Below are 56,699 nucleotides of genomic sequence, written 5' to 3' on the forward strand. Positions count from 1 at the left end.
GATTTTCTTCGTAGTTTATTTAGTGAAGAATACTCCGTGCTGCTTGCCAGTGATCATCAAGCCACCTTATCACTGGCGCAAAAACACTTACCCAAAGGCATTATTTTAGATTTTGACGATGCCATCGATCTTTGTGCCAAGCTAAAAAGTAATGCCACACTAGGACAAATTCCACTATTGATGCTCACCACTGAAATGGATAAAGAGGCAAAGCTAGCTGCGTGGCAGTCAGGCGTGTATCAAATTTTACATAAACCCTTTGAGTTGGCAGAGTTAAGGGTGTTGGTGTCCAATATGATGCAGCTTAGCGTTCAGGTAGAGCAGGAGGCTGATGTTGGTGAAAAATCGTCTTTTATGGCTCGTTTAGATGGCATTTTAGCGTTGGATTTTGCCGATCCAGAGCTAAACATTAATTTGATCGCCGATAAAATGGGCACTAATACTAAGCAGCTACAGCGTAAGTTAAAACAAGCGGTTGATATGACCCCAAATGAATACTTGCGTCAATATCGCCTAGCAAAAGCGCAGCAAATGCTTGCCGAGCCGCTAACCATTCAAGAGGTTGCGCTAAGGTGTGGCTTTAATTCACCGAGTTATTTTACCAGTTGCTATAAGAAAGCGTTTAAGCAAACGCCAAAACAGGCACAGGTTCAAGGCGTAGAAGTTGAATAGCGTGGTATCTAGAGAAAAGTGATGAAAATTAAAACCGTTTTCAAGTATGTTGCGAAGGCAATGTTGGTTTTTGCTGGCATTGCGGGTGTATTTGGTTTATTTGACGTAAAAATAGTGCTTACCTCAGAAGTGCCAACAGGTTATTAATGAGTCAAAAATATTGAGTGGCTCAGATTGGTAGTTTTTTCACTTAGTTGGTGTCTATCTTAAAAAGAAGCGCAGTTTCAATAGAGGTTCCAGTCAAGGCGATAAATGAACAAGGCCCGCTATTGCTATATCTTTAATCAGTATTGGGCTTGAAAAGCGGCTATAAAAAAGCCTTGCTGAGCAAGGCTTTTTGTTTTCAAGTTAATCCCTGATATCAGGATTAAAGCGAGCTATTAAAGCGAGCTATTAAAGCGAGCTAGTAAAAGTACGCGTGATAACGTCGTTTTGCTGCTCTTTAGTCAGCGAGTTAAAACGTACCGCGTAACCTGATACACGAATGGTTAGCTGAGGGTACTTGTCAGGGTTTTCCATCGCGTCTAGTAGCATTTCACGGTTCATAACGTTTACGTTCAAGTGCTGACCACCTTCGGTGTTCGGCGTGTGCTTGAAGTAGCCATCCATCAAACCTGCTAAGTTAGCGCGTTGCGAATTGTCATCTTTACCCAGTGCGTTTGGCACGATAGAGAAGGTATACGAAATACCATCTTGTGCGTAAGCAAACGGCAGTTTAGATACCGATGTTAATGATGCAACCGCACCTTTCTCATCACGACCGTGCATTGGGTTAGCACCTGGAGCAAACGGTGTACCTGCGCGACGACCATCAGGAGTGTTACCTGTTTTCTTACCGTATACCACGTTAGACGTGATAGTCAGGATAGATTGCGTTGCACGGGCGTTACGGTACATTGGACGTGCTTTGATTTTCTTCATGAAGCTTTCAACAAGTTCACATGCAATGTCATCAACGCGTGGGTCGTTGTTACCAAATTTCGGATAATCGCCCTCAATTTCGAAATCAACCGCAATACCATCTTCGTCGCGTACAGGCTTAACTTTAGCGTACTTAATTGCAGCCAGTGAGTCAGCAGCAATAGACAGACCGGCAATGCCACATGCCATGGTGCGAGATACATCGCGATCATGCAGTGCCATTAGCGCAGCTTCGTAGCTGTACTTGTCGTGCATGTAGTGAATACAGTTAAGTGCTGTGACGTATTGCTCTGCTAGCCAGTCCATGAAGTGGTCTAAGTTAGCGTAAACTTCGTCGTAGTTAAGCACTTCGCTAGTGATTGCAGGGATCGTCTTAGGACCCACTTGCATTTTCATTTTCTCATCTACACCACCGTTGATGGCGTAAAGAAGCGTTTTCGCAAGGTTGGCACGCGCACCGAAGAATTGCATCTGTTTACCAACAATCATTGGTGAAACACAACATGCGATAGCGTAGTCATCGTTGTCAAAGTCGTTGCGCATTAAGTCATCGTTTTCGTACTGAATAGAAGACGTATCGATAGATACTTTGGCGCAGTACTGCTTGAAGTTTGCTGGCAAGCTTTCTGACCACAATACAGTAATGTTTGGCTCAGGTGATGGGCCCATAGTGTATTGGGTGTTTAGGAAACGGAAAGCGTTCTTTGTTACCAAAGTACGGCCATCTGTCCCCATACCACCGATTGACTCAGTTGCCCAGATTGGGTCGCCAGAGAATAATGTATCGTATTCAGGCGTACGTAGGAAACGTACCATACGTAGCTTCATCACTAGGTGGTCGATTAGCTCTTGCGCTTGCTCTTCAGTAATTTTACCCGCTTTTAGGTCACGCTCAATGTATACGTCTAGGAACGTAGCAGTACGGCCGAAAGACATTGCTGCACCGTTTTGTGATTTAACCGCAGCGAGGTAGCCGAAGTAAGTCCACTGAATCGCTTCTTGTGCCGTTGTTGCTGGATTAGAAATATCGAAACCGTATTTCGCAGCCATTTCTTTCATTTGGCCTAGAGCACGGTATTGCTCGAAAATTTCTTCACGTAGCTTAATGGTGTCTTCGAGTTTAGTCCCTGCTACTAGCTCAGCTTCAAGTGATTTGTGTTGTTTGGCTTTATCCGCCATTAGGAAATCGATACCGTATAGTGCTACGCGGCGGTAGTCACCAATAATACGACCACGACCGTATGCATCTGGTAAGCCTGTTAGTACGCCAGATTTACGACATTTCATAATGTCGCCAGTATAAACGTCGAACACGCCTTGGTTATGTGTTTTACGGTAATCGGTATAGATTTTCTTAACTTCAGGGTCAAGTTCGCGATCGTATGCAGCAATACCGCCTTCAACCATACGAATACCACCGTTAGGGATAATCGCACGTTTAAGTGGCGCTTCAGTTTGTAAACCAACAATGGTCTCAAGGTCTTTATTTACGTAACCAGCATCGTGAGAAACAATGGTAGAAATAACAGAAGTATCGAAATCTACTGGAGCGTGAGTGCTGTTTTCTTGCTTGATACCTTCCATCACTTTTTCCCAAAGTGTGTCGGTCGCAGCCGTTGGGCCAGCTAAGAAAGAATCATCGCCTTCATATGGGGTGTAGTTCTTTTGGATAAAGTCACGAACGTTTACCTCTGTTTGCCAGTCACCTTCGGTGAAGCCAGCCCAAGCTTGGGTAAGTTGCTCTTTAAGTTCTGCCATAACGGTATTCCTACAGTATGTATTACTAATTTTCATTAATGGACTAAGCCATTAACAGCTATATGTTTAACATGCCATGTTGCTTTAATACTTCAAGATGATGGACTGGAAACCTTAACCATGGCCATAAGCAGTATTCACCTTGTTGTTATTTATTTACCACTTTATTTTGACCTTCTAGCCTAATCCACCATTAATGCTTTTACCAGTACTAGTTTTTGTTATTAAATCAATCGTTAAGCAAGGCGTGGGCCTAGTATGCTGATGTGATTTACAAGACAAAAAGCAGTGTTGTTGTTAGTTGTAAGCTCTTGGTTTGGCAGCGTTAAAGAAGTTAATTGGGTGGTATGATAAACGCGAGGTGAAACGACTAAGGCTAGCATTTTTTGCGCTATCTGGGCGACATCTAGAGTGTGCATTAGTTGAATCATTAATGTCATCATTCTCACTCCTCACCTCTACGTTTCATTTTCTCTGAAACAAAATATAGCAGAGGGGTGGAGGGGGAAAATTGATCATGATCATTTATCATGATTTTGTTTTGTAATTTTACTACATTTCTAGTGGTAACCTGTTTTTCCAGTCTCTAGGCATTTATCACGATTAAAATGGCGCTGAACCTTTTGTATAAAGGCATAAAACCATAATAAACCTAGGGGAAAGAGGGAGGTTGAAGAAGAGTGGGGGGGAAACATAAGCAGCATAAAATGCTGCCTATGTTGTAATTGACCGAAAATTTGTTACAGCTTGTGCTGTTTAGTCGCGTGAGTAGTTTTAGCCTGTTGCAGTTTATCGTAGGCTGTTAGTAATTTTTGATGTAAAGCATGACCTTCTAGTTTTTGATTGATTGGGCTTAAACCAAAATTAGGCTGTTTTAAATCAATCAGATCAAATACTTGTTGTACTAACTCGGCGCTGTACATGCGCTCAAACACCTTGATGTACTGTTTACGCTTACGATTTTCATCAAGCTCAAGTTGCAATGCTTGGCTTAAGCAGTCATAAAAACGCATGCGTGCTGGGCTAAGGGTCGATTGACCGTAATCTAACGTCCACTGCGCCCATTCTTGCGCTTCTTCTAGTTCGCATAATGTCAGTGAAAGTAAGCAACGAAGCTCGCCAACACGCAGGGTTTTCCATGGATTACCAGCTTCAAACGCTAACCCAATCAGCTCAAATACCCGCTCTTGTTCGCTATAGTCTTGCGCATCTAAGTAATCGAGCACTTTACTTGCTTGTTTTTGGTCAAACCAATTCTTCGATAGCTTGAACATCAACTTACGCAGCTTGTTCCCACCGCTATTATTGCGCCATACTAAATCTTCAACGGGGTAAATCTCCGATAGACCAGGCGCCAAAATACGACATGAGTATACATTTAAGTGTTCGTAATCGGCGATATAAACAGGTTGTTTGATTTCGTCAAATGCCGCGATGAGTGCATCAAATTCATCGGGCGAACTGCCTTCGCTGTTCCAATGAACAAACTCATAGTCGGCTTTTTTCTTGAATAAATCCCAAGAAATTAAACCGGCACTATCAATAAAGTGGGTTTCAAGGTTGTGGTGATCGGCCACGTCATCATTATCAAATGTTGGTGGGTAGAACACGTCTAAGTCTTTTAAACTGCGGCCTTGTAATAACTCGGTTACGGTGCGCTCAAAAGCCACTTCAAATTTAGGGTGTGCGCCAAAAGAAGCAAAGCAAGTGCCATTAGTAGGATTTAGCAATACCACGCAAATAACTGGGTACTTACCCCCTAATGAAGCGTCATAGCTATAAATAGGAAAGCCTTCCGCTTCTAGTTTATCAATCGAGGCTTTAATACCGGGGTAACTGGCAATGACTTTAGCTGGGATTTCTGGCAGGCTGATGCCATCAGCAATGATTTTGTTTTTTACGCTTCGCTCGAATAATTCAGATAAGGCTTGTACGCGCGCTTCGGTGCGTGTATTACCTGCTGACATGCCATTACTGACATACAAGTTTGCCACGATATTCATTGGAATATAAACGGTTTCTTGATTGTCTTGGCGCGTGAAAGGCAAGGCACAGATCCCGCGCTTATCATTACCTGAGTTAAAATCAACCAAGTGCCGCGCGGTTAGCTCATTATGTGGGTTGTAGTGTTGGTGTAAATAATCATCCAGTATGCCTGTTGGTAGGCTGTTGTCATCGGTTAAGCTAAACCATTTTTCATTGGGATAATGCACGAAATCACTTTGCGAATTTTTTTTACCTAAGTAGAAATCAGCCCAAAAATAGTTACAGCTTAAACGTTCAAAAAACTCACCTAAGGCACTGGCTAGAGCGGCTTTTTTACTGGCCCCTTTACCATTGGTAAAACACAGCGGACAGTCCTTGTCACGAATATGCACAGACCACACATTAGGAACAGGGTTCAACCACGACGCCTCTTCAATATCAAAGCCAATGCTTTTTAGCTTGGTTTGCATGGTTTCAATAGAGTCTTCCAGAGCGGCGTCTTTACCTGTAATAAAGGTGAGGGCAGAGTTGGTTTCAATACGTGACATAAGGTTTCCGTTAAATTGGCGCTAAACACAGGGCGCTAGAATATCACAATGAAAAGCAGGGTGAAGTGATATCGAAATAGCGACCTGTAAATTCATCTTTTGTAGGCATACCCAATCTATATTTGTAGTAATTCAGTAGACAAATTAATAAACGGATTAACTTGTCTACCTTGTTTGACGGTTATGATTGAGCGCTAAATCTGGATTGATTAGTTAGCACAAACAAAAACAGCACCGCCATCAGTGAGGCAGCAAACCAATAGGGTAAACATTGATTAGTTTGGTACAGCAAAGTGGCCACAACCGGTGCCAAGATAGAGCATAGCCCTTGAATCGCGGAGAGGGTTCCCGCCGCAGCGCCTTGTTCAGATCTAGCGACCGAATTGGCTGTGATTGCTTGGATCGCGGGAAACAGTAACGCGAGCCCAATTGCCATAAATATGTAACCTAAGCTAAGCATGGCTGCAGAATAGGCAAATGACACAATACATAGCCCCGCGAATGCGGCTAGGGGACCCAATATTAAGCTTTTATATAAAACGTTGTGCTTAATTTTGGCCAGCAAACCTTGAGTAATACCTAATGTGATGCCGGTGATGGTTAATACAATGCCAGCGAGTTGTGCGGCTGATTCTGGCGTGTCTCGAATGCGATCCAAGATAAAAAAACCTATGATGATTTGGGCGGTGATAACCGCAAACATAGAAGCAAACATCGCCAGAGCAGGGAAGCGAAGACGAGCATCAAATAAGCGTACAGTGGCTTCTGGAGGCGCTTTGTTTATTTCGGTTACCGGTAGGTGAAGTTTAATAAATACCCAAGCAAGGACTGGTAAAAGCGACAACACATACAGCGGTAGGATCAGCGAGTACTGTGACAACCACCCACCCAGCGCTGGCCCCGCAACTAAGCCAATAGCACTTGCTGCGCCAATGCTGGCCATGGCACTTTGACGCTCTTCTGCTGTTGATATGTCGGCAACAAATGCATTGCTAACTGGTGTAATGGCGGCCAAAAACAACCCCACCAACGCGCGTAAAAAGATCAAACCAACCAGCATAACAAGGGAGTTAAAGCTAGCCTGTAATGACAAATCTAGCCATATCGTCATTAGGATAAAAGAGAAGGCGTAGCCGAAAGTGGCTACCAGCAATACCGACTTTCGGCCTATTCTATCACTGCTGTCACCCCATTTTTTGGCGCTGAGAAACCAAGTAATTCCTGACATCGCAACCACTAACCCGCCATGCCACTCAAGTAATCCCACTTCTCGGATAATGGGCCCAATCACAGGGATAATCGACATCATGGCTGTCATACAAGCTGCATTTAATATAAATAATTGTTTGATAGGGCTCATCATATTGACTTTAAAAACAAAATAGCTAGACACATGGGGTGGAATATACAGGTAATATATTTTTATTAAAAGTGCTAATGAAAAGCGTTATCATTATCCAATGATCCTCCGTAGCAATATCTCAGCCATTGGCGCTGCGACTGCAACAGGAAGGCGTTTATTTTTGCTTACAGCAATAGACAAGTCGTCTGGCGGTAAAATGATAATTAAAACTGGTTATATAGAGGTAAACAGCTCAAGGGTGTATTACCAAATCTCAGGTAATCGGGCTGGCGAGCCGTTGCTAATGCTTCACGGTGGCCTTGGCTCTGGCCATGAATTAAAGCCCATTCATCAATACTTAGGGGATGATTTTCAGCTAATAAGTGTGGACTTTCGCGGTCACGGCAAGTCATTAATAGGCTCTTTGCCACTCAGCTACCAGCTGTATCAGCAGGACGTGGAAGCTGTACTACGCTATCTCGCCATTGATCGGTATGCCATTTTCGGTTTTAGCGATGGCGGGATTGTAGGCTACCGATTGGCTGCACAAGCGCCAAGTCGAGTCATTTCTTTGATCACCTTGGGTGCACAATGGCGACTCAATGCTGAGGATCCATCAATGCAGTTGTTGGCTAACTTAACGGCTGACTTTTGGCGTGTTCGGTTTGCTGACGATGTCGCGCTATATGAACGGTCAAATCCCGAGCCTGACTTCTCAAAGCTACTCACTGCGGTTAAACACGCTTGGTTTGATAGCACCAAATCAGGTTACCCCGGTGACCTAGTGAAGCAAATCATTTGTCCCACCTTGATCATGAGGGGGGACAACGACTTCATTTTTTCCCTCGATGAAGCGATAGCATTAAAGAGCAAGATTAGCGCTTGCAGCTTTGCCAATATTCCACTGACAGCCCATGCCACGCATCAAGAAGCGCCAGACATAGTCGGTGCTATGGTTAAACGCTTCATATTAAAGCAACGTAAATTACTAGGTAATAAGTCATGATGAGCCATGCTTGGCAACCCCTTACCAATGCGCAACAAGCCTATTGGGATGAATTTGTTCGACACCCAGACCAGCCTCTATCGATCGTCGCTCATTGCTTGGCAATCTCTGGCGCCGTGGATATTAATAAACTAGCACAGGCCATTAACCAAGCCGTTGCAGAGGCACAAGCCTTGCACCTTAAGTTTCAGTGGGCGGACAGTGCGTCTTATCCACAGCAAATGGTCGCTCGCCATCAACAACCTAGCGTCGAGGTGGTGGATCTCCGTGACCAAGATAATGCACTAGAGCAAGCCGATGCTAATATGCGCTTGGATGTCGCGACGCCGATCGACTTGGTGCAAGACACCATGACCAAAGTCCAGCTCTATTTGATTAATAATGAAAAGGTGCTTTGGTATCTACGCACTCATCATATCGCGGTCGATGGCTATAGCATGTATTTGATTGAGCAACGCTGTGCCCATATATATCAGTGTTTACTGAATGGGACAGATGCGTCACAGCGCGCCTTTAAACCGTTTGATACTTACCTGAAAGAGCATGGGGATTACCAGCAAAGCAGTCGTTTTGAAAGTGATAAAGTCTATTGGAATCATTACCTCGATACAGCCAACCTCGCACTCAGTAACATGGTTGCAGAGGTGACAAATACGACGGTGGCAGAACGAGATGTTACCGCTTCAGTCAGTTGTGCACTGGTTACGACCGCGCAAAAGTTAATGATAGGTTGGGGTGATATGCTTACCTTACTGTGCGCTACTTATCTCTACCAACATTGGCGCGGTGAGCCAGAGCGTGACCCACTGCCAGTATGGTTACCTTATATGAATAGGATGGGTAATCCGTGCGCAAATACACCTGGCTTGATGGTGAATACTATTCCTTATTTGGTGAGACTTGACCAGAATGAAGCGATCGATCTCTTCTTAAAAAGAGCGGTAACTGAACTAAGAAATCACTATCGTCACGGTCGCTACCGAGTCGAAAATAAACAAAGGTCAAGTGGTCATTATTGCCTTTCTCCTTTTATTAATGTTTTACCTTTTGACCCTCCTGAGTTTCAAGCTTGTTCTGCACAGCAGCGTGTTATTGCTGGTGGGGTGGCTGACGGCTTCAATGTGACTTTTCGGTGTGCCAGGCAAGCAACCAAACTGTCATTAAAAATAGAAGCGGAAACGCGTTTATTTAGCCCATCCCAATTACAGCGACACGCAGATGATTTATTGCAATATTTAACTAAAACCCTGCAACAGCTGGAGTGAAATAGAGGGCTGATTAGTCGTCTATTTCACTAAAAGTAGCTTACAACAAAAAAAATAAACAGAAACAATAATTACTTATTTTTATAAATGAGAATGCTTTACATTTGTCTTGTTGATCTATAAAGTTCGCTTCGTCATTCGTCAAGCTATTGAAAGAAGTAACTATGTGTTTTACTTATTGGCTTTTTTTGAGCGTTTTTTACGTTCCATTAGCCTGACGATGTTTAATCAAAATTTTGGCCCATGTACCAAAGCAGAGGTCAATGAGGAACATCGGAAGTTCAGCTTACTACTCATTCTTTGAGCCCATGCCTTTTCAACTCAGTTTGAAATGCTTCCAAATCACTCATTCATCTCGGTACATCAACGTACCTACTGTTAATGCTAAATGAAGGAGAGTTTTAATGACGGCATTACGTCAAACGCCAGAGAGTGAGTTAGGAAGCGGCACATTTAAGTTGCGTACATTATCTGTGATCATCTTGGGTCTCTGTGTGAGTGGTCAAGCTACTGCAGAAACAGATAAAAGCACTGCTGCAACCACTAAAGACAATTCAAACCAAACCATTACGGTATACGGTGAGAAAACAGAACGATCAATTTATGATACTGGCTCGAGTGTCAGCGTATTTGACGAAGACCGCATCGCTACCACCCCTGGTGCGACTGAGGTTGATGACCTGATACAGTTAACACCCAATATTGTGGATTCTGGTGTTGGTAACAACTTACCTTCGGTTCGTGGTGTTGATGGCTCAGGTCCTTCGATTGGCGGACTTGCAGCATTTGGTGGCTCGATGCCAAGACTGAACCTTTCCGTTGATGGCCGCTCCTTAGGCTATTCCGAAGCTGCATTTGGCCCGCTTTCGCTGTGGGATATGCAGCAAGCTGAAATTTACCTAGGGCCGCAAAGCTATGTTCAAGGCCGCAATGCATCGGCTGGTGCCATTGTTTTAAAATCAAATGACCCGACCTATGAATTTGAAACTAAAGCCCGAGCGGGGCTTGGTCAACAAGACTTTTCGCAGACAGCTGCTGTTATTTCCACTCCGATTATTGATGATCAGCTAGCATTCAGGTTGAGTGTTGATCAGCAAAAACGCGACAGTTATGCAAATCTAACAACTTACCAGCCAATAGGCGATCCAAACCGCATTGAGATGATGACGGCGCGCGGTAAGTTCTTGTTTGAACCGATGGGATTGCCAGGATTTAAAACCACGTTGACGTTTGCTCATATGGATACGCGTGGACCACAATCTGAAACTGAGCAAAATGCAGATATGCGTGCCATTTACGAAACCCAATCCGCTAGCGGCATTTGGGATTTATCTTACAAAATATCCGATACGCTAACGTTCGAAAACAACCTGATTTACACCGATCTTTCGTACAATCGCTACTCAGATCCGGCTGCGCGTCGCGGCAAACAAGATATCAGCTCGGATAGTAAGCAATTTCAAGTTGAACCCTTGCTGCGATTTAATTCGCTCGGTGGCGATGTGTCTAGCCTAGTGGGTGTGCGCTACTTTAAGTCTGACGATGATGAAGCCTATGAAGAGTTAGGTTCATCAACACCAATGAAAGGTAAAAACGAAACCATGTCAGCTTTTGCTGAGGTAACTTACGCCATCACCGAGACATTGGATGTTGTCGCTGCAGGTCGACTCGAGCGTGAAGGTAAAAAGCGTAACATCGATTCAGGTTTTTATGGCTTAGATTACGATGAAACATCGACGGTATTTTTACCTAAGCTTGAGTTTGCTTATAAGCCACAACAAGATCAAACAATCGGTATTCGCGCAGCTAAAGGCTTTAGTTCTGGTGGCGCAGGTTTAGGCTTTAATGGCATTAACTTTGCGGGCTTTACACCTTATGAGTACGAAAATGAATACGTTTGGAACTATGAACTATTTACTCGTCACAGTGTATTGGACAATGTGTTGGAATTAACGTCTAACGTCTTTTATAACGACTTTGACAACTACCAAGTGCTACAAACTGCCCTCAATGGTGATGTGCGTGTAGATAACGTGGATGGTGCCTACACCTACGGTGCAGAGCTTGGCAGTCGTTGGTTTACTACCGATAACTTAGAGCTATTTGCTGGTGTTGGTTTGCTGGAAACTCACTTTGAGTCGCCAACGGGCGAGTCAAACGAGCTACCACGAGCTCCTTCTCTCACTGCTAACATTGGTGCCTTGTACACCATCGCTGAGGGTTTTGAGCTCAGTGGTAACGCACGTTACACAGGTGGCTACTTTACCGATGTTGAAAACACTAGCAATGAAAAAATCGATGCTTACTGGGTTGCTGACACTCAACTAGCTTATGTATTTGATCATGGTCGTGTTGCGCTGTTTGCAACCAACTTATTTGATTCAAACGACGATATCTACAACTTCCGTGGTGTATTAACCAAGCAGCAGCCTCGACTATTTGGAGGTTCGGTAGAACTTTATTTCTAATCAGTTAGAACCAGCCTAAAAACGCCTTGCCTAGAGCAGGGCGTTTTTTTGGCATAAAAAAAGCAGCTCAGTGATTTAGCTGAGCTGCTTTAAATAGATTTTGGATGTTATGCCGTGGCTTTAGGTGAAGTGATGATGGCTTGCCATGAGGTTAATGTAGGGTTCGCCATTAGCTAAACAAAGTAAATGTCTAGTCTGCTTCAGTTGATGTGATGATGGCTTGCCATGAAGTTAATGTAGGGTTCGCCATTAGCTGAGCAAAGTTAATGTCTAACCCCGCATTTCTCAGCTGGCCCGTTAGGCGCATCATGCTGATGGAGTCTAAGCCGAGTTCAATTAGGTTCACGTCGGGGGTAACCGATTCGGCAGGCACATTGAGTAACTGGCTGACCATGGTTAACAAATCAATATTCGCTTCTTGCTTTGACAAAATTATTTCCTTGTTGTTCGGAAGCAAAACTTCCAATAGTGACTTCAAATTCGCGGTACACAATATCATTACTTGATTGTTTGATACAAATGATTATCATTGTTATTCGTTTTTATGGGTAAGCACCCATTGTAGCCCCAAGCGGAAGGAGGGATGGCCTCTTAACTGCATACGCCAATTATAAAAGGGAATAACATGGAAACTGCGTTGAAGGAGAATACGGTTCAACATGGCCTGTTGGACGGCTTTGTGGATCAGCCAGCCCATCAAGCCAAGAAATTTAGTGATGCCAACATTTGGCAAAACACACCACTATGGGGAATTTTAAGTGAAGGCGTTGCAAGGCATCCGACTAAAACGGCGGTAGCGGATCCCAGTGGCGCATTAACCTATGCCGATTTGTTGCAAGCTGCAGACGAAATGGCGGCGGGTTTACAAGACGCCGGTTTAACAGCTGGGGATCGGGTTGTTTTCCAGATTGCCAATAGTCTTTCTTTTGCCAAGGTATTTTTTGCCTTACAACGTGCGGGTTTAGTACCCGTGCTGGCGCTGCCTGCTCATGGCATTGCCGAAATTAGCCACTTTATCAAGTTGGCTGGTGCTAAAGCTTATTTTGGCTCTAATTTAGACAACGACGGCAAAGCCTTGAACATTGCCGATGCCTTAAGTCGCGAATTTGAACAGCAATTAAGTCATATTTATATCGCTGGCGAGGCGGGCAAGTATTCAACCTTGCCTCAAGGTAATGCGGCTCAATTTATTCCCGTCGCATCAGCTCCCGAGCACCCTGCCTTGTTTTTAGTGTCAGGCGGCACCACAGGCCTGCCTAAGTTGATCCCTAGAACCCACAACGACTACCGCTTTAATATCCAAAGTTGTGCCGCTGCCAGTGACTTCTCCAGTGAAGAAGTCTATCTCGCTGTATTGCCTGCGGCGCACAATTTTACCTTAGGTTGCCCCGGCTTATTGGGGGCGCTACAGGTGGGTGGCAAGGTGATTTTCACTGCTAACCCTAGCCCGGATTATTGTTTTGCAGTGATCGAGCAAGACAAGGTAACGGCGACCGCATTAGTCCCTGCGTTGGCACAGCTATGGACTGCGGCCAAGGAGTGGGAAAACGCCGATACCTCCAGTTTGCGAGTGATGCAAATTGGCGGTTCCAAGCTAGCCTACAGCGATGCGTTGGCGGTGCAAAAAGCCTTTCCCGGTGCCTTGCAGCAAGTTTTTGGCATGGCGGAAGGTTTGATCGCCTGTACGCGCCTGAATGATGACGAAGAGTTAATTGCCGCTAAGCAAGGACGGCCAGTCAGTCAGTGGGATGAGGTTCGCATTGTCGATGACGAAGGCGCTCCCGTTGAGTTAGGCGAAGAAGGTGAACTGCTTACGCGGGGCCCTTATACCTTAAGAGGCTACTATCGCGCTCAAGAACATAATGCGCGTGCCTTTACCCAAGAGGGCTTCTACCGCAGTGGCGATCGCGCCATCTTAGATGAAAACGGCTATATCGTGGTGACAGGTCGGATCAAAGATGTGGTTAACCGCGCCGGCGAATGTATTGCCACCGACGAAATAGAAGAACAATTGCTGATGCATCCGAATGTGGCACAAGTGGCGGTAGTGGCTGTGCCCGATCAGCATTTAGGCGAAAAAATTGGCGTTGCTTTGGTCAAAAAAAGCCTTGTTCCCACGCTGCAAGAATTGCGCAGCTTTCTCAAGCAGCAAGGGTTGGCCTCATTCAAGTTGCCCGATGAGCTGCATATAGTGCCTAGCTTGCCTAAAACCGCGGTGGGAAAAATTGACAAAAAGCGCGTACTAGGTCCAGACGGAAGCCCTTGGGTCAATACACAAATTTAAGTTGCATCAGGGAAATAAGATTAAAGGAAACTAACGTGTCATCTTTAAAGAAACCAGAAGCATGTGAAAACCTCAATGATATTCGGATAGGGATAGATACGCTCGATAAAGAAATCGTGCAAATCCTCGCTAAGCGCATGGGCTATGTCAAAGCCGCCGCCCAATTTAAGCCGGATGAACAGAGTATTCCTGCGCCCGAGCGCGTGGTAGTGATGTTGCAAGACAGAAAGCAGTGGGCCGAAGAAGCCGGTATGTCGGCCGAGTATGTCGAAAACTTGTTTACCAACATCATAGATTGGTACATCAACCAGCAAATTAAACATTGGCGTGCCGAAAGAGGGCTAGCCGAGCCCGACAATGCCGTCACTTGATTTTACGATTTTACATTATCAGCTGGGGTAGCAACGAGCGCATTTCGCTGCTCTGTTTTCACATTTTTACTTTAGTTGCTGAGCACACAAGATTTGATTTATCAGGCTGCATCATGAACCGGCGCTGATGAAAGTATTAAGGACAATTACGAATGGCGATACCAAAAATAGCAAGTTACGACTTGCCAACGCACACCGAGTTTCCAACTAACACAGCCAATTGGCAAATTGAGCCAAGTAAAGCCGTGCTGCTGATCCACGATATGCAGGAGTATTTTGTTGGATATTATGAGCTGAATGCCGCGCCAATGGCGGATATTTTAACGAATATTCAAGAGCTTAAAAAACAAGCCAAAGCTGCGGGTATTCCTGTGGTTTATACCGCTCAACCCGCCAACCAAGACCCAAAAGACCGCGCCTTATTAACAGATTTTTGGGGGCCAGGTTTAAATGGCGATCATACGCCTGTAGTGGCCACATTGGCGCCAGAGCAAGACGATATTGAGTTCGTTAAATGGCGTTACAGCGCCTTTAAAAAAACGCCTCTGCTTGAGTACATGCGCGAAAATAACAAAACCCAGCTAATCATTTCGGGTATTTACGGCCACATAGGTATCTTATCGACCGCATTAGATGCCTTTATGTACGATGTGCAGCCGTTTGTTATCGGTGACGCCATTGCTGACTTCACACGCCAAGACCATCTTCACACCTTAAATTACGTGGCGGGTAGAGCAGGTAGCATTAAAACCTTAGATCAAGCGGTGGCTGAAGTTAGTGCTGCCAAAGGGGGTGGTTTAAGCCTAAATGTATTGCAATTCGATGTCGCTAATACCTTAGGTGTCGATGCTAACGATATAGATGTAAACGAAAACCTAATGTTTATGGGGCTAGATTCGATGCGCGCCATGACGCTGGTGGAAAAATGGAACAAACAAGGGGCGAACGTGTCGTTTGCGCAATTAATTGAGGCGGTTTCGTTGCAAGAATGGTGGGATGCCATCGAAGCAACCCTCACCACTCAGCAAGAGCAAGTATCAGCTTAACCAGCAAATTCAAAAAGGTAAAATGATGAGCGATAACAACGAGCGTACCTATCCTATGTTGCTGGACTTTGTTCGTAAGCAGCCGGTGTCTAAAAACTTATTGCGCGTTACCGTGACAGGCGAAGACCTCAAGGGCTTTCCTGAAGATCAAAATGGGACTCATATTAAGGTGTTTTTCCCTAACCGAGAAAGCGGCATCTTGCAGCTGCCGTACCGTGAAGGTGAAACCATCATCTGGCCTGAGCATAAGCCCGTGCCCAGAGCTTACACCGTCAGAAAATACCGCGCCGATGCCAACGAGCTGGATATCGACTTTGTTATTCATGGCACCGACGCTCCCGGCGGTGGTTGGGCATTTAAAGCGCAAGCAGGCTCGCAAATAGGTTTGGTTGGCCCTGCGGGGCCAGAGCCTCTGATCCAACCAGCAGATTGGCACATTATTGCCGGCGATCTGACCGCTGTGCCTGCTATCAGCGCGTTACTGGAAAGCTTGCCAGCAGACTCCCAAGGTTACGCCTTTATTGAGCTTGAGGATATTGCCGATAAACATGACATCGCCCATCCTCAAGGCGTAACACTGCAATGGTTAGTGCGAGACACCAACAGCGATCAATACCTGTTAAGTAATGCCATCAGCGGCTTAGCTAAGCCCGAGGGTGCGCAAACCCTGTCGGCGTTTATTGCCGGTGAAAATGCCAGCGTGATTGCCTGTCGTAAATTGCTCAAAGATGAATACAAACTAGCGAGAAAGAGCATGTATGCCATTCCATACTGGAAACGCGGCAAAGACGAAGAAGCCTACCATCAAGAGCGCCACGACGTGATGGATGCAGAGTATTAATCTTTGATAATGTTGAAAAAACTAGGAGCGGCATTGATGCCGCGATGCTGCACCAGCCTATGCCGCTTGGTGGGCGTCTAACTTCTTAAAGCACGTTATATTTTCGTTATTTATATAGAATACAGTGGTCTACAAGCACTCTTTCTATATCTTGTCGTTGTGAGATGATGACGCTGCATTGTATTGTTGTCATCTCTTGCTCTTTTACTTTATACAAGATGCGCAATCCATTGTATTTATATTCTCTTATGGTTTTTATGCCAAGGTCTAATAGTGTGAGCGACAAGGGGACTGCTAGGGGGTTCTCTTTGACAAGATCTTCAAAATGTTCAATTGTTGCTTGCATTTTTTCTATGGCTTTATCTTCTTCCATGTGATGAGCCATAAAACTAATTAAGTTGTTTGTCAGCTGTTCAAACGTTTCTGTATATTCAATTCGCACTTCTTGGCTCATCAATATTCTCTCCAAGTTGAGATCTTCTTTTGGCCAATCTTTCCTTGAAGGTTTCACTTGTCATCACACGGTTGTTCTTATCGTCTTCTTCTGAGAAAGAAATTAACTTGAGCAGTGCGACTGCTTCATCTCTTTTTTTTCTTTCTTGGTAAGACTCTATCACATAGGCTGGTTTGCCATTTTGTGTAATTGTCATGGGTTCTTCAAGTGCCAAGTTGGCTGCGTTTTTTTTCAAATAACTTATTGTTTCTATACGCATCTCGCGTGTCCTCCAGTTGCTCGGATCCAATACTGTCATATCACCGTGCATTTAATTGGTTTATCACTAGCTGGTCATCCTAGTGATACTTATTATCCTATAGGTAGTATGATAATAAGTCAATCATTAGACTTTATATAGTCTAAATATGGTTCGCTGGTGAGATTTTACATTTACCAGAGCTGCGGTTTGTCATTAGGGAGGCGAACGTTGAATATTGCACTGTTTGATTTCGATGGAACGATCACGAATGCAGATATGTACACCAAGTTTCTGCACTTATCTGGAACAAAGCGAAGAGCACTACTGGGAAAAATAGTGCTGCCACCCTTTTTTATCCTTTATAAACTGGGTGTTATATCGGCCCCTAGAATGAGAACCATTGCTAGCTTTGTGGCCTTCTTTGGCCGGAATGTTGATGAAATCGTAGCTGCTGGGGAGAAATATGCTGAGGATATTGTGCCGAAATACCTTAGAGAAGTGGCTATAAAAAAGCTGAATTGGCATAAAAAGAATGGCGATAAAATTGTTATCGTGTCTGCATCACTCGATGTGTATTTAAAACCTTGGTGTACTAAAAATGGGTTTTCCCTCGTTTGTAGTGAGCTTGAAGTTGACCGTGGTCGGTTTTCTGGACGTTATGTCAATGGTGACTGTAGTTGTGCAAATAAGCCGAAATTGATCCATTCTAAGTTTGAACTAGGGCAGTACGAAAAAATATATGCCTACGGTGACACAAAAGAAGATTTAGCCATGTTGAGTTTGGCTGGTGAAGCCTACTTTAACTGGCGGCACTACACTGTCGACGAATAGCTCTTGCTTCAAAGCGGCAGTTAAACCCTTATCCATGATTAAGGGATTAACTGCGTTCCTCACAGATATTGTATACCGCAAGGCGGGCTCAAAGCCGCGCATATTCCTCTCTCAGCTGTTTCTTATTTATCTTACCGACCGAGGTTTTCGGTAGGGCATCGACAAACTTGATTAGATCGGGAATTTTGTAGTCGGCTAGGCCGTTGTCACGAAGGAAGTATTTGAGTTTTATCGGGTTAACTTCAACGCCTGCAACCTTCACTATCACCGCGCAGCTGCGTTCGCCTAAGTAGCTATCTGGGATTGCGATTAACGCCGCATCATGCACGCCCTCGTGGCGTAGCAGTTGGTTTTCGACTTCTTCTGCCGCTATCTTTTCACCGCCGCGGTTGATCTGATCTTTATCGCGTCCGGTGACGATAATATTACCGTCTTCCGTGAGTTTGACGATATCGCCGGTGCGATAAAAGCCTTGCTGATCAAACGAGTGCTGATTGTGCTCGGGGGCTTGGTAATAGCCGCGAATGGTGTAGGGACCTTGAGTCAGTAAAAAACCTTCTTCACCCACCGCCACTGGGTGTCCGTCTTCATCCACTACCTTGACTTGGTCATGGACTGAAATGGGCCGGCCTTGGGTGGACACGATTATCTCAATTGGATCATCTAGTCGGGTATAGTTAACGAGCCCTTCAGCCATGCCAAACACTTGTTGTAGCTGGCAGCCAAGCCTGTTTGGCAGTGCTTTAGCGGCTGTTTCGCTAAATTTGGCGCCACCAACCTGAATTAATTCTAGGCTTGAAAGGTCATATTGAGTCGATTGCGCCTGCTCCATCCAGAGCAATGCTAGGGGGGGAACTAAGCCCGATACCGTTACTTTATGCGCTTCAATAAGCTTAAATGCCGATTTTGGTGTGGGGTCTTGCGTTAGGATCACGGTTCCTCCTGCAAAAAATACCCCTAAAGCACCCGGAGAGCTGAGCGGGAAGTTATGTGCGACTGGCAGGGCGCAAAGGTAGCGCGTGTGGGTATCAAATTGGCAGATGAGATTACTGCCTATCACGCTATAAGCGTAGTCATTATGGGAGCGAGGGATCAGCTTTGGCGTACCTGTTGTGCCTCCGGAAAGTTGAAAAAAAGCCAAATCTGATGCCGTTGCCGTCTGACTATGATCCGCTTGCCCTTTGATATCCTCCAAGGCAATGAACCTCTGATCTTGCAAGTTTTCAGGCGCACCGCGAACCACTATGTGTTGCAGCGTATTACTTTGTGCTAACACTTGCTTGGCTAATCCTTGATAGTCGAAACCCGCTGGCTCACCATCGATAATGTAAGCTTTCGCTTGTGCATGTTGGCAAAAATAAGCGATGTCAGAAAAACGGTGCGCGGGCAGGGCTAACACAGGGCGAATGCCTTTTTGTAAAAGCGCAAAGTAACAAAAATAGAACTCGGCGACGTTAGTCATCTGCAGCACTACATTGTCACCTTGGTTGAGCCCTAACGACTGGAAACCTGACGCCAGTTGCGACACCTGTTCAGCCATCTGTAAGTAGCTAAACTGGCGTTGACCACAAACAAGCGCAGTGGCACCACTGAATTGGCTCACGGTGTGCTGAAAATGGTCAAATAACGTCTTGTCTTGCCAGTAGCCTAATGCTCTGTATTGTGCGGCCAGAGGTGCTGGCCAACTAGTTAAATCTAACTGTTTATCCGCACTCATTATTTCACCTAAGCCGTCAGTAGATCGTTTAGTTGGATACCGGCCGCAGTGAGGATGGTGCCCATCTTAGCGCCTGTTTCATCTAGTTCACTTTGTGGGTGGGAGCCATTTACTATACCGGCGCCAGCAAACACTTTAATTTGTCGCTTTTGTACTTCAGCGCAGCGGATGGTCACCACCCATTCACCGTTGCCTCTTGAATCACACCAGCCAACCATGCCAGTAAAATAACCGCGATCAAATTGCTCCAGTTTGCTGATGGCCTCATAAGCTTTTTCTCTTGGGTAACCACAAACCGCAGGGGTAGGGTGAAGCTCAGCGGCGACCTTCAGCACGTTGATAGCGGGATCATTGACTTGTCCTTCTAGCACAGTTGAAAGGTGTAGCATAGTGTTGGTTTCGATCACCGAAGGCACCATAGGCGTGTACAAATTGTAACAATACTTACTCATGATCCGTTCGATTTCTTCAACCACTAAACCGTGTTCGTGTAGATCTTTACTGGTATTGAGCAGTGAGTTAATGGCGTGTTGATTTTGTTCATCTGAATCAGAGCGTGGGCGAGAGCCAGCCAACGGGTTAGAAATGAGATGACTGCCTTTTTTTGCCACCAGCAGCTCAGGGCTGGCTCCCATCAGCTTTTGCTCGGCACTGATATTGGCTGCAAAGGTATAGCCTTTCGCGTTGATAGATAAAAGGTTACGTAGCAGTGTTTGCTGCTGGATATCTGTGTCTGTTGCCACGTCGATAGTGCGTGAAAGGACGACCTTGGCAAGCTCGGTATGAGCAAACAAATTGATTAGATCGGATACGCCTTGTTTGTAATGATGACCACTTGGCGAAGAAATCACGCGAGCATTGGCTGGCGTAAGTGCGTTTTGGCGCAAGGCTCGGGTGCTACTCGATACGAACAACTGCTCGGGAATAATGAATTTGGTCGGGTTTTTTTCATTAAATGGCACAATACCAAACAAAACCGGGTTATCGGATTCAGACTTTTTAGCGTCCTGTAGCATAGCATTCGCTTTATCAGCTAATGCTGAAAATGCAATAGGCTGGTGGCATTCCATTTCAATGCCTTTACCTAGCATAGTGTTGTTAGGAGAAGCGAAGAAGAATGGAGAAGACGCTAGCTCATTATCCAAAAGCTCACTTTCCATTTTTGAATAGCCAATCACTTCACGTTTCATAACAGATCCCTCTTGATATATAGATCGTGATGACGCTGCACAATCACCTTCAAACATGGTTAATGGATTGTGCACTTCATCGGGTTGCTTATTTTGGTCAGTAAGATTACATTTACTTTTTGATAAATGCTAATGATAATAATTATTATTAGGTTTTATCTTTTGGTTTTAGCCTGGCTGGATATTTATTCGCGCCAGGCAGCAGGTAGTTGGTTTTTATTTAGGCGGTTCATCTCACACATGGAAAAGTTTCTTAAACAGCAGCACGTGTTATTAACAGGTGCAGCCAAAGGTATTGGGTTTAGTACCCTAGAGCATTTACTCCAATCGGGGGCCAAGGTGCTGGCAACGGATATTGATGAACAATTGCTAGCCAGTCACAGCGCAGTCCTTGCTGCGCAGTATCCGGGGCAACTTAGGGTGGCAAAGCTGGACTTGTCACAGCCTGAGCAGGTGAAACAGCGTATTGCTCAATGGGTGACAGAGTTGGGTGAGTTCGATCACCTAGTTAGCTGTGCAGGCATTCTTCACCTTGGATCGCTGTGTGATATGCCATCAGAACAAATAGAACAAACCTTTATGGTTAATTCGTTTGGCGTTCTAGCCGCCATGCAAGGGGTGGCAAAGTGCATGAAGTTACGCCGCAAAGGCAATATTGTGGTCGTTGGCTCCAATGCCGCCAATACACCCAGAGCCAATATGGGGGCTTATGCGGCATCTAAGTCGGCGCTGCACATGTTGGTCAAGTCAATGGGGATAGAACTCGCGCCATTAGGGATCCGTTGTAACCTTGTCAGTCCGGGTTCAACCCGTACCGAAATGCAACTAAAGCTGTGGCACGAAAACTACGGTGAAGAGCAGGTGATTGCTGGCGACGCCAAGCAGTTTCGATTAGGTATTCCCCTTAATAAAATCGCTGAGCCAGCCGACATTGCGCAATCAATATTGTTCTTGATGTCTGATGCGGCTAACCATATCACCTTACACGACCTGCGTATTGATGGCGGCGCAACGCTGGATCATTAATAACCCTAGTTTAGTGACGTAAACAGTGGCGCATCAAAAGTGCATTTAATGGATTAAACATGTTGGAAATAAAAATGAGAGAACTGACAACGATACAAGCTGCTTATTTAGTAGGCAGACAATCAGGCCAAGCTATGGGGGGGATAGCAGCCCATATTTATGCCGAGTTTGATAGTGAGCACCTAGATCAAATTAGATTAGCGCAGGCCGTTACTAAACTGTTCACTCAGCATCCCATGTTGCGCATGCAGATAACGCCAGAGGGTCAGCAAACCATCGCGCCTTTGTCCTCGATTCATCAACTCATGGTCGATGATATTGAGCACCTCTCACCCGAAGACACGTGCGCCTTTTTGAGCAATAAGCGCGTATCCATGACCGACCAGCAATTGGATTTGAGCCAAGGGCAAGGTGCGCAAATTAGCTTGACGCGCCATGCAAATGGGCAATGTCGTTTGCATATCGATGTGGATATGATGGCCGTTGATGCGCAAAGCTTTCGCATCTTAGTCGCTGACTTGGCGCGTTTCTATCATGACCCAGCGGCAGGCAGCGAAGCGCCAGTTGGGGTTTCTTTTTTTGACTATTTAGCCCAGCAAGCGGCAGACTGCTACTTGATTGCGAAAAGGAAAGTGGACAAACAATGGTGGCAAGGGCAATTAGCCACGGTGGCCGATGCCCCTAGCTTGCCTTATGTGAGTGAGAGTATAGATCGCCAACATGGCCATAGTCAGCGCTTTACTCATTTGTTCACGACTGCAGAAAGAACGGCCATCGAAGGGCTAGCCAAGCAGCATCATCTTACTTTAACCCAGTTATTTTTAGCTTTATTCTCGCAAGCCGTGGGCAGTGCCTGCGATAAGCCCAATTTTCGTTTGAATGTGCCGACTTTCCATCGCGGCTTTTATACCCAAGACGTGGATTTGACCATAGGCGACTTTTCCAATCTGTTGATTTACAGTGCCAGTTTACGCGCTCAGGAATCAACCCTGCAGCTGTGTCGTCGCACCGCAAATCAATTAAATCAATTACTTAATCACGAAAGTTATTCAGGGGTTGCGGTGATGCGTGATCTATCGCGGTTGCACGGCGCGGTGCAAGCATCACCTATCGTCTTTACCTCGGGCATGGACATAGCGGGTGATAACTTGTTTGCTGATGAGGTGACGCAGGCATTTGGCAAGATGAACTGGGTGATTTCGCAAAGTGCGCAGGTGACCTTAGATGCGCAGATTGCGCCGGCTTATGACGGTATTTTTGTTAACTGGGATGTGCGTATGGACGTCTTTCCTGACGGTTTTGTCGATACCTTGTTCAACAAGTTTATCGCCATGGTGCAAGCCTTGGCTGGCGATCCGCAAAGCATACATCACACCTTAGAGCACACCTTGGCTAAGCTTGGCTTTGCTTGTCCTGTTTTGCCATTACCGAGTTCGGATCCTAAGCCATTAACCGAGCTGCAAAAGTCTTATTTGCTTGGTCGCTCGACTCATATCCCGATGGGCGGCTGCGCGATGCATGAATTTAGGGAATATCGCGGCCAAATCGACCCGAGTGTGGTGGAAATGCGCCTGCAACATTTGGTGGCCAAATACTCAGCCCTGCGCACCCACATAGATGACGTTAAATTAGTGCAATATGTATCGGCTGAGCCCGCGCTCAATTATCAGTGCCATGACCTGCAACATTTAGCGATTGACGCTGCGTTGCAACAGGTAGAGTCGATCCGTCAAGCCAGTAGTCATGCCAAGCTCGAGCTGTCTAAGTCGCCTTGGTCGGTGACAGTGATCCAACTGCCCGCATCGGATTTAGCTTATCAAACCTTAGTGTTTACCAGCTTTGATGCGCTGATTGTCGATGGCCGCACTCACTCACTTATTTTATCCGAGCTATTGCAAAAAGACAGTGAGCAAGGGGATGAATTAGCTGCAAGCTTTGCCAATACTCAAGCCAATGACAAGGGGGGGAAATCAGCACCGGACAGTGCCAAGCGACAGGCGGATGAAGCCTATTGGCTCAATAAGCTGAACCCTGAGTGCGCGCCGCCAGCGCTGCCTTGGAAACAGCGCCTTGATCAGATTAAAGGGTCGCGCTATCAGCGTGAAAGTATCGTGATTGAAAAGTCGCTATTAACCCAACTGACCATGGTGGGGGCAGCTCATAGCTTGTTTTTAAACTCGACGCTGTCGGCGTTGATCCTTGAAGGCATCTCTTATTGGACCTCAGAACAAGAGATGCGAGTTGGTTTTCCCGTTGCCATTCCACAAAGCGAGCGCCCGTTAGGTAATGATTCGACCTTTGTGATGTTAGAATACCGCAAGAACGAAGGCTGCTTATTAGCGCGCGCGCAAGGCATGCAAAATGACATGTTAGAAGCACTGGAGCACCTTGATTTTTCAGGCATTGATATCAACCGCCAGCTGATCAATGCGCGCTCAACCGCACTGGCGTTACCCGTTGTGCTGACCAACGGATTAGCTTGGCATACCTTATCGGCCCAAGACGACTTAGTCTTCTTTGATGGCATCACGCAGACCCCTCAGGTTGCCTTAGATATCCGGCTTAATTTCGATGAGCACAAGAACCTAGTATTAAGCTTTGACTTTGCCGTTGAGGCGTTAGAGCAACGTGTGGTGGTGGCAATCCTAGAAGCTATTGAGCGCCACATCCAAACCTTATGTGAAACCCAGAGTTTTGCGATTGCTTCCCATCAGGTGCTTAACCTTGACCACTACAAGCTGAACCGCGATAGCAACGAATTTGCCTGCTCGCAGTTTTTAGCCAAGATAGCGGATAACCTAGGCGCAAACGCCAGCACTGATATCGCGATTATTTGTGGTGAACGCCGAATTAGCTATCAAGACTTTGGCGCCGATGTACATAAAGTGATGCAACACTTAGCCCATTTAGGCTTAGGGCAAGGCGATGTGCTGGCAATTTGTTTACCAAAAAGCCCAGAGCATTTGGTGGTGACCCTAGCGTGCTCACTGTCTGGCATTATCTGGGTGCCGATTGATGCGTCGTCACCCGAAGGGCGCTTGGATTACTTACTCAGTAATTGTAATGCCAACTTAGTGGTGACCTTGGCGCCGTCAACGCGGGCCAACGCCGTCACTTATGATTCGTTGCTGCAAAGCGTTACATCAACTTATGAACCGCTTTCGCAGCAAGCCTTGGTTGAGCTTAGCCAAAGTGAGCAGGGCGCTTATTACCTTTATACCTCGGGCACCACGGGCAAACCTAAATGCGTGGTGGTCAACAGTCGCGCCACTTCGAATGTGATTGGCGAAACCTGCAAGGCGTGGCAGATAACGTCTGACGATGTGCTGATGTGTGTTACGCCATTTCATCACGATCTTTCGGTATTCGATATTTTTGCGGCGTTTTCCTCGGGAGCGACCTTGGTCTTGCCAGCCGCGGGCGAAGAAAAAGATGCGATCAGATGGAATCAGTTGGTGGAGCAGCACGGCATTACTATTTGGCAATCGGTACCGGCCTTAATGGAAATGCTACTGGCTTGTATGCAAGGGGAAAAGCTCAAATCCCTGCGACTGGTGTGTCAGGGCGGCGATTATGTTAAGCCTAAAACCATCGACGAGCTTAGAGCGTTGCCGCAAGACATCACGCTGGTCTCTATTGGTGGCCCAACGGAAACCACGATTTGGAGCATTTGGCACTTTATCACCGACCAAGACAAAACAGTGATCCCATACGGCAAGCCATTTCCTGCCAATCAATATTACATTATGGATGGCCTAGGCAAGCATGTGCCACAAGGCGTGGTCGGTCGGATCATGACGGCTGGGGTGAACTTGGCATCTGGCTATTTAGCCGACGGCGAGCTTACCCAAACGGATTTTGTCACCATTATGGACCACCAAGGCAAGCCGGTCAGAGCCTTTAGAACCGGTGACTTGGGCTACTACCGTGAAGATGGTAACATCATTTTTGCTGGCCGAGTTAACGGTTATGTCAAGGTAAGAGGGGTGCGTGTTTCGTTGCCGGATGTCGAGAAAGAGCTCAACCTTTGCCCTTTGATAGAGCAAGTCTTGATCGTGGACTATACCGAGCGCAATGGCGATATCGCCCTTGGCGCAATTTACACCTTGGCCGAGGGGCAATCCGCCAGCGCCGCCGAGATACGTGAGTTTGCCCAGCAATGTTTACCCAACTCGCATGTGCCGTCACAGCTGCTTGAACTTGAACAACTTCCCTTATCGAGAAACGGTAAGTTCGATCGCATCCAAGCCCGAGAGTTATTAGTGAATGCAATGACTCAAGCCAAGCCTGAACAACAAGTGGCTGCTCGATCAGTTAAACCTAACAATGGCGCAGCAAACAGCACTGTAGCCACAACGGGTGATCTCATCACTAACCTTGTTACAACTAACGTTACAAGAACGAACATTGCCGCGATAATTGCAGCGTATGAACAAGCAACAGGTCAACAAAGTGCAGATTTTGATGAAGAAAGCGCATTACTTTCGTTAGGATTAAAGCCGTCCCACCTCAAAGGGGTAGCCGCTGAACTTGGCCGTGTATTTGGGCGTAAGGTACTGGCGCACAAGTTGATAAAATGTCGAAACGTAAAAGAAGTTGCGGCAGTGGTGTTAGGCTAGCAGCAACAGCTTCATCGTTTAAATAATCTAATTTTAAAATGTTGAACCCTCTTAGCCCTCCTGTTTTTGATACTTAATATTCAGAGGGGCTTAGGTGGGGGATCTTGTTATTTATAAAACATACTTTACCAGGCAGCGTTTGGCTTAATCTTATGATTGCGGCAGCAATTGCCCTTTAACGAGATCATCTAAATGGATGTTTGAGCTCGCCGTGATCATTTACAAACCAAATAGGCGGAGTTATTGGACTGCCATCTAAATTGGGGGCTCGCTTTTTGCGCCAGCTTCAAGCACCAAGTGCACCATTTTTTCTATTTACCTTTCGAGAGGCATAACGCAATTAAGGAGGGTGTCCCGTTATTTTTATTTTGGCTTTCTTTCACCCATTTTAGGAAATTGATGGGGCCTCATTTTTCGGTCACTCTTTCGCCATGTCTTTAATTGCGGTTAACTTTGTTGGGTTAGCTTTTTTATAAGCGCTAATAGTATATGTACTTATTATGAATGGGATGGAAACATAGTAAGATGAAAAGTTGAAGTAACCAGATGAGTTGCCAATTATCACGAATAAAATGGCTAAACATCCGAATAAGATATAGAAAACCATAAGTGCACTCGTAAAGTTTGATAATTTACTATTCTCAAGCCCAACCTTAAAACCGCATATATCACAATCTACTTCACCACCATTTTTTAGATTATCAAAACAAGCCGCTGTCATGCTGTAATCACCACTGCACACCCCGCAAGTCACAGAAACCTTATTTTCACTACTCATGTAAGCGCCTCCAATACCAAAGTATCCTAACAACCGACTCAGCGGTAAAATGTAAGCAACAATATTATCATTAAAAAGTGAATTATCAAGCTTGGATGTAGAGATGAACTCAGCACTTTTCTCCCTTTCCTGAGTGTCTACTTCGTTGGTTTCGCCATAGCTGGCGTGGTCTCGGTAGGCTTTATCAGATAGGTTTTTGATCGTTAGAGTTAAGTGGCTGGTGGGTGAATGGAGCTCACTAAGCATAAATGTCATGCAGGGCGTAGCCTGACTTTTTAGGGGAGCGATGGGATAGGCTCTCTTCCCGATGGCTTTCCCCGTTTTTATGACATTGGTCAGTGCTTTTGATCCTTTTGAGTCATGATCCAAGACGCTTGGTCTATTTGTGGTTTGAAGCTTGTTACGGTAACAGGGGTTTCGGGGTGAATAATTCGGCTTAGCGTCAGGCCAGATTTTATCAATGTGTGAGACAATGCAAAATCTGACCCATTGCAGATTCAGTTTGCAGAAAGCTCTACATGCTATTCCGGTGCGCTGCGAACACCATTTCTAATAATTGTAATTATAGATACTAATGAAGCGACGTTTGAATTTTTAAATGTGTGCGCCATAAGTTTGGGTATTTTCGGATCCCTCATTTGTACTTGCTCAGACTTGATCTGCCGTAAGCAAGCTTTCCTCGATCATAACTAACTGAGTCAGCATCTAAAATCGGATTTATCTTGATTGTTGCACATGATAATAGTTAGCATATAGGTTATCACTTGTGTTGTGTGGTTGCTTCCTATCTCTTTGCTGATAGCAACCCATCTAACCGAATCAAAACCATACGAACGGAAGCGAAACAAAGCTATGAGAATTAATCGAGTTATAACGGCCATTATGTTGTTGGTGGTGTCGGCGTCGTCTGCTGTGTTGGTACAAGCTGCGCAAGATGGGTTTCCTCGCACCTTTGTTAATGCCGATGGTTCAAAAACGACGATTCCTGCTAAGCCACAGCGAATTTTGTCCACTTCCGTGACGATCAGTGGCAGCCTGTTGGCCATTGATGCTCCCTTGATTGCCAGCGCCTTAACTTATGAAGGTAAGTTTTTTAGCCAGTGGGCAGACATAGCTGAGCAGCGCCAGGTTGAAAAGGCATGGCCAGCGGGTAGTGTCGATTTGGAATCTGTCTACCTGTATGAGCCAGATTTGATCGTGGTGGCTTGGAATGGAGGAGATTCTGCTAGGGATCAAATTGCTGAATTTCAACAAATTGCGCCGACGATTGTGGTCGATTACACCTCACAATCTTGGCAGAGTTTGGCCATTAAGCTAGGTGAAGCTACGGGCTTAGAGATGCAGGCAAAGCAGAAAATTGGTCAATTTGAACAGTTTGTTGCGACGAGCAAAAACAAATTAGACATACCGGCTGGCGAGGCCAATATCGTGGCGTATTTTGGTGCGGGCGCGACCAACTATATTGCATTAGAAGAAGGAGTGCATGCCGCACTATTGTCAGCGCTTGGCTTTAAAATGGAAGTGCAAAATCGCCAATGGCATGACAATACCGTCCCATTGGCTGACTTTTTACGCGTCCACTTTGAGCGACTACCCCAGCTTAAAGCTGAGACAACCTTTTTGTTAGAAGTGGGTGGAAACAGTCCTGCACGCTTTATGCAAGATCCAATTTTAGTTAATTTGCCCTCGGTTAAGAATAAGCAAGTATTTGCGCTAGGGAAGAACTCCTTTCGCATTGATATGTACAGTGCTACGGAAATCGTTAATGACATAGTTAAACTATTTGGTCGAGATGAACATGCTGGCTAATGTTTAAGGGATGGCTGTAATGAGTGGTATGGCAGAATCTACACCAACCTTTAACGTGATAAGAAAGAGCCAAAGGCGGTTTTGGCTAGTGGCGGGTATGGCACTGCTACTACTGGTTACTTGTCTTAGTATGTTCATTGGCACGCACTACATTTCTGCTGCGGTGACCTTAGAGGCGATTTTTTCATTTGATCCTGCCAATAGCGACCATTTGCTAGTGGTGCATTTGCGCATACCAAGAACCTTACTTGCCTTGGTTGTGGGTGGCGCATTGGGTGTGGCGGGTGTGATTATGCAGGGGTTAACGCGTAATCCGCTGGCTGATCCTGGGATTTTAGGCGTTAACGCTGGGGCTGCCTTAGCAGTTGTCCTAGCGATTGCATTTATCGGCATTCATGACATGGCTTATGTTATGTGGTTTGGCTTGTTAGGAGCGGCCATTGCAGGGGCGGCGGTTTTTGTCTTTGCTGGCGTCAATAAGGGGGTTAACCCCGTTCGGGTCGTGTTGGCAGGGACGGCCTTATCTGTGGTGTTGCTGGCATTTACTCATATGCTCACGATAAATAGTCACGAAATGGTGTTTGAGCAGTATCGCCACTGGTCTGTGGGAGCTTTTCAAGGGCGTAGTTATGATGTGCTGATACCTGCTGCCATGTTAATTACTGTTGGGCTGGTTATCGCATTTTGTTTAAGTCAGGCTCTCGACACCGTGTCTTTGGGTGAGGATATAGGTCAAGCCCTTGGTGTTAACCCACTGAAAATTTGGTTTTTTTCGGCTCTTGCCATTGTTATTTTGGCCGGTGCTGCCACAGCTGCCGCTGGCCCAATTAGCTTTGTCGGGTTAACCGCTCCTCATATCGCCCGTATTGTTGCTGGACCCGACCATAAATGGTTAATCCCATTTTCTTTGCTGATTGCGTCGACTTTGGCAGTGGTTGCTGATGTGTTGGGACGCGTTATTGGTTACCCCAATGAGATTAGTGTCGGCATAATGATCGCTTTGATCGGTGGGCCATTTTTTGTGTTTCTCGTTAGGCGTTGGAAGATCTCCCAGCTATGAACAGTCGTTATTTTTTGCCAACGTCAAACGTGAGCCATGTTTGGCGACTAGGCCAATTTTCAATTTCTTATCAACCTTTGTCTATCCTTGTCGCATTTGTTTTGTTGCTTTTGGTTGCTGCTTTTGCCATCTACGCCATGACCTTAGGTAAACTCAATATCTCATTGCTGCAAGTGGTGGATGCCATACTTGGGGTCGGTGAAAGTGGGGTAAAAGAGCGGATCATCTTAAATATACGATTGCCTAAAGTGCTGACAGCCATTTTTGTTGGTGCGGCATTGGGCATATCGGGTGCGGTGTTTCAGTCGGTGTCAAGAAATGCTCTTGGCTCGCCTGATGTGATAGGTTTTACCACTGGGGCCGCAACGGGAGCAATCGCGCAAATAGTCCTGTTTGAGCAAGGTGCGCTTGAAGTTGCGCTGGCTGCGATTATTGGCGGTGTGGTGACGGCGATTATCGTTTATCTCTTGGCTGTCAAATCGGGTGTTGTCGGTGGTTATCGCTTGATCCTGACGGGGATTGGCATAGGGTCGATTCTCAGCGCACTGAATAGTTTGATGCTGGTTAAGGGGAATTTAGATAGCGCTATTATGGCGAACCTTTGGCTGGCGGGCTCTTTGCACGCTAGAACCTGGATGCATGTATACCCCGTGCTCATTGGGGTTGTGTTGCTGCTGCCTATTATGATGGTGTTAAAACGCGCCTTAGCCATGATTGAAATGGGTGATGAAATGGCGACTCAGCTGGGTATTCGCGTTGAGCGAGTTCGTCTGTCGATGATTTTTTTCGCTGTGGTGTTGGCTGCGTTTGCCACTGGTGCAGCGGGTCCGATTGCATTTATCGCGCTCGCGGCGCCTCAGTTGGTTAGCCGATTAAGGCAGTCTCGAGCACTTTCTCTTTTTTCCTCTGCATTGATGGGGGCATTGCTGGTGTTGGCCGCGGATGTACTGATCCAATGGTTGCCGTTTCAAGCCAGTGTGCCGATAGGCCGAATGACGGGCATTGTAGGCGGTATTTATCTGATTTGGTTACTGACACGCTCGCGACAGTTCTAGATACTTTAAATTATGATAATGAGAATGCTTTACATTAAAGTTTATTGTGAATAAAGTAAGCCACTCATTTTAATCAACCCAAGCATTTAAAGCCCCATCTCGCTGTGTTGATACAGAGTTGATGGGCTGACGCTCCAATACAGGATGGCTCTGAATGATTTCAGACCAGGAGAAAGGAACATGATGAATAACCAGCACCACTGGCAAGGACAGGGTGGGCGTGGCAGCGCAGTAACCGATTTTGAAGAGCGCGTTTGGATGCACCATCAGCACAATGAAGATGGCGCAATGCAATATGCAGCGGCATATCATTTCACAGGCAAAACCAACATAGGGCGGTTGGTTGCAGCACTGAACAAGCTGCCTCAATTTGTGCCTTCTCTTAATATTTGTTATCAGTTTGATGAGGATGCCGGATTACTTAAATATCCAGGTCATGCTCTTGCTCAACCAATTAACATCGAAGCGGTAGATTCTGTTGCCGACGCTATCGCTCACCTGCAAACCAAACAAGCCACTTCGATCGCCCTTGAAAGTCAGTCTCCGATCCAATTCACTGTTTATATTTGTGGTGAACAAGAGATCGTATTGGGCGTAATTTCACACCAAATACTTGAAGGTGGACTGTCGTGGCAAGAAATATTTGAAGTACTCAGTGCCTTATATAATCATGGTCTCGCCGCGCTTGATAAGCCAAGCCAGTCCAGTCAGGTGATAGGCTTCAGTCCGTTACAAAAATTACCAGATCTCTCTGCATCTCACTTACCTTGGCTGCAGGGCGTGAGCCAAGATATTGATATTGTGCAAGCAGGTGTTAGCGAAGACGTAGCAGCTTATTTACAAGCCGCCACTCCCAGAAAATTTACCACGGTTGTCAAAAGAGATAGTTACGAAAAACGCCTTGGTAAAGCGATGAGTGAAGCTGAAATTCTTGCTGCTACTGCTGTTTTGTTTGCCCGCTATATCACCGAATCTAACGGTTTAGACAGCCTAAATGTGTTGGTTCCTTGCGACATTAGCCGGGCTAATTTTGCTATTAATGGCGCGATGATTGAATCAGGTTTGAGCCAGTTAACTTTAACAAACAATGACTCACACCTAGAGCAAGCCATCAATGACGTGCTATCTCAGCTTGGCTCGGCGAAGCTGTTAGAAGCCGAACCGCCAGAGACCGCGGCGGCACTGGTTACTTGGCTGGTGGATCCTGCGCAATATCTGTCCCTTACAGAAATTGAGGCGAAGAAATTACCGGTTGCGCCACGGCTAACAAAATGTGAACTTACCCTTGCAGTGGGGCTTAATTGTGATGGTGACCTTGCCTTCGAATGGGTGACTGGCGCAAGTGTATCGCCACATCTAGCGGCGTATTTATTTGAACAGTTTATTGCTTATATCGGTGGTGAACGAGTGGTTAAACCCGCGCCGCAAGAACAGAGTAAAGCTGAGTCCATACTGCCGCAGCAAAAAAATGTTCAAGATCACTTCATTGTAGACACTATTTTGGCCGAATTTCGCAGTGCACTGGCGTTCGATGAAATGAGCAAAGACGATGACTTCTTCGATTTTGGTGGTCATTCCTTAATAGGCACCCGAGTGATTGGTCGACTGTTGAAAGATCACGGTATTGAGGTGGCTATTGCCGACTTATTTACTTACCGCACTGCGGCGGAATTAGCTAAACATGCCAGCAAAATCCAACCCGATGCACCTTCACTCGCTAACAAACAAGACAACCCACCAGCTGCTGCGCCTAGCTTAGGGGCTGTCGTTGAGCTGATATTAGCTGAGTTTAAGGAAGCCCTTGCCACAGACGATATGACAGCTACGGATGATTTCTTTGATTTTGGCGGACACTCCCTGATCGCCACCAGGGTAATCGGTCGATTGCTGACCCATCATGGCATTGCCATCAATATCAATGATTTGTTCGGCAATCCAACGGCACAATCACTGGCTGAGCAAGCCGTGTTGCAAGTCACTGAAACAGCGCAAGCAACCACGGCTTTGACTGAGGTGGGCTCCAACATCGCTCCCTTATCACTGGCACAAAATTCACTGTGGAAGGCGATTCCTAAATACGCCAAGTTTGGTTTGAATACGATTTTTAACTTGCCGTTTGTATTGCGTTTCTTAGATGAGTTGGATGAAGTTGCCTTTGGTGAGGCGTGCCGAGATCTGCTGATCCGACACGCCAGTTTGCGCAGCCACTTCTATGAAGACAATGGGGTACCTTGTCAGCGAGTGGTGGATGCCACTGAAATTGATAGTTATAAATGGTATTGGACGTCTGCGGAGTGTGACATTTCCGACAGAGACGAATTTCTCAAGCAAGAGGCAATTCATCCGTTTGACTTAAAACAGGAATTACCGTTGCGGGTGCGCTTTATCCGCTGTCAGGAAACGGGCCTACAGTTCTTATCTTTCTTATTCCACCACATAGTACAAGACGAGTGGTCGGTGAATCTGATGATGGATGAGCTGAATTTCGCCTATAAACAGCGGGTGCAAGGCAAGTCGCCAAGTTGGCGCTATGAGGCGCTGCCAATGCACGAATATGCTCGTATGCAAAGAAGCTCGGGTGCCCATCAAACGCACCTTGATTATTGGCTAAATAACTTAAAAGGTGTGCCTTGGTCGACGCCTATTTTCCCGAAACATCACCCTTTATCAGCCCCCACTGATCCAAACGGTGCGAAAGGCGGCTGGGTTATCGTGGAAATAGAGGATGAGGTCAGGGACGGGTTATATGCCCTTGCCAAAGCGCAGAGCGCCTCATTGTTTAATGTTGTTTATGCTTCCATTGCGGCTGCGCTCAATGCTGTGGGCGCGCCTAACAAATTGATTGTTGGTACATCTGCGTCCGGTCGCCATGATGTAGAGTACTACGACACCATAGGCTATTTCACTACCGTGGTCGCGCATCTCGTGGATTTTGATCGGGCCCATACTGTGGCAGAATTGGTCGCTCAAGTGAAACATACCATCAATGAATCTATGCCATATGGTGATATCCCGATTGACCTGATTGAAGAGGGCCTCGTAGGGGGCGAGCCGGATGTTGACGGCCATATGTTCGAAGTATTTATTCAGTTACATGCCAAAAGTAAATTCAGTGGTGCATTTGAATTGCCTAATGGTGATAAGGTTAACTTCCAGCAAGTCGATTCAGATCGAAGCGAGTCCGGCTTAGGTTTGCAGTTTGAAGTATTGGAAGAAACAGTGAACGAAGAGCAAGTGCTGCGGGTAATGATGAGTTACCTGACCGAAAACTATAGCCAAGCTCAGGTAAAATTGCTGTGCGATACATTGAATGTGCTATTTACTGAGTTTGCTAAGTCCGCTAAGGGTGAGCAATTACTGGGTACGATCAAGCAACGGGTGATGGAGTCCGCGCCATTAGCCGAAGTGCAATAATGGAATAATCAAACGTGGCGGTTGAGCAGTATTGAAAAGTATTTTTCGCTTCTGCTTAATCGTCACCTCAAGCAAAGCATATTAGAATAAAATCAGAAAATTATGAGCCTATCCACAGAGATTGAACCTAGCACGTTATGTCGGTTAAAGGCAGAGCATCTAACCCTTGCCTATGAAAATCGAGTGATTTGCGAAGATCTCGAACTGACTATTCCACAAGGTAAATTTACCGTTATTGTTGGCCCGAATGGCTGCGGTAAATCTACCTTACTGAGAAGCTTATGCCGCTTGTTAAAGCCTGCCCAAGGGCAAGTTTGCCTTGATGGTAGAAATATCCAGCAAATGCCAGCCAAGGAATTAGCAAGAGCATTGGGGTTACTGCCGCAAAGCTCGCAAGCTCCAGAAGGGATCCGAGTCGTGGATCTGGTGGCTCGCGGCCGTTACCCGCACCAACAGTTATTCAAGCAATGGAGCCCAGCCGATCAAGACGCGGTGTTTCAAGCCATGGCCGATACAGGAGTTACTGAGCTAGCCGAAAGGCAAGTAGATGAGCTTTCAGGTGGTCAGAAACAACGGGTTTGGATTGCTATGGTGCTGGCTCAGCAAACGCCGATCGTTTTACTTGATGAGCCAACGACCTATTTGGATGTGGCACACCAGATAGATTTGTTAGAGCTGTTTTTAAGTCTAAACCGAGATAAGCAACATACCATAGTGGCGGTGTTGCACGATTTGAACCAAGCCTGCCGTTATGCCGATCACCTGATTGCTTTTGCGGATGGCAAAATCGTTGCTCAAGGTGAACCTAACACCCTAGTTGATGCGGCGTTAGTTAAACAAGTTTTTGGCTTAGACAGTGTCATCATTGCCGATCCTGTCAGTCATACGCCATTGATTGTGCCACTTGGCAAGCAACGAACATGACTTATATGTCCGAGCTACAAGTACGAACTTTGGCTGAACAGTCGCTATGGCAGTGTTCCTTTAAGGTGCAAGCTTATCGCGATGAGCATGCGCAGCTGCTTAATGTTACTCTGCCTAATGCTCTGCAACATGCGGTACCAAAACGCAAGGCTGAATTTGTTGCTGGTAGAGCCGTGGCCTTAGCCGCACTGCAAAGTGTGGGTTGTGATAGGGTTGATATTCCTATCGGAGAGCACAGAGCGCCAGTTTGGCCCCACGGCTGGAGCGGAAGTATCTCCCATACTGATGAACTGGCGATAGCGATAATTCGCCCATCCAGTAAGGTGAGTTTGTTGGGGGTGGATGTGGAAAATCTGATTGCAGCAACTCAGGTGGGCTCGCTGATGCCCCTGTTTGTCAGTGCTAAAGAGCGTAAGCTGCTCGCTGCGACTCAGCTTTCATTGCCAGCGTTTGCCACCTTGATATTTTCTGCCAAAGAGAGCATTTTTAAAGCTGTCTACCCTTACGTGAAAACGTACCTAGAATTTAGCGATGCCATGCTGATAGGGGTAGATATGAGTAAGAGGGAGGCTTATTTTAAGCTATGTGCGCGCGGCGAAGCACTATTTGGCTCAGCATTGACACTGAGTGTGCACTTTTTGTTTGAAGATGGAAAAGTCTATACCTTGGTCTGTGCTAAGTAATCAACTATCTGCTGAAAGCAAAATGTTGCCGTAAACATACTTTATCCGACTTGCGTTCAGTTGAAACAGAATAGGGATCAATTAATCTGAGCTTTTGGATAAGCAATATCTATTGCTCATATCTTTAACTAGCACTGAGGTTAACTCATATTGAGAGCTTAAATGCTTATTCGCCATTACATGTAGCTGTCCGCTTAAATTTGGTTTGCTTAAATTTGAGCGTTACCTAATCATAAGCATTAAACTCATTCTTTAGCCAATGACAAAATTGTTGAACAGCACCTATCTCTTTACGAGCAGGGTTAACGCGCAACCAATAGTGATAACCTTCAAAGGCGGTAAAATCTGCTAGTGGTATAATCCAGCCTTGCTCAACCGCTGTCCTAGCAAGAATATCACTTAGTAGCCCAATACCTTGTCCCGACATAATAGCTTGCAGTACAAAGTACTCTTGCTCAACAGTGGTTACACGATAGCCTGATACATCTACATGACTTTGCCACGGGATATTCTTAAGCATGCTTTCGTTAGCCCATTGCGTGACAAACAGGGCTGGCGGGTACGGTCCTAAACGTTCATCTCGAGCGACTAATTGTGCCGATTGATAGAGGGCTATTTGCTCTGTTGCCAATCGTTGCTCTGATGCATTATGTTGTGAAGGCCCATAGCGCAATGCCATGTCGATATGCTGATCTCGTGAAAAGTCGATAAGGCTATCACTGGCACATATTTTCAATGGGTTACGAGGAAAGGCAGTGCTAATTTGTACGCTTTTTGGGGTCAACCAAAGCGCGGCAAATGAGTTACAACAGGATAAGTTCAGATCCCGTTTGTCGTGTTGCAGTTCGTTGAGGGTGGCATCTAATTGATTAAATGCTCCTAAGCAGGCGAGCAATAGTTTGTTACCGGCTGCGGTTAATGACACGGCTCGGGTATGGCGTTGAAATAGCGCGACACGAAGTTGTGATTCCAGTGCCTTAATTTGATGTGATACGGCAGTAGGTGAGATGTTTAAGGCGTTAGCGGCCGCTTTAAAGCTTAATTGCTGCGCCGCAATAACAAAGGTTTTGAGGTAATTAAGGGAAGATATTTGCGTTAGCATAGTGTCTCTATAGTTAATTTTAAGTTATCTATTGTTGGCTTTTTCTAATTTGTCACGAGTGCGGCGTGATTTATACACTCCACCTATCAGCAAAATAAGGAGAGTGTCATGAAAAATATTCTATATGTTAGTGCAAGTGTCAGGAAGTTTCATCCAACTCAGCAGCATCATGTGTCAATAAGCCGGATGTTAGGCGATACATTTATTGATGAGTTTAAGCAGCAGTATAATCAAGTTGAAGTAACTCATCGCGACTTGTCTTTAACCCCACCTATGTTTATTGATGAAGCGTTTATTGCTGCAGCTTTTGCTAAGGGGGAGTTAAGTGAGCAGCAGCGCACTGTACTGGCCCAGTCTGATAGGCTAATTGATGAGGTGAGCAAAGCTGACATTATTATGATCAGTAGCCCAATGTATAATTATGGTATGCCTGCGGTGCTTAAAGCTTGGTTCGACTTAGTGATAAGAGTAGACAAAACCTTCTCATTCGATTTAGGTCGTGGTGACCAACCTCTTGCGCCAATCCTCAGTGGTAAACAGGTGGTGCTGTTGGCGTCTTGGGGCGAATTTGATTTTAAAAAAGGCGAGGCTAAGTCTGAGTTCAATCATTTGTCGCGCCATATTGAGCAGCTTTCTCCGTATCTCGGCGCGGATACTTTTTATGAAATTGCATCTGAATATCAGGAGTTTAACGATGATCGCCATCGCGCGTCAAAACAACAAGCGCTCGTTGCAGTTCAAAAGCTGGCAGAGACATTAGCAGCATCATAAATCAAGCCATTCGATAGCTCATCAGCCGCATCTGTGCGGCTGATATTTGTTTAAGAATTCAGCACTCATTCACGTTAATTTACATTTTTGATAATCAGCCAAGCTATCGAATGTTTGATAGCCCGCGCTGCTAGTGTAAGACCCTTTCTTGATCAGTTGTTTAAGATTTAACGATTGATTGTCAAAATCGTAGGCAAGCTCGGTTACCCCTGCGGCTTGCCAGCGTGTTAATAAAGATTGATGCACTAAATACATGCTTTTGTGAGCAGTTAATTGAATGCGGATCATTAAACGCTGCGCCACGGGCACATCGGCTAATCTTGATTCAACTCGGGCATAGCTAAACACTTTATGAAATGAAAACACGGTGTAGCCAGAGCGAGTTTGCTTGGTGGCATCGATGATCGTCGCCGGGGTGCGAGTGACACCTAAGATTGGCGAAAAATATATATCATCAGCAATCTTGTTGCTGAGCATAATGCTTTGCTCTTGGCCCCAACAAAATGAGATAACTGGTAATCGTAATGGGTTATTACCTAGTTTAGCTTTTAGCGCTTTAACCGCTAAAGGATCACTTCTCTTACCATGAAATGTCAGTGGCTCTTCGCCGGTGAATAGTTGTGCTATGCCACCATCTTTCGGCTCTGGCTGCCAGGTGAAATTATATTCATTGAGGTACTCAATATATTCATCGCCACTTTTTTCACATACATCGACACTGAACATTTGTAACGGGCGATACTCTTTCAATATTCCTTGCATGTCTAACATATTGCGTCTCCTACGCCATGTAAGGTTGCTAATTGTTTCGTGGTCTTTTTTTGTAATGTGGCTAACTCTTTTCGCGCAGCGTCATTTAAATCTTTTCGTCTTATTGCATGGCGCTCATCAAGAGTGATGTGGCCGGCCTGAAAAATCTTATCCAGGTATAACTCAAGGCAAATATCATTGAGCACATATTTACCTCTAACGGGGTGGGAAGTGAGTATGCTGATCAGCCTTAATTGTTTCGCAGCGTCCTGTGTTGTCAAAATGATGGGCAGTATGTTGCCGACGTCTCGGTTATAGCCTTCAATATCGAGGCTGTAAACTTTGCTATCAATATAATTCTTGGTTGCATGTTGATAATCTGAGAATGTGATGTTGCCTGTGATATATTGCGTCAGTGATTGAGTGATAACTTCATTGCGCGTTTCAAGTGGGGGAAGGTCGATGAGGCTAAAAACAGCTTTGTCGGTAACATCTGGCGCTAATATGACGACACTTAATACGTTTAGAAATCCTTCGTTGCGATCAAATGGGCGATTTGGAGAATCGATTAATAGTTCAAGATGATCCTTTTGATAGCGCAAAACGGTGAAGTTTGTATCCCTTGGCATGACGCGCGTTGCAGCAGTGAGTTTTATTGGCAGTTGATATTGTTTGGCAATAGACTCGACATAATCAACACAGAGTAATTGTTCTTTTGTAAAGTGAGTGGCAAACACTTCATCATCACAGCGTAGGGCATGACGGTGAATTTCTTGAAAAATATCTACATATTCGTGAGCACTAGTAAATATATAGCTTGGGTTCATGCGCCAAACATCAGCAAAAAATTGCTGATAGCAAATCGGCCTTAGCCGTAATATGCCCTGTTCAAGATATTGCCGCTGCGCTGGCTCAGATTGAAAATAAGCTGCGATTAACACTAAATATTCAGCCATATCGTATTGTTGGCAATAGCGCACCTTAAATGCGAACAAATCAGGTTCACTCACGTTGTAATGTTGCAGTGACTGATAAAAATCTTGTTGCAGCCTTGGTGTAACAAAGCCATTGTAACGATTGCAATAAAACTGCGCGAAGTTGCTCAGCGTGACTTGTGGGGCTAGCGCTAGAAAAAGCGCGATGACTCTTTGCGTCAAGCTTGTTGGGTTGGCCAAACTGCGCCAATAGCAGGTGGCTAATAACATATGAAAATCACTGATACTAGATAGTAACTCATACTTTGGCTGAGCACTTTGTATTTGCTTGTGGCTATTTTCAAGTTCAAGGCAAGCGCTCAGTTCGACAGCTATTTGCTTTGCGTTGACAGCTTCTAAATCAGCTTGTTCGAGCCAAACTTTAACGACTTTTGGTAATGTAGATTTAGGTTTTAGCTCTGCAGATATATTGTCCAATATGGCGCTTAGTAGATGCTGGTCGATTAATTGCAACAAGGCTTGACTGTGTTGGTCGTGAACATTTTCATGTTTATCCATGGCTAGCATCATGGCCGCCAGTAACCCTTCATTGGGGTTCCCTTGTAGCTGCCATAAATTGGGGTCACATACATTGCGTGTTTCGCTACGAAGTCGGGTTATTCTTTTTAAAATGCTGTAGTCCAGTCCATGCACAGACTCTAAATCATCGAGCAATTCTGTCATGGCTTGTTCTTGTCTCACGTTTAACTCATCATTGACAGACTCTGGCGGTATAAAGCGTTGTTTGTAAGTTTCAAAGTTGAGGCAAGCGGTGTCTTCATCTTCGACTAATTGCTCATAAATAGCCTCATTAAACGGCGTTTGATCGAGTAAATGATAAAAAATATCCAATATACGTAAATAACAGCCTTGTTTTTGCTGGTGGCTCTCTTGCGTTTTTAGAAGTTTGTCGGATAAACCTTCAAAAATGCAATCTAACATATCTTGGATTTCACTTTGCTCAGGGAAACCTGACGTAGCAACGGCGCAGCAAATTCGCTGGAAAAATGCTGGCGCATGTTGTTTAGCGTGCAGTGCGACCAGCACATGGTCTAAATTGAGTAATAAATCTTGTTCTCTGAGCGTGTCGCCATTTTCACCTGTTAATACATAGTGCCAAAGCTTATCACCAGCAGGCAGATAGTAAATAAAGGGGGCAACCTCAATTAACTCGTCGTTAAGGGGGAAAGTCAGCAACGCGTTAGCTTGCTGTAAATAGGGGGCTTCATGCTCATTTTCTGTGGATGCAGCATGAGAAAATATTTTACTGAGCATACGGCTAAAAAGGCTAGGCTTGGCCTTTGGTTGTTCGGCAGTTTGGCTTGGCCGCTTTTGCTCGTTTCCCTCAACCTGATCGTATTCTCGGTATTGTTTAATCCCAGGCCAATTTTGTCTATCTGTATAATCATTTAACGCGATACGACTGTGTAGTCGGTTATCCGCGATAAGCTGCTGCAACTGCGTGACATTCCAGCGTAAAGTATCACTTGGCTGACCTATTGGGTTATGTCTAAATACCGCCATCCAAGTTAACTGGTTATTTTCTTTTAAGTATTCAAGAGTGGCATCAACAAGGATTTTTATTTCGCTGTACTCCCCCTCAACTAAAAGTAATTGTGTGTTAGGGGCTAAAGCGATAAGTTCAGTTAGTGCCATCTCTGCGTATGTTGCACCATAGGTAAAAGCAGAGTGGAGCTGTTGCCGCTTGGCTTTACTGCAAACAAGGACAAAACAGGGGTTATCGTAGCTACCCAGTGCCTTTAATGCCTGTTGTACTTCGGGATCATTTTGACAAATGGAGTAAAGGTTTTCGTTAAACATGAAAAACACGCCTGTAATATATCAAGTGAATAGCCAATGCAGATATAAGCATGACGGAGTTAGCGAAGGCTCCAGTTGTTTACTGCGTTGGCCAATAATCAACTGAAGCTTGGGTATATACCTAGCTGGCTTTGTAGTGAGTATGTTTTAAAATTTAGGTTGGTGTGTCTACATCATCCCACTCTGAGCCTTCAAACCCAATCAGCCAGTTTAGTGCGTAGTGACGCTCTACAATAACGCCACTATCTACTTCAAAGGGAAGTGCTTTTTCATCAAGCCTGGCCTGTCTACATAACCAATGAAGCCTGTAGTGCAAATCCAAACAATCCAATACTTCATTGATAGGCTTCAACTTAATATCTTTTTTAAAGGCATCGCAGTTAAAGGCTATCTTAGCCACGTTAGGCACATCGCAAATTGAGTTTGGGAAGACAAGCTCTGGTAGTAATCCTAGTACCCAAAGTAATAAAGCAACCCCTTCATAGCGCCAAGCAAATTGTATGACCTCTTCTTCACTTGGTTCACCATCTAGAAAAACGATTTCAGCAGGGCTAAGATCTATAAATCCGTCAGGAATTTTTTCCTTGAGGGTCTCAATTTGAATAGGCTCCCCTGTTGCAAGAGACTCCGCTCTAAGTGCGACCACAAAAAGAGCCATGGCACGATGATAAATTGCATCTTCAGGCCGTAATAATAACTCTTGCTCACATGGGATTGGGGGAAGGTTAGGGACAGGAATATTAGCTTGTTTTAGGAAATGTGCTGTTTGCTCTCTACGTTTGTAACTCTCGGGTAAAAAGGGGACGTTAACAGCTGGATCGGGCAGATCACCATTTGGGGTAAATAAGACGCTCCCCTCTGGACTACGAATAGAGCCATCTTTGAGAAAAAGGATGGCATTTGAAGCCAGTGACCATTGTGCTAAAGCATCTAGATCAGTCTCTTCAATAGTAAAGCTAATATGATGATTGACTCTTTGAATGTGCCTAAGGAGATGATATTTAATCTTGGTCATTTCCTTTTTGCCTTTTTCCAATACATAGCCTTGAAACCCTTTTAAATGCTGAGTGAGTTCAGGATTGGTTAAATCACGTCGTCCATGAAGGGTATGGGAAAAAGCTAATGAAGGAGGCATAAGGTGTGTACAATATGCGTTAACTAAAATGCTCATGTTTAAATGTCCAAATTAATTTAAATGCGGTTGAATTACAGGATACCCACTTAAAACTAAACAGTTCGTAACGCGAAAAGTGGCGACCAAAAACTGAAATGCCGAGTGCCAATAAGTCACCACTCATGCAGGTATTTTTTATGATAAAAATAATATCATTCAAAAGTGGTTTGGTCAGTACCTGATTGTTCAAAGTATTTAATCACTTAACTTTGTTTTTACGCGTTAGCTCCTGAGATTAAGCCGAGGCTTAATCACTCAGTAACCACCGATGTGTTTAAGCCTGACGCAGTCAAATTTGCTCTAGACTGTACATGTTAGGTGGTTTTCACTTCGCAATTCACCCGTGTTACAGATTGATTTTCGATAATAAAGAATGCGTCTTGGGGTAAATCTTGTGTCCAAGCCTGCTCGTAACTCAAGCCTAATAGTAACCCTCTGAGTGCAATTCCGGTTAAGCCGTGACTGACCACTACGACGTTATCCGACTCTGGGATCTCAGAAAGCCAATGAGTTAACCTTGCTTGCACCGCGTCATAGGTTTCTGATTGTGGCGCGTTAAGATACCAATCATTATTTTCCAGTAATGTGGGATGTTCTAACGTTAAACTAGGTATGGTTCGTTGCTCCCAAGTGCCAAGTGAGAACTCTTTTAAGCGGGGGTCTTCCACGACTCTAGTGGGGCAGTAACTCAGTGTTTCACAAATAATGTGTGCAGTTTGAACTGCGCGGCCCAACGGGCTGCTATAAACAGTAAAATTCTGCTCTGCTAAATGTGTTTTTAACTGGGCAGCAACACCTTGTGCTTGCGCGGCTCCTTTTGCGGTTAATGGTGAATTGCAATGGCCTTGCAGTTTTTGTTCTGCGTTAAACTGCGTTTCGCCGTGCCTTAAAACAAATATTTTTCGTGTCATGGAGTCCTCTTCATTTGACAATATTTACTGTAAATTAACGGAATAGAACATTATGCGCAAAAGCATGATTTTGAGTCAGTTTTAACTCGTTGTTGGCAGGCGCTTACAGTAGCCCTTGACTCCCACCCTGTTGCTTAGCTAGTATGACGCCACTATTTCTTGAGGAGTTTACGCCAACATGAAGATCTAAACCTGTTATCCATTTTTTACTTTATTTTTGGATCTACAGGGTTAGTAGGCGTAGCTCACTTTCCGATATTTCGTTGCCATTGCATTTTCTGTTCATTAATTGAATCGCTATTTTAATTGCGCGCATTGGCATCGTTTTCATCACTAAAATATACAGTTACGGCTTATGTCCCTGTCACACAGGAGGCAAATTATGCCTGTTTTACAAGCTCACCATATTAGTCATCAATTTGAAAACGGCGACACGCTATTTCAACAATTGTCATGCTCAATGACCAAGCGCCGCGTTGGCTTAGTCGGCCGCAATGGGGTGGGCAAATCGGTATTTGCATCAATATTAAGCGGCGAGCTAACCCCATCGAGTGGCACTGTTACTTTGCCAACATCGTTTGGTGTGTATCGCCAGCAACCGTCGCAGTTACTTGCTGGCGAACTTACTATCGCGCAATTCTTGGCAAAAGACGACGTACTGACAGCGCTTAAGCAAATTGAGCTGGGCGATTACTCAGTGCATTGGTTTGACCTGATTGGCGATGAATGGGACCTTCCAGCCTGGCTTAGTGCGCAACTTAGCGTCATGGGGTTACCACCAACGCCAGACTTTCCTTGCGCTCAACTGAGCGGGGGGCAGCTAGCGAAATTACAGCTGTGGCAATTGTTGGATAGCGATGTTGAGCTGTTGATCCTTGATGAACCGTCAAATCATCTTGATCGCCATGGCAAGCATTGGTTAATTGAATCGATGCAGGCGTTTAAAGGAGCCATTTTGCTCATTAGCCACGATCGTGAATTACTGCGAGAAATGGAAGAAGTGTGGGAATTATCTAAATTGGGCTTGCAAGTGTTTGGTGGCAACTATGACATTTACGCTGAACAAAAAGACATTGAGTTACAATCGGTTGGGCGTCAATTGGCCAGTATTGAGAAACAGAAAAAACAGCTTCTAGAGCAAGCGCAGCGCAATCGAGAAAAAGCAGAGCAACGAGCCGCGCAAGGCAACAAGTTACGTAAAGAGGGCAGTCAGCCATCCATTTTACTTGATGCCAAAAAAGACAAAGCCAGTGCTCGCGCCTCGAACCGCAATAAAAGTGAGCAACTGCGCCAAGCTCACCTGCTAGAAAAACAGCAGACCTTGAGCGCAAGAAAAGAGCAAATGAAAAGTCAGAAGCTGTATTTGGCAGACAACCAAAGCCGCGCTCGCAAAGTGGTTTCTATTGTGCAGGGGAGGTTGGCGTTCGGTAGCGAGCAGCCCATCACCGAACAGATATTTTCAGCTGATAAGGTACACCTAATAGGGCAAAACGGCGCTGGCAAATCGACTTTTTTGAAAACCCTTTTAGGTGAGGTGCCATTGCAAACAGGTGCGCTGCAGCTGAATACGCCACTTTATTACCTTGATCAGCATGTTGGTGCTGTTCGTCCTGAGTTATCGATGTTGGATAACTTGATGCAACATTGTGATGGCATAGCTGAGAGTGATGCGCGAACGCTACTAGCGGGTGTTGGCTTTCGTCGTGACAGTGTTTTTCGCTTTGGCGGCATGCTCAGTGGCGGCGAAAAGATGAAACTTGCAATGTTGATTGTTAGTCACCAATCAATGCAACCACTGTTGTTACTTGATGAGCCAGATAACCATCTCGACCTTGATTCAAAAATAATGCTGGCGCAGGCGCTAAAAGATTATCGTAGTGGCTTTATTTTAGTCAGTCATGATGAAGAATTTGCCCAGCAATCAGGTGTGACACGTTGCATTAACTTGTGAGAAACCGTCAGCCAGAGCAAAGAGCGCTGGCTGACTCGTGACCTTTCAATGATAGTGTGAGCGCTCAAGGCATACGCTTTTGCCTTGTCGCCCGTTTCATATCAATGTGCTGGGTAGCATACAACTTTTTTACTTGGGAGAGTGCAGGCCAAGTCGGTTTCCTTCTGTGTCTAGAAATAATGCGAAGAAACCGCTTTCGTCTGCATGTGGTGCTTTGGCTGCGAGAATTTTTCCGCCATTTGCTTCTACTTTTGATAGCACCAGTTGAAGGTCTTCGCCTGCATTTAGATATAAGGTGATGCCTGAGCTAGACGGCAAGTAGCCTTCCCCCTGGACAATCACCCCAACCGTAGCTTGATCCTCGTAAGGGAATATTCCCATTCTCATCCCTGGCATATCCATGGTTTCAATCGTTAAAGCAAAAATGCTGCCGTAAAATTTTACCGCACGATCTAAGTCTGTTGCTGGGATCTCAAAAATTGATGCGATATTGTGCATTATTTCATCCTTGTTGTTTTGCCTGTACTGCTAGCATTCTGTGTGATTAGTGTGCCGCTGTTGATGGTCGTGTATTACTTTGAGCGAGCGGTTTTCAAGATAGAGCAGGGTGGTAACAAGAAATTGTAAAAAAGCGACAGATCTGCTTATTTGTTGAAAAGCAAAGAAAGCGCCATGCTTTTGTCGTCGAGAAAATCGCGCGGGTTGACTCCTGTGAATTCCTTAAAGTCTTTAATAAAGTGAGATTGGTCATAATAGTTGCTTTTGTACGCAATGCTCGTAAGGCTGTCTTCTTGGCTTATTATTAGTTTTAAAGCCGTTTGTAAGCGCACAAGTTTACTTAAATTTTTCGGGCTTACGCCAACCATGTTCAAAAACTTCCTTTCTAACTGGCGTTTTTTATTGGGGTTTGAATCGGTGATTGCATCAATGGATACATTGCCATTCTTTGAAAATATAACGTCCACTGTTGTTTTTACAATGTTCTCAATGGTATGAGGGGCACTCAGTTTGGCGAGAAGAAAATCTTCTAAGATCTTAATTCTTTGCTTGGTGTCCTGTGGTCGAATGATATTATCTTCCAGCTCTGCGGCTTCATCATGCGCAAATAATTCATAAATTGATGTTTCTTTATTTCTTAGGCTTATTATTGGCTTAGATACGAAATGGGAAAAAGCATAAGGAAAGAAACTGGCGGCGAAGGTATGGACATATCCTGTTGGTTGAATATAGAAAGGCGAAACCGTTTGTCCAAGTACCATGGCGCGTGGCTGCAGTATGTAATCATTTGCTGAGGTAAAGCGCTTAATGTCATCGCCTAATATAAAGGCTAATTCAATGCAGCCATCGGGAACAATGCGTTGTTTTGCTGGCTTATCTTCCGAATCGACTTCAAGTGTCCAAAAGCAATTAATAAATGAAGATAGACTTTTACTAGGTAAAAATGTTTTGTAATCCATTACTTCCCCCGAATCTAGAAATTCAGCTAATCGATTAGGTGTTTCTAAACAAATACTGGCTTATTTTTGTAAGCTCTAACGTTAGCCGCTTTTTTGACAGCGCTCCCTGAGAAGTAATCGAGTAAGATTTATCCCCTTGCGTTACTTTAATAAACCAAAAACCACCAGTATTTCCAAGTCCCTGTACCACTTCAAGTTTAGTCATATCATTTAGTTTTATCCGTGACATAGTATGTCTAAAAACACTGCTAGTTGAAATTTCTAAGGTACGATCTCTATGATTAAACTTAGCTATTTTCTTTTCGAGTGAGCCATACAATACGCCCCCACAAAGTACGCATATGACGACACCAAACAAATCAGAGCCTTGTGACAGCAAGCTATAAATACCAAGTAGAAACATAGTGATGGCCAATAAACGTAATTTATTAGGGTAAGTTTCGATAATAAGTGAATCACTTATAAATACACCTAGGGCCATTTAAGGGAGTTAATAATAATTTTGCTAAAATTGTTAAGTGAAGCAATGCCTAGCAAACTGTATAACCGCTCCACTTGAAATGTTTGCGTATGCCCGACATGGTATTAACTAATCAGTGAGCACCTCTGTCGGCAGGGCGCCATTTAATAACTGACTGTTATTTAAAGATAACCACTAGAGAATGGCAAGGGTTTTCCTTAACTGTAGCACTTTGAGTAAGCTGCGAGTAAAACGGCGAGAAAAGAATATTGGGCACTGACTTAAATATAAGATTGCTAGTGTAAGCCTGCTTCAAATGTGGGCGGGGCCTATTATTTTAGGCAAGTTAGCCAACTACAATGACAGAGTCAGAAGGGCCAGAGCCCACTTCGAGAATATTTGTAGCATTAGAATGATCAATAAATCACCCAAAAAAGTGAAATTTAAGTCATTGTTAATCATTCATTAGTCAATTATTATTACGCAGCTAGCGAGTGGGTTAGCCCTAATCTGATTTAATCAACTCGCCATTTTTGCTTTCCCCAAATTTAATTTCAGCTACGCTGAGTAGGATATGCCATGCAAGATAAAGCCTCTAACAATGAAACGTCGATTAATTCTCAAGCTGCGATAGCGGAGTTGAAAACGACATTCCATTCTCCTTCGACCACAAGCAATCCTATTAATAAAGCGTTACCAATCAGCAATCATCGAGCCAATGTTAACTCAAACAATATCTTTCAAACGCTATTGTTCGATCCTCAGATGACGGCAGCAGAGAAGCATAATGCCATGGTGCAAGCCTTGCTATTTAACGATAAAGATAGCGAGAATGACGGTAGCGAAAGCCTAAAACAATTTATTCAGTTTAATCAGTTGTTGCAGCAAGAGCATAAGCAACTAGCGCAGAAGATCACTGCAGTAAGTGATACAGAAGTTTTCTCTGAACTAAACAGTGTTCATGACGAAACGTTTAATGCATTGATATCATTTGAAACAAAAGTCACCGAATTAACCGATATGGTCGATGCCATTTACACATTACGGATGCAAGGCATAACTTATGATGTATTAAGAGAAATTGCAAAGGTCAAAGAGGCGGAGTTTAAACTTGCTTCACAAAGGGCAGAGCTGGAGCAAGAGCGAGAAAGTTTAACCAACGCGGTAAAAGATAAAACGCGGCAGATAGCGGTGCTGGAGCAAGATCTGACATTGTTCGGATTTGGTGTGATATCGCGGGCTTCACGGGAAAAAATCGCATTACTTAAAATTGAAATACTTGATCATAACGAGGCGATAGTAACCTTAGCTCAGCAAATTGCCAATCTACCAAACGAAGTAACAATAGAGACAAACTGGGCTGAATATACTGAGCAAAAAACAAAGTTAAGGGAATTATTAGCGCTTTCACCGCTCCAGCACAAAGAACGGCACAAGGCGCTAATCAATGCCGCCCAAGATTTCATTCGCAAAAGTGAAGAGCGGTTGAATCGGATCACTAAGCATATTGAAACCATGGGTTCTCAGATTAATAGTTTAAGTGAAGCAAATGTAAACATGAGTGAGTTTTACGCCATCGTTAATGCCGCAACTAAAGAAGCGAATATACAAAATGAGACACTTAGGCTCTCGTTACAATCAGTTGAGCCTCTAGAGGCTGAGCATGAGCGTGACGCTCGTGAGCGGCGTAAAGAAAACTTAACACTACACATTAAATCGCTAGCCGAGTCTGCTCAGCATTCCCAAGCGGTGGTAGCTGAGTTAGCCGAGTTAGGCGACAAAATTAAGTCGATGCAGCAAGCAAATATAGAGCAAATAGCGAACACGCGTCAGCTATATAACTCAAGTAAGCTTGGCATTGCTGGGCTAGCAAGCCAACTGAGTACTGCTGTGCAAGCCGTGTCATCGGCCGCATTGGGTGAAGCTTCAAAGATGGCCGGCCTTTCTTTAGCGCAAATGCAGAAATTGAGCGACTCAATATGGCAAAAAGAGGGGGTTTGCCTAGCGCAGCTTAGCCAACAAAGTGAGGCTGAGTTTAATCCACTGTCACCTGAAAACGTGATGGATAGTAAAGTCGAACTTAAAAAGTTAGATGCTGCACTGTTAGGATCTACTAAGGGGTTATTAAGTCGCTCTGACTTATTAACTCAGGAATATTAACGCCATTTATCAAGGCGCTGCCTTACCGATTAAATCTAAATTTGGCTTAGGGCCTGTCGCGTTAAGCTAAATTTGTTGAACTCGCGAAATCCAACTTGAAAGATGGGTAACTGTCAGATCAAGTCTGAGCTAGTACATATTAACTCCAATACATGTTGTTAAACGATTCTATTTCGACCATTCTGGCTCTTCATTGAGCACTTGGACATTTGATATTATTGCAGGCAGGTAGCCACCAAAAAGGCATTTCTTTGTTTCAATGGGAACTAATGCTGTTTTCATTTCTTTTTTTTGATTTAGTGCATACTTAAAGCTAATCGTATTCTCAGGGAGCTTCTTTATTTCTTTTTTCGACAAATACAACGAATAAGGTTCAAATGGATTGTTAGTGGAAAAAAATAATGCTTGGTTACCCACTACGTTTTCACCCCATACCCGATAATAGTCAGGAATCGCTATAGCTTTTGGTTTAACCCTTAGTTCAAATTTAACAGTTTCTCCTGTTGGGATCCTAAAGAATGGAAGCAATATGAGTGATAATGAGCAGGCTAATACCATTGTGAAAAAATTAAATATATAACCTTGAAATTTGTCCATCAGAGCCTTTTCATCTTACGCTTTAGTCTCCATACGCACAGCGTGTGTATAAATTCTTTGTTGGACTGAGCTGACGCCGGTGTAGTGGCATCAAGTTGGTGTCTTTACACTATAGAATTTGCTTTTGAATGTGCCCCTGGCTTTTCACCAGTAAGGCATTTAAGTATGTTATTCAACATTCCTTATTGGCATTGATGACTCTATAATCTGCCATTTAAACCAAGTTGCCTTCTTGTTACAAGCTGACTTTATTTAAAATAAGCCATCTATCTCCTTTCATCCTAGTCATCAACATCATTGGCACATTGTGATGCTGAGGAGACCAGCCAATTTAACTATGCCACTACAATAAGAGTCCTAGAATCCGCCAGTTTCAAACTCAGAAGGGTATCCTGTCATTCCAACCCATTAAGATTATGATTGTATAAAAGCCTAAGTTTTCCCCAGTTTGGATTTCATCTCCAGAGGAAAAACTTAAGCTTAGGCTTAACTCATTTACTTATGACTATGGCAATACTTGCTCAGGGTAGGTTACAACAGAGCCATCACTCAAAGTCAGACTAATAGTTAACTTTTGACCCGAAACAAACGTCTGGCTAAAGTCAGCATTGTAGTTAAACGTCACTCGAGTTGAGATACCCGCTAAGAAACCACCCAATGCAGCGATATTTGTAGCATCAAAATATGCACTTCCTGTTTCAGCAGCAATATTTTGCATTGCTTCAGTGCTCTCAGGCTTAAGATCATCACCTGCCGCAATAACAGTAACAGGAATATTATATTGGTTAGCTTTTGCGATAATATCCTCTGGAGTATTAACCGAAGTATTATCTTCTCCATCGGTCAGTGCAACAATCGCTGGCTTAGCAACTTGAGCACCTACAAGCTGATTAATAGCAGAATCAATAGCATCGTAAAAAGCGGTACCACCGCTAAATGGGTAAAAATCTATACTAGCAATACTATCAACACGATCTTCATGACGAGTGATGACAGGCCCCCACCATGGATCATACATTTCTGATTGAGGGCTGTATAAATCAATTAAAGTATGTAGTGTCGATGTATCATTAACAAAGCCAGTAGGGCTATTAATTGAGTAGCTAATCTGATCACCATTTACGTTAAACAAAGACAAGTATTCTGTAATTGTTTCATCGACTAAAGGATAAATATGCGATGAAAACAAGGTTACAGAAATCGTCGCATTGGGATCATTTGCTTTGGTCATATCAACCAATTGATGGGTTGATGATGCCACTAGACTATAGCGAGTGTGGGCATTACCATCGGGGGCACTAATTACAGCGCCATTAGCATCAGATACAGGAATATCCATTGACCCGCTTGAGTCAAGGGCGAGGGCTAGCGTGGTCGAATCATTTGCTATATTTTGCGAGCCTACGACATTATTTACCGTTAAAGGTAGTGCATCCAATGAGAAAGAAAATGCTGATTCTGGCAAGCCTATCACGGCTTTTTTAGATTTCGAATCGGTGATAATAAAGTTAACGCTATTATCACTCGTTTTTCTAAACCCTGTTAATTCATATACTGCATCGGCTTCTGCAGTTGAGACTAATTTAGCAGCGTTAGCTGCCAAAAAATTTTCAATGTCACTGATGATCGATTTAAAGCCTTCTTTGTTCGCTACCACTTGTTCAATATTAGCCACTAAATCTTCTGCAACAACAAAGGTAAATTCGCCGCAAGTATTTGTTGCTACAGAATCACCCACATTTTCCCCAGCAGCATTTTTTAACTCTACCGTTGCGCTGTTAAGAGGTAGATAACCATCTGGCACATTCGGACATTCAGCGCTTCTTGCCTGAATCGGATTTATAGCTCTACGAGCACTGGTCGTTATACTGATCGGTACAACTAGTTGGCCATTTATTGTTTGGTTATTAACTACTGGAGCGGGCGTTGGTGGGACAATTTCAGGAAGATCTGTAGGGTTTGTTTCGTTACTTTGCGTCGTATTACTACTTCCCCCCCCACAAGCGACTAAGGTTGAACCAAGTACTATAGAAAGGGCAATTTTATTCAATTTCATTTTGATATCTACTTTTGTTTAAAATTTGTCACAAATATATCACAATTGTTTTGTTTTTATACTACACGTTTGTGTGGTTTTCATACGATAGAAATGCGACAAAAAACAAGATTTTGACTTTAATGAATTTTTCAAATGTAAATATACAAAAGCTTAACATTCACAAGCTTAGCTTGAGACCGTTTTACCCCGCACAATTGAACCTCTAGTGTCGCCAAAAAAGCCACATTTAGCTAATCACAAGCGATACGAACAAGTACTTGATATCAATAAATTAATGAATAGCGCCTAGCTGTAGCTTTTCCGCGATGAAAGGTTTGGAGGAAGCCGCTAGCAAAACTGCGAGCTGAGAACGGGATGGCCTCCAGAGAACATCATATCAGGCGTAGAGTAGGAATGGCTTACTGGCGACAGTGGCGCAAGCCCAGAAGCAAAGTCAGAAACCTGCTATCGTGTGACGTGCATATCCTGTCAGCGGTTGCTTGCGGCATCACCAGTAAAAAGGCCCATGGTGAAGTTCGAAAACACTTGGCATTCAACACGCATTGTCCAATGCTTATCTGAAGAGACAGGGTCTTTATGAGCTGAGAGATGGGTGGATTAAGCTTCACTATTCATAGTGAAACGGTCTGTTCGGATCCGTATGAAGGGGGTTGTGAGGGCTAGATAGCTTCGGCTACTCGATTAGCTGTTTTTAAACTAAAACAGTAAACTTGAATCTTTAACATATAAATAGCCAATAAGACCAACCGAGGCATATGAAAGTAATTTCAGAGAAGCTAGCCAATTTGTTTTGAAATTAAGTAAAGTTACAGCAACAGCAGATATAAACGCACAACACCAAATGACGACAACTATAAAAACAAATAGTAAATCTATAATGTCACCTAAACCATAAGGGTCTCCTGATGATACAGGTATATGCTCATATATTTGGGCTCTATATACCAGCCCAGAGAATGCAAAAAAATGAATTAAAGCGACACTGAATGCTAATAACTTATCGAACTTTGATTCCATTTAGTACATGACTCCAAGGTAATATTGCACATACAGATAACGCTTCAATCAGCCTCATCGTTTCTTCCGCATGACTTAACCACCGCCATCTTACTCGATGTAGGTTGTATTGACTTGTTAGTCTGCCGCGTGAGGGGGATAGCTTGCTATGGCGTTTTAACGCAACGCTTAGCTAGCTGATTTAATTTTGAGGACCAATATACTGAGTTCGAGGTAATTTGGATAGTCTTTATGCCCATATTTATCTGAATGTTACGAACGCTCAAGCCTTCCACGCTAGCGTAGAATTTTCGCCTTTCCCGTTTTAGTGCAGCTGTATTTCTGATTGTCTGATCACCCCCATATTGAGCTTCACTAGCCGACTCAACGGCTGACCACATTCTTTGAAGCAAGTGGCTTGCTGGCCTTGCTCCATTAATTCCTGCCACTTAATGGCGTTGCTTTTGCTGACGACAATTTGCCCCCATTCCGCTCTCGCTTGGTTTAATTTTTGAACGCATCGGCTGTGGTACAAGCCCATGTATTGATATTGCGGTTTTTTCGGCAACGCGATGTGAGCCAGTATTCGCTGGATCAAATCTTGATGGCTTAAGGTCAGAAATTCACGCCGCTCGGTTTGGTGAGATTGATAGCTAATTCGCACGTTTGTTTCCGTGAATTTAAGCAATTGATTGTTCTTGATCGCGCCACCTCGAATGTACCGAGACAGGTATTTCACCACGCCATTGCCATGCGCGAAGGTTTTTGCACAATGCACCACCCAGTCTAACCGTACCCACTTATTAAACCGGTTGCTGAGGGTTTGCGGCGTATCGCCTTGCGGCACTTTTAATTCGTTATTTTTGAGTGCGAGTCTGAGTTTGCTCAGGTACTTCCCTCGAAATAGCTGCATCATGACTTTGGCAGGCAAAAAACTTTTCCGCGTCGGTGTTTGCCAGTGACCATCAACATCCAATCCACCATGACTGTTTAAGCAGTGAATGTGAGGGAAATTTAGGTGGGTGTCCCCATTATTTTTTAGCAATGAGTTCCTAGCAACTCAAGGTCTGGTATCACTGAAGGACATTTAGATAAAGGTTCATTACGGAAGATGAACCGCCCATTGCACATCTTCTCAATCAGAGTGCATGATGGGTGGTGTGGGGGCTGGTGGTTAGAGACCTCCGGCTAACCGATTATGCGAATTTTTCAACTCTGGTGATTGAATAGTCGTGGCAATAAGCTCTTCAAAAAGTTCTAACTGTCCAGCTGGGATTAATTGATTCTGTATAGCTTTTCGTTTACTTGAGTCAAACAGCCGCTCTGCCAGCCAACCAATTAGATACATTAGTGAGAGACAACCTCCGGCAGTGGCTACGTTACCTTCTATCACGAGAGGTAAGTCTTGAACGTCTCCTCCTATGCTTTGTAGAACACTCTTAGCGTCTGGATTCGTGGTTAACGGCTTACCTTTTAGTATACCTAGCTCATGAAGGATAAATGACCCCGCACAAATCGAACCAATTAGCTGCTTTTTTGGGTCAAGATTCAGCGCTGACATAAATTCAGTATCTCTCATGGCGGCTGGAATGCCACGTTTACCACTCGTTATAAGAACGACATCTTGATTCGTTACCTCAGAAATATGTCCGTCAGTTTTAACTTTCATACCAAGATGGGAATAATGTTCAGGTTTAGTTCCCAGTATGCTAACTGACCAACTATCAGTTGTTCGCCCAAGCAAGTCATACATAAGAAAGAAGTCTACATCTGTGAAATCATCAAATAAAACAACGCCAACTTTATACATTAAATTTTATCTCTTTCGTTGATCTCATAAGTCGCATGCGCGCGAACTTGTGAGCGTCGTAGGTGCCGCAGGCCCCGAAAGCCGCGATTTGTTATGCATCATTTCCGTTTTATACCATATACCCAATCCAAGCCTTGAATGGCCGTAGTCGGGAATGCTGTGGCGTGGCTGGCGCCTGAAACGACGGCAAAGTTTAGCTCCATCTCTGCGTTGCTTAATGCTGTAATTCTGTCTCTGAGCTGCATAGCACCAGCAACCATGTCTTGCCTTTCGCCAAAAGCTGGCGTTTCATACTCGCCTACGGATAAATATACTTTTATCTTCGCCTTTGCTTTGGTTAAGGGGATATTTAGTATTGCGTAATCATCAAACCAAACCGATGGGCTCCCCAATATGTAGCTGGAAAACAAATCCGGTTCAGTAAATAGAATATAAGCACCAAATAAACCGCCCAGTGAATTACCGACAAAGGTTCGATCCGTTTTGCTTGCCCTATATTGGCTCTCAATAAATGGCATTACTGTTTCACGCAAAAAAGTTGTGTGCGCTTTAGCATTTCCAGTCTGCAACTTCCAGGCTTTCGCCGATGTTGGCGTGTAGTCTCTGATCCTGCTGCTGGCACCCTTCGAACCTTTCTCATAAGACATTGCAACAATGATTGCATGCTGCATTAGGCCGCTATTCATCTGAAAACGCATAGCACCACTCACAATTGGAAAGCTGTAATGCGCGTCGGTGAGGTAAATTACCGGATAAATCTGGTCAGTATTCGTCGTGTAGGAAGGTGGCAGTTGAATAAACAAGGGGTAGATACGCCCACTAGATTTTTCTTCAAGCTCGATTACTGAGCTTCGTGGTAATTCATAGGGGGGTTAGCACTTGACGTAAAACTGACGAACAGAAATGCCAAACATATAAACAACTTCATTTGATAATCCATGATGTATAGCGGGCCTGTAGAATTTTTCTTTGAATAATATTTAGTGATTTTTTTGAGTCTCTGTATCGCATTCTAAGCCATTAAAACGACTTTGCTAATGCATTTACAAACCTTAAATCACACTTGTTTTTGTTAAAATCGAGTAATTCTACAGACTCAACGCCCGGCTCAACTGCAGGAGGTCAGATTGCAGCCGCTTGATAATCATTGAGCCTCCTCCAGCTACCTTTAACCTAGGTATGCTAACGGTGACAAAACCAAACGGAGAAAGCTCAATGAACTTTTATAATAACTCACATCCATACTACTGCGGTATCGATCTACACGCACGTATTCTTTATGTCTGCATTATTGATTTGCAAGGAGAAATTGTTCTCCATAAAAAAATTAAAGCTGACAAAGATGAACTGATGATGTTACTCGAACCCTACATTGGCCAAGTGGTTGTCGGAGTGGA

Annotated in this window: 44 protein-coding genes and 3 pseudogenes (1 of these 47 cut by a window edge); 23 read left to right on the forward strand and 24 right to left on the reverse strand. The window is 44.6% G+C overall.

Going from position 1 to position 56,699, the window contains the following annotated elements:
• Positions 1–672, forward strand: the 3' portion of a protein-coding gene (locus tag K1M91_RS07730) for a two-component regulator propeller domain-containing protein (protein ID WP_232801164.1). The gene continues 3,270 nt to the left of window position 1, outside the view; 672 of the gene's 3,942 nt are visible here — the last part of the coding sequence; its start codon lies off the left edge, out of view; it ends in the stop codon at positions 670–672.
• Positions 673–693: 21 nt separating this feature from the next.
• Entirely contained in the window at positions 694–819 is a 126-nt protein-coding gene (locus tag K1M91_RS21370) for a hypothetical protein (RefSeq protein WP_282561103.1), read from the forward strand.
• 246 nt (positions 820–1,065) lie between these two features.
• Here K1M91_RS21370 and pflB read toward each other — a convergent pair whose 3' ends face one another.
• The 4 genes from pflB to K1M91_RS07750 form a co-directional block, all read right to left on the reverse strand.
• Positions 1,066–3,351: a formate C-acetyltransferase gene (pflB, locus tag K1M91_RS07735; protein ID WP_232801165.1), complete on the reverse strand. Its 2,286-nt coding sequence runs from the start codon at positions 3,349–3,351 to the stop codon at positions 1,066–1,068.
• A gap of 236 nt (positions 3,352–3,587) precedes the next feature.
• Entirely contained in the window at positions 3,588–3,794 is a 207-nt protein-coding gene (locus K1M91_RS07740; RefSeq protein ID WP_232801166.1) for a hypothetical protein, read from the reverse strand.
• Positions 3,795–4,091: 297 nt separating this feature from the next.
• Positions 4,092–5,885 (reverse strand): 30S ribosomal protein S12 methylthiotransferase accessory factor YcaO, encoded by a 1,794-nt coding sequence (ycaO, locus tag K1M91_RS07745; RefSeq protein WP_232801167.1) that lies wholly within the window; start codon positions 5,883–5,885, stop codon positions 4,092–4,094.
• Positions 5,886–6,066: 181 nt separating this feature from the next.
• Positions 6,067–7,248 (reverse strand): MFS transporter, encoded by a 1,182-nt coding sequence (locus K1M91_RS07750; protein ID WP_348983263.1) that lies wholly within the window; start codon positions 7,246–7,248, stop codon positions 6,067–6,069.
• Positions 7,249–7,444: 196 nt separating this feature from the next.
• On the opposite strand from K1M91_RS07750, the gene K1M91_RS07755 reads away from it, so the two are divergent.
• The 3 genes from K1M91_RS07755 (at position 7,445) to K1M91_RS07765 (ending at position 11,966) form a co-directional block, all read left to right on the forward strand.
• The gene (locus K1M91_RS07755) at positions 7,445–8,233 is read left to right on the forward strand and encodes an alpha/beta hydrolase (protein WP_232801169.1); all 789 of its coding nucleotides are present in this window, start codon (positions 7,445–7,447) and stop codon (positions 8,231–8,233) included.
• Positions 8,230–9,498 (forward strand): condensation domain-containing protein, encoded by a 1,269-nt coding sequence (locus K1M91_RS07760; RefSeq protein ID WP_232801170.1) that lies wholly within the window; start codon positions 8,230–8,232, stop codon positions 9,496–9,498. Before K1M91_RS07755 ends, K1M91_RS07760 begins: the two co-directional genes overlap by 4 nt.
• Before the next feature lie 404 nt (positions 9,499–9,902).
• Positions 9,903–11,966, forward strand: a complete 2,064-nt coding sequence (locus K1M91_RS07765) for a TonB-dependent receptor plug domain-containing protein (RefSeq protein ID WP_232801171.1) — start codon at positions 9,903–9,905, stop codon at positions 11,964–11,966.
• A gap of 190 nt (positions 11,967–12,156) precedes the next feature.
• Here the strand turns inward: K1M91_RS07765 and K1M91_RS07770 are convergent, their stop codons facing one another.
• Positions 12,157–12,396 carry a phosphopantetheine-binding protein gene (locus tag K1M91_RS07770; RefSeq protein ID WP_232801172.1) on the reverse strand — a complete coding sequence of 80 codons (240 nt, stop codon included), beginning with the start codon at positions 12,394–12,396 and terminating at the stop codon, positions 12,157–12,159.
• A gap of 195 nt (positions 12,397–12,591) precedes the next feature.
• Here K1M91_RS07770 and K1M91_RS07775 point away from each other — a divergent pair, with 195 nt between their 5' ends.
• From K1M91_RS07775 to K1M91_RS07790, 4 genes are all read left to right on the forward strand, one after another.
• Positions 12,592–14,250: an AMP-binding protein gene (locus tag K1M91_RS07775; protein WP_232801173.1), complete on the forward strand. Its 1,659-nt coding sequence runs from the start codon at positions 12,592–12,594 to the stop codon at positions 14,248–14,250.
• A 35-nt stretch (positions 14,251–14,285) separates the two neighbouring features.
• Positions 14,286–14,621 (forward strand): isochorismate lyase, encoded by a 336-nt coding sequence (locus K1M91_RS07780; protein ID WP_232801174.1) that lies wholly within the window; start codon positions 14,286–14,288, stop codon positions 14,619–14,621.
• 152 nt (positions 14,622–14,773) lie between these two features.
• Positions 14,774–15,667, forward strand: a complete 894-nt coding sequence (locus tag K1M91_RS07785) for an isochorismatase family protein (RefSeq protein ID WP_232801175.1) — start codon at positions 14,774–14,776, stop codon at positions 15,665–15,667.
• Positions 15,668–15,692: 25 nt separating this feature from the next.
• Positions 15,693–16,508, forward strand: a complete 816-nt coding sequence (locus K1M91_RS07790) for a siderophore-interacting protein (RefSeq protein WP_232801176.1) — start codon at positions 15,693–15,695, stop codon at positions 16,506–16,508.
• 106 nt (positions 16,509–16,614) lie between these two features.
• On the opposite strand, the gene K1M91_RS07795 is transcribed toward K1M91_RS07790, so the two are convergent.
• Positions 16,615–16,962: a hypothetical protein gene (locus K1M91_RS07795; protein ID WP_232801177.1), complete on the reverse strand. Its 348-nt coding sequence runs from the start codon at positions 16,960–16,962 to the stop codon at positions 16,615–16,617.
• Positions 16,940–17,221 carry a type II toxin-antitoxin system Phd/YefM family antitoxin gene (locus K1M91_RS07800; RefSeq protein WP_232801178.1) on the reverse strand — a complete coding sequence of 94 codons (282 nt, stop codon included), beginning with the start codon at positions 17,219–17,221 and terminating at the stop codon, positions 16,940–16,942. Before K1M91_RS07800 ends, K1M91_RS07795 begins: the two co-directional genes overlap by 23 nt.
• Positions 17,222–17,431: 210 nt before the next feature.
• Here K1M91_RS07800 and K1M91_RS07805 point away from each other — a divergent pair, with 210 nt between their 5' ends.
• Positions 17,432–18,034, forward strand: coding sequence for an HAD family hydrolase (locus K1M91_RS07805; protein WP_232801179.1), 603 nt, complete (start codon positions 17,432–17,434; stop codon positions 18,032–18,034).
• An 88-nt stretch (positions 18,035–18,122) separates the two neighbouring features.
• On the opposite strand, the gene K1M91_RS07810 is transcribed toward K1M91_RS07805, so the two are convergent.
• Both K1M91_RS07810 and K1M91_RS07815 read right to left on the reverse strand, forming a co-directional pair.
• The gene (locus K1M91_RS07810; RefSeq protein ID WP_232801180.1) at positions 18,123–19,751 is read right to left on the reverse strand and encodes a (2,3-dihydroxybenzoyl)adenylate synthase; all 1,629 of its coding nucleotides are present in this window, start codon (positions 19,749–19,751) and stop codon (positions 18,123–18,125) included.
• An 8-nt stretch (positions 19,752–19,759) separates the two neighbouring features.
• Positions 19,760–20,941, reverse strand: coding sequence for an isochorismate synthase (locus tag K1M91_RS07815; RefSeq protein WP_232801181.1), 1,182 nt, complete (start codon positions 20,939–20,941; stop codon positions 19,760–19,762).
• A gap of 240 nt (positions 20,942–21,181) precedes the next feature.
• Between K1M91_RS07815 and K1M91_RS07820 the strand changes: the two genes are divergently transcribed.
• On the forward strand, positions 21,182–21,967 hold the full coding sequence (locus tag K1M91_RS07820; protein ID WP_232801182.1) for a 2,3-dihydro-2,3-dihydroxybenzoate dehydrogenase: 786 nt from the start codon (positions 21,182–21,184) through the stop codon (positions 21,965–21,967).
• A 74-nt stretch (positions 21,968–22,041) separates the two neighbouring features.
• Positions 22,042–26,586, forward strand: a complete 4,545-nt coding sequence (locus K1M91_RS07825; RefSeq protein ID WP_232801183.1) for an amino acid adenylation domain-containing protein — start codon at positions 22,042–22,044, stop codon at positions 26,584–26,586.
• A 418-nt stretch (positions 26,587–27,004) separates the two neighbouring features.
• Here K1M91_RS07825 and K1M91_RS07830 read toward each other — a convergent pair whose 3' ends face one another.
• Positions 27,005–27,733 (reverse strand): hypothetical protein, encoded by a 729-nt coding sequence (locus tag K1M91_RS07830; RefSeq protein ID WP_232801184.1) that lies wholly within the window; start codon positions 27,731–27,733, stop codon positions 27,005–27,007.
• A gap of 483 nt (positions 27,734–28,216) precedes the next feature.
• On the opposite strand from K1M91_RS07830, the gene fepB reads away from it, so the two are divergent.
• From fepB to K1M91_RS07860, 6 genes are all read left to right on the forward strand, one after another.
• A complete protein-coding gene (gene fepB, locus K1M91_RS07835; RefSeq protein ID WP_232801185.1) occupies positions 28,217–29,173 on the forward strand; it encodes a Fe2+-enterobactin ABC transporter substrate-binding protein in 957 nt (318 codons plus the stop codon).
• A 19-nt stretch (positions 29,174–29,192) separates the two neighbouring features.
• Entirely contained in the window at positions 29,193–30,233 is a 1,041-nt protein-coding gene (locus K1M91_RS07840) for an iron ABC transporter permease (RefSeq protein WP_232801186.1), read from the forward strand.
• Entirely contained in the window at positions 30,230–31,288 is a 1,059-nt protein-coding gene (locus K1M91_RS07845) for an iron chelate uptake ABC transporter family permease subunit (RefSeq protein WP_232801187.1), read from the forward strand. Before K1M91_RS07840 ends, K1M91_RS07845 begins: the two co-directional genes overlap by 4 nt.
• A gap of 180 nt (positions 31,289–31,468) precedes the next feature.
• A complete protein-coding gene (locus tag K1M91_RS07850; RefSeq protein ID WP_232801188.1) occupies positions 31,469–34,702 on the forward strand; it encodes a condensation domain-containing protein in 3,234 nt (1,077 codons plus the stop codon).
• 102 nt (positions 34,703–34,804) lie between these two features.
• Complete coding sequence (locus tag K1M91_RS07855) at positions 34,805–35,626, forward strand: ABC transporter ATP-binding protein (RefSeq protein ID WP_232801189.1); 822 nt, start codon at positions 34,805–34,807, stop codon at positions 35,624–35,626.
• On the forward strand, positions 35,623–36,309 hold the full coding sequence (locus tag K1M91_RS07860; RefSeq protein WP_232801190.1) for a 4'-phosphopantetheinyl transferase superfamily protein: 687 nt from the start codon (positions 35,623–35,625) through the stop codon (positions 36,307–36,309). The genes K1M91_RS07855 and K1M91_RS07860 overlap by 4 nt, the downstream gene beginning before the upstream one ends.
• Before the next feature lie 226 nt (positions 36,310–36,535).
• Here K1M91_RS07860 and K1M91_RS07865 read toward each other — a convergent pair whose 3' ends face one another.
• Positions 36,536–37,411: a LysR family transcriptional regulator gene (locus K1M91_RS07865; protein ID WP_232801191.1), complete on the reverse strand. Its 876-nt coding sequence runs from the start codon at positions 37,409–37,411 to the stop codon at positions 36,536–36,538.
• A gap of 108 nt (positions 37,412–37,519) precedes the next feature.
• Between K1M91_RS07865 and K1M91_RS07870 the strand changes: the two genes are divergently transcribed.
• Positions 37,520–38,182 carry an NAD(P)H-dependent oxidoreductase gene (locus tag K1M91_RS07870; RefSeq protein ID WP_232801192.1) on the forward strand — a complete coding sequence of 221 codons (663 nt, stop codon included), beginning with the start codon at positions 37,520–37,522 and terminating at the stop codon, positions 38,180–38,182.
• A 69-nt stretch (positions 38,183–38,251) separates the two neighbouring features.
• Here the strand turns inward: K1M91_RS07870 and K1M91_RS07875 are convergent, their stop codons facing one another.
• The 4 genes from K1M91_RS07875 to K1M91_RS07890 all read right to left on the reverse strand — a co-directional run bounded on the left by K1M91_RS07875 (position 38,252) and on the right by K1M91_RS07890 (position 43,812).
• Entirely contained in the window at positions 38,252–38,953 is a 702-nt protein-coding gene (locus K1M91_RS07875) for a hypothetical protein (protein WP_232801193.1), read from the reverse strand.
• Positions 38,947–41,727 carry a hypothetical protein gene (locus tag K1M91_RS07880; RefSeq protein ID WP_232801194.1) on the reverse strand — a complete coding sequence of 927 codons (2,781 nt, stop codon included), beginning with the start codon at positions 41,725–41,727 and terminating at the stop codon, positions 38,947–38,949. The genes K1M91_RS07875 and K1M91_RS07880 overlap by 7 nt, the downstream gene beginning before the upstream one ends.
• A gap of 154 nt (positions 41,728–41,881) precedes the next feature.
• Positions 41,882–42,898 carry a DUF4272 domain-containing protein gene (locus tag K1M91_RS07885; protein WP_232801195.1) on the reverse strand — a complete coding sequence of 339 codons (1,017 nt, stop codon included), beginning with the start codon at positions 42,896–42,898 and terminating at the stop codon, positions 41,882–41,884.
• 317 nt (positions 42,899–43,215) lie between these two features.
• Positions 43,216–43,812, reverse strand: coding sequence for a histidine phosphatase family protein (locus K1M91_RS07890; protein WP_232801196.1), 597 nt, complete (start codon positions 43,810–43,812; stop codon positions 43,216–43,218).
• Between the two features lie 382 nt (positions 43,813–44,194).
• Here K1M91_RS07890 and K1M91_RS07895 point away from each other — a divergent pair, with 382 nt between their 5' ends.
• Complete coding sequence (locus K1M91_RS07895; RefSeq protein WP_232801197.1) at positions 44,195–45,763, forward strand: ATP-binding cassette domain-containing protein; 1,569 nt, start codon at positions 44,195–44,197, stop codon at positions 45,761–45,763.
• A gap of 129 nt (positions 45,764–45,892) precedes the next feature.
• On the opposite strand, the gene K1M91_RS07900 is transcribed toward K1M91_RS07895, so the two are convergent.
• The 3 genes from K1M91_RS07900 to K1M91_RS07910 form a co-directional block, all read right to left on the reverse strand.
• Complete coding sequence (locus tag K1M91_RS07900) at positions 45,893–46,261, reverse strand: VOC family protein (RefSeq protein WP_232801198.1); 369 nt, start codon at positions 46,259–46,261, stop codon at positions 45,893–45,895.
• A 146-nt stretch (positions 46,262–46,407) separates the two neighbouring features.
• On the reverse strand, positions 46,408–47,220 hold the full coding sequence (locus K1M91_RS07905) for an AraC family transcriptional regulator (RefSeq protein ID WP_232801199.1): 813 nt from the start codon (positions 47,218–47,220) through the stop codon (positions 46,408–46,410).
• A gap of 34 nt (positions 47,221–47,254) precedes the next feature.
• Positions 47,255–47,701 (reverse strand): hypothetical protein, encoded by a 447-nt coding sequence (locus K1M91_RS07910; RefSeq protein WP_232801200.1) that lies wholly within the window; start codon positions 47,699–47,701, stop codon positions 47,255–47,257.
• A 558-nt stretch (positions 47,702–48,259) separates the two neighbouring features.
• On the opposite strand from K1M91_RS07910, the gene K1M91_RS07915 reads away from it, so the two are divergent.
• On the forward strand, positions 48,260–49,840 hold the full coding sequence (locus K1M91_RS07915; protein WP_232801201.1) for a hypothetical protein: 1,581 nt from the start codon (positions 48,260–48,262) through the stop codon (positions 49,838–49,840).
• Positions 49,841–50,008: 168 nt separating this feature from the next.
• Here the strand turns inward: K1M91_RS07915 and K1M91_RS07920 are convergent, their stop codons facing one another.
• Together K1M91_RS07920 and K1M91_RS07925 are read right to left on the reverse strand one after the other, a co-directional pair.
• Positions 50,009–50,437 (reverse strand): hypothetical protein, encoded by a 429-nt coding sequence (locus K1M91_RS07920; RefSeq protein WP_232801202.1) that lies wholly within the window; start codon positions 50,435–50,437, stop codon positions 50,009–50,011.
• A gap of 505 nt (positions 50,438–50,942) precedes the next feature.
• Complete coding sequence (locus K1M91_RS07925) at positions 50,943–52,493, reverse strand: VWA domain-containing protein (RefSeq protein WP_232801203.1); 1,551 nt, start codon at positions 52,491–52,493, stop codon at positions 50,943–50,945.
• Positions 52,494–52,862: 369 nt separating this feature from the next.
• Here K1M91_RS07925 and K1M91_RS07930 point away from each other — a divergent pair.
• A pseudogene (locus K1M91_RS07930) lies at positions 52,863–53,113 on the forward strand (group II intron reverse transcriptase/maturase); the annotation flags it as partial.
• Between the two features lie 79 nt (positions 53,114–53,192).
• Here the strand turns inward: K1M91_RS07930 and K1M91_RS07935 are convergent.
• From K1M91_RS07935 to K1M91_RS07950, 4 genes and pseudogenes are all read right to left on the reverse strand, one after another.
• Complete coding sequence (locus K1M91_RS07935; protein WP_232801204.1) at positions 53,193–53,513, reverse strand: hypothetical protein; 321 nt, start codon at positions 53,511–53,513, stop codon at positions 53,193–53,195.
• A gap of 304 nt (positions 53,514–53,817) precedes the next feature.
• Positions 53,818–54,537 (reverse strand): transposase, encoded by a 720-nt coding sequence (locus K1M91_RS07940; protein WP_232801205.1) that lies wholly within the window; start codon positions 54,535–54,537, stop codon positions 53,818–53,820.
• Between the two features lie 129 nt (positions 54,538–54,666).
• Positions 54,667–55,302 (reverse strand): DJ-1/PfpI family protein, encoded by a 636-nt coding sequence (locus K1M91_RS07945; protein WP_232801206.1) that lies wholly within the window; start codon positions 55,300–55,302, stop codon positions 54,667–54,669.
• A gap of 98 nt (positions 55,303–55,400) precedes the next feature.
• Positions 55,401–56,230 (reverse strand): annotated as a pseudogene (locus K1M91_RS07950) (alpha/beta hydrolase-fold protein).
• Between the two features lie 287 nt (positions 56,231–56,517).
• Here K1M91_RS07950 and K1M91_RS07955 point away from each other — a divergent pair.
• A pseudogene (locus tag K1M91_RS07955) lies at positions 56,518–56,699 on the forward strand (IS110 family transposase); the annotation flags it as partial.

This window comes from Motilimonas sp. E26 (genome assembly GCF_021278025.1).
Taxonomy (GTDB): Bacteria; Pseudomonadota; Gammaproteobacteria; order Enterobacterales; family CBDFNC01; genus Motilimonas.

What these genes read in the sequence shown, in the direction of transcription:
- K1M91_RS07925 (WP_232801203.1), bottom strand. Translation starts at nt 52,493, where the DNA reads ATGAAATTGAATAAAATTGCCCTTTCTATAGTACTTGGTTCAACCTTA.
- K1M91_RS07880 (WP_232801194.1), bottom strand. Translation starts at nt 41,727, where the DNA reads ATGTTTAACGAAAACCTTTACTCCATTTGTCAAAATGATCCCGAAGTA.
- K1M91_RS07845 (WP_232801187.1), top strand. Translation starts at nt 30,230, where the DNA reads ATGAACAGTCGTTATTTTTTGCCAACGTCAAACGTGAGCCATGTTTGG.
- ycaO (WP_232801167.1), bottom strand. Translation starts at nt 5,885, where the DNA reads ATGTCACGTATTGAAACCAACTCTGCCCTCACCTTTATTACAGGTAAA.
- K1M91_RS07885 (WP_232801195.1), bottom strand. Translation starts at nt 42,898, where the DNA reads ATGAGCATTTTAGTTAACGCATATTGTACACACCTTATGCCTCCTTCA.
- K1M91_RS07820 (WP_232801182.1), top strand. Translation starts at nt 21,182, where the DNA reads ATGGAAAAGTTTCTTAAACAGCAGCACGTGTTATTAACAGGTGCAGCC.
- K1M91_RS07865 (WP_232801191.1), bottom strand. Translation starts at nt 37,411, where the DNA reads ATGCTAACGCAAATATCTTCCCTTAATTACCTCAAAACCTTTGTTATT.
- K1M91_RS07765 (WP_232801171.1), top strand. Translation starts at nt 9,903, where the DNA reads ATGACGGCATTACGTCAAACGCCAGAGAGTGAGTTAGGAAGCGGCACA.
- K1M91_RS07860 (WP_232801190.1), top strand. Translation starts at nt 35,623, where the DNA reads ATGACTTATATGTCCGAGCTACAAGTACGAACTTTGGCTGAACAGTCG.
- K1M91_RS07875 (WP_232801193.1), bottom strand. Translation starts at nt 38,953, where the DNA reads ATGTTAGACATGCAAGGAATATTGAAAGAGTATCGCCCGTTACAAATG.
- K1M91_RS07945 (WP_232801206.1), bottom strand. Translation starts at nt 55,302, where the DNA reads ATGTATAAAGTTGGCGTTGTTTTATTTGATGATTTCACAGATGTAGAC.
- K1M91_RS07895 (WP_232801197.1), top strand. Translation starts at nt 44,195, where the DNA reads ATGCCTGTTTTACAAGCTCACCATATTAGTCATCAATTTGAAAACGGC.
- K1M91_RS07750 (WP_348983263.1), bottom strand. Translation starts at nt 7,248, where the DNA reads ATGATGAGCCCTATCAAACAATTATTTATATTAAATGCAGCTTGTATG.
- K1M91_RS07810 (WP_232801180.1), bottom strand. Translation starts at nt 19,751, where the DNA reads ATGAGTGCGGATAAACAGTTAGATTTAACTAGTTGGCCAGCACCTCTG.
- K1M91_RS07790 (WP_232801176.1), top strand. Translation starts at nt 15,693, where the DNA reads ATGAGCGATAACAACGAGCGTACCTATCCTATGTTGCTGGACTTTGTT.
- K1M91_RS07825 (WP_232801183.1), top strand. Translation starts at nt 22,042, where the DNA reads ATGAGAGAACTGACAACGATACAAGCTGCTTATTTAGTAGGCAGACAA.
- K1M91_RS07755 (WP_232801169.1), top strand. Translation starts at nt 7,445, where the DNA reads ATGATAATTAAAACTGGTTATATAGAGGTAAACAGCTCAAGGGTGTAT.
- K1M91_RS07870 (WP_232801192.1), top strand. Translation starts at nt 37,520, where the DNA reads ATGAAAAATATTCTATATGTTAGTGCAAGTGTCAGGAAGTTTCATCCA.
- K1M91_RS07910 (WP_232801200.1), bottom strand. Translation starts at nt 47,701, where the DNA reads ATGGCCCTAGGTGTATTTATAAGTGATTCACTTATTATCGAAACTTAC.
- K1M91_RS07775 (WP_232801173.1), top strand. Translation starts at nt 12,592, where the DNA reads ATGGAAACTGCGTTGAAGGAGAATACGGTTCAACATGGCCTGTTGGAC.
- K1M91_RS07800 (WP_232801178.1), bottom strand. Translation starts at nt 17,221, where the DNA reads ATGCGTATAGAAACAATAAGTTATTTGAAAAAAAACGCAGCCAACTTG.
- K1M91_RS07935 (WP_232801204.1), bottom strand. Translation starts at nt 53,513, where the DNA reads ATGGAATCAAAGTTCGATAAGTTATTAGCATTCAGTGTCGCTTTAATT.
- K1M91_RS07795 (WP_232801177.1), bottom strand. Translation starts at nt 16,962, where the DNA reads ATGAGCCAAGAAGTGCGAATTGAATATACAGAAACGTTTGAACAGCTG.
- fepB (WP_232801185.1), top strand. Translation starts at nt 28,217, where the DNA reads ATGAGAATTAATCGAGTTATAACGGCCATTATGTTGTTGGTGGTGTCG.
- K1M91_RS07905 (WP_232801199.1), bottom strand. Translation starts at nt 47,220, where the DNA reads ATGGATTACAAAACATTTTTACCTAGTAAAAGTCTATCTTCATTTATT.
- K1M91_RS07850 (WP_232801188.1), top strand. Translation starts at nt 31,469, where the DNA reads ATGATGAATAACCAGCACCACTGGCAAGGACAGGGTGGGCGTGGCAGC.
- pflB (WP_232801165.1), bottom strand. Translation starts at nt 3,351, where the DNA reads ATGGCAGAACTTAAAGAGCAACTTACCCAAGCTTGGGCTGGCTTCACC.
- K1M91_RS07915 (WP_232801201.1), top strand. Translation starts at nt 48,260, where the DNA reads ATGCAAGATAAAGCCTCTAACAATGAAACGTCGATTAATTCTCAAGCT.
- K1M91_RS07920 (WP_232801202.1), bottom strand. Translation starts at nt 50,437, where the DNA reads ATGGACAAATTTCAAGGTTATATATTTAATTTTTTCACAATGGTATTA.
- K1M91_RS07840 (WP_232801186.1), top strand. Translation starts at nt 29,193, where the DNA reads ATGAGTGGTATGGCAGAATCTACACCAACCTTTAACGTGATAAGAAAG.
- K1M91_RS21370 (WP_282561103.1), top strand. Translation starts at nt 694, where the DNA reads ATGAAAATTAAAACCGTTTTCAAGTATGTTGCGAAGGCAATGTTGGTT.
- K1M91_RS07855 (WP_232801189.1), top strand. Translation starts at nt 34,805, where the DNA reads ATGAGCCTATCCACAGAGATTGAACCTAGCACGTTATGTCGGTTAAAG.
- K1M91_RS07785 (WP_232801175.1), top strand. Translation starts at nt 14,774, where the DNA reads ATGGCGATACCAAAAATAGCAAGTTACGACTTGCCAACGCACACCGAG.
- K1M91_RS07815 (WP_232801181.1), bottom strand. Translation starts at nt 20,941, where the DNA reads ATGAAACGTGAAGTGATTGGCTATTCAAAAATGGAAAGTGAGCTTTTG.
- K1M91_RS07900 (WP_232801198.1), bottom strand. Translation starts at nt 46,261, where the DNA reads ATGCACAATATCGCATCAATTTTTGAGATCCCAGCAACAGACTTAGAT.
- K1M91_RS07740 (WP_232801166.1), bottom strand. Translation starts at nt 3,794, where the DNA reads ATGATGACATTAATGATTCAACTAATGCACACTCTAGATGTCGCCCAG.
- K1M91_RS07890 (WP_232801196.1), bottom strand. Translation starts at nt 43,812, where the DNA reads ATGACACGAAAAATATTTGTTTTAAGGCACGGCGAAACGCAGTTTAAC.
- K1M91_RS07760 (WP_232801170.1), top strand. Translation starts at nt 8,230, where the DNA reads ATGATGAGCCATGCTTGGCAACCCCTTACCAATGCGCAACAAGCCTAT.